Genomic DNA, 56,995 nt, shown 5'->3' with positions numbered 1-56,995 from the left:
ACAGCTGCTCGACGCCCAACTGTGAAATGCGAACAGAAAGCACCCTCGCCACGAATCCAGATGGAAGCCGCGACCGTACCTTCCAGTGCGCACAACCCATGGTTTCGACCCCAGACGTCAGGGTTAACGTTCGGGCTGGCGGTTGACCGTCCTGAGGGGAGACGTTCAAAAGGGTTTATGATGATCAGTGTTTGGCCGGCAGACTTCGGTGCCGGCGTGGGCTGTGCAGGTCTCACGGCCGATGATGGTCGCCCTGCTAGCCAGAGCGCGAAGAGTCCTGCGCCCGTATCGCTTTGAAGCCTGCAAAGTGGCCCGTTCGCCCACCACGCTGGGCATCACGGTCGTTCCTTAGTAACCGAGCCTAACGGTGAGCCTCGACTGTTCTGATGACCAATCTCAAAACGGACAACCTGCGCGCATCCCACCGCCAGTCGCTCATTACCTCCGAACTGGATTTTCGACCGAGTCGTCCCGCCGACTACGAAGCAGAGGCGAAAGTTCTGAGGGACTTGGCTCATGCGTTGGCCGCCTCGGACGCAGCAATGCTTGATATGCTGGCGACAGAAGCTTTGCGCCTTTGCCGAGCGGATAGCGCAGGCATCAGCGTGCTCGAGTCATCGCAAGGCCAGCCGGCGAGCTTTCGATGGGTGGCCTTGGCAGGGCACTGCACACCGTTTCTAAATACGCATCGCCCGTTTGATGACAGCCTGTGCGGAGTCACGCTCGCGATGGGCAAGCCGGAACTGTTCCAGACGCCGCAGCGTTTCTTTTCATCGATGGAGATGGTTTCGCCGCCCGTGGTGGAGGCGCTACTGGTCCCGATTCCCATCAACGATGGCGCCTGGGGCGCTATCTGGGTAATGTCGCAGACCCCTGGCTGCCGGTTCGACGCAGAAGATTTGCGACTACTTTCCAGTCTCGCGGATTTTACCGGCGCCGCAATGCAGATTGCGAACATGAAGGTTTTGGCCGAAAGTCGTGCCGTCGAGGCCGAGCGTGCTCAAGCTGCCGTTCGTGAGGCAGAGGCACGCAAGGACGAATTCATCGCGACGCTTAGTCACGAATTACGGAGCCCAATCGCTCCGATTGAGAACTCCATCCAGTTGCTCAAGCGGCTCGTACCGTTGTGCGGACAGGTCGGACAGGCAATAGAAATTTCCGAACGCCAGCTCCATCGACTCAGCCGTCTGGTTGAAGACCTCTTCGACGCATCAAGAATGCGAGAGGGCAAGGTCTCCGTCAAACCGGAACACAGCCTGCTTGCCAACATTCTGCACGATGCCATTGACGCCGTTCAGCCACAGATTTCAGCGCGGGGGCAGTCGTTACACGTCACTGCCCCATCGGAGGAAGTCCCACTTTATGTCGACGCTGGCCGCATCACACAGGTACTGGTCAACGTCCTGAGCAACTCGTCAAAGTACTCGCCGGATGCAAGTCATATCCGTTTGACTGCAGCAGTCGACTTACCTGCCACGACTTCCGTTGGCCCCGACACGTTGTCGTTAACTGTGGACGACGAGGGATACGGCATCTCGGCAGCTGAACTACCGCATGTGTTCGACATATTCAACCAGCGAGGCAGTCGCTCCCCATCAAGTGAAGCGGGACTGGGCATCGGGCTTGCCCTTGTTAAATATCTCGTGGAGGCACATGGGGGAAGCGTGTCCATCGATAGCGGCGAAGCGCGTGAAGGAACTACACTAACCATTCGCTTGCCCGTTATAGGGCAGCCGGCGTCAGCAGCGACTCAATCTGACGGGACATGTCTTCACGCTCCGCCTCGCCGCATATTGCTGGTGGATGACGACAAGGATACCGTCGACTCGCTTGGCCTTCTTCTGAGGCTGGACGGTCATCTCATCTGTACCGCGTCCGGCGCGACGGAGGCGCTCGCGGCTCTGCAAAAATTCAGGCCGGACGTCGCGCTCATCGATTTGCACATGCCAAAAATCGACGGCTATGCATTGGCAGCCGAACTACGCTCGCGGCCACTTCTGGAACAACTCAAGCTCGTCGCACTGACCGGAGATGTGTCACCAGGCGACCGCGAAAGCGCGCTTCCGAAGGGCTTCGACTATCTTCTGGCGAAGCCGGTTGACATGCAGAAACTCGCTTCGATTCTTGCCTTGGATTAAAGCATCCGAACCGACAAGGCTGTAGCAGCGGCGTCGCGCTTAGGGCGCAAACTTATTCCCGTGCATAGCTGAAAAAAGCGGGGCAGATTCCGGTCCCCGGGTACAAAGCTTGCGAACTCCCGATGATGCTTTCGGGCGCGCCGTATCATGGCTACTGTACTCGTTGTCGACGATGACCTTGAGAATCGCTGGGCGCTGCAACTGGCATTGGAAAATCGCGGGTATCACGTCGTCCTTGCCGAAAACGGACGGGATGCGTTGCGGAGGACGTCCCTAAATTTTCCGGCGCTCGTCATTACCGACTGGCAGATGCCTGAAATGGATGGCGCAGAATTTTGCCGCCGCCTCAAGTGCCAACCGGCGTTCGCCGCGACACCCGTAATCCTGTTGTCAGCCATGCCAGAGCGGGCGTGTGGACCGCGTTGTTGGGTCGCATTCCTTCGCAAGCCGGCCGCGATAGAAAAGCTGCTGCATATCGTCGACGGGTTCATCGCGGAGCGCCTGCCAAACGCGCGAGCGACTTCCACTTCCGAGCACTTTGCTCCGTCGCGCTGGCGCGCCATCGATTCCAAATGTTGGCCGTGACGGGCCGAACGACGGAATGAGTGAGCAGAATCTCCGGCTGCAGGACCGCAACGCCCGTCACAGTTACCCTAGCATTGGAACGCCCGACAACGCTCGGTGCGATTGCTCTGCGCTAGCGTCGCGTTCGGGATCCCGACTGTTCGTGACCTCTCGTTGATTGGTAGCTCATTAAACAGACGGCAGCCCGGACAGGCACTTGCAGTAAGGGTACGTTGGAACCGAACTTCCAAACTTCAAACTGACTGGAAGACTGCCATGACCAAAATTGAGCGCCTGCGTCTACCTGAAGATGACGCGACCCTTGGAAGCAATCGCATTTTCGACCTGTTCCAGTATTCGCCAGCGGTCACTGCTAACGGCCTGGTCTTTATCGCGGGCCAAACAGGCATGCGTCCCGACGGGTCCATTCCGGAGGACCCGATGGAGCAAATTGATTGAGCGTTCCAGCGCATCGAAGCAGTGCTCAAGCATCTGGACCTCGACTTCACGGACGTCGTCGAACCCGTCACCAACGGATAGAAAATGCCCAAAGCATTGTTGCCAATTGATTAGCGAGCCGATTTTCAGTGGACACCGTACACACCCATTCGCCGCTCCGGGAATATCACGAATCGATGGAACGACTCTGGCTAACTCAGTCAGCACAGTGGCATCACACGACGAGGTAGTCGTAGCGGAACTCGTTTCCGACTTGATTGACGATGTGCAGCGACGTAGTACGGAAAATTGTTCGTCGATAGATTCGCGTTCTCGTCGCGCATCGATTGGAGGTCTAGGTTCAGTATCGGCGACACGCCAATGACTTCCCATAGTCGATTTTTGAACCTACGCCCGAGCTCCTCGGCGGAGAGGTCGAGAAGTGCGTTCCAGCCTATTGGGTCAACCAAGATAGCGGCGACAACTGCATGATGAATCGCACGGTCTATCTGCGCAAGCCGAGCTTCTTCGAGTGAAGGACTGTCTCGTTTTTTGCGAGACGGCCGTGTCGTTGACACTCCTTTGGTCGTGATTGGATCCATGGCTCAAGATGACGTGGGAAAGCCGCGCAACCAACCCAAAGACAGACAGATCAAGCTGGGATTTTAGGCGCCGTGACGATTCCGAGCATACGGGGTCTTCGTCTGTCCGCTTTGATAAGGCGCGTTGAGCGATGCGAGTGCACCGGACGGACACCAGAAGCAGTTCAATAACCGCTCCTGGCCGACACTTGCCCGCCGTCCCGCACGCGTGCGCTATAGGGCCGAGTGTCGCGCGTCAGACAGTGGCCGACATGCCCCTGAGGAAGACCGCAAGATGATCGCTTCATCTTTCACGCGGCACAAAGGTCAATCCGTCGGCGTAATGGTTCGAACGTGTAGACAACCCTAGCCTCGCGCGGACCGTCAGGCCAAGTCATTTTTCTCGAACATCGATTGCTGCGTGCGGGTAAATAGCGGGTAAAAATCTACTATCTCACTCTGCAATTAGCCATCAATCCCCGGCCCGCGTAGCTTTCCACGATCCTGAGTTGTTCTGAACAATGGCTATCACGTCACGCAGCAGAAATCAGAGACCATTGTGCCATCCAGGCACGATGGAAATGGCCATCTGCCCTACGATCTATCTCCGATCCGCTAGTGCCCCTCAGGCTCGTCCCGTGGCGTCATTTCAGCGCGCACAGCGCGTTTGCGAATGCCTTAACACATCGTAAAAATACATCATCAGCCAGAATTACTTTCCTAACTCACTGGCGATCACAGAACATCTCGAGTGTCGCGAAAAGAAAGCAATCTCCAACGTTATTCCCTCCCTGTTTCTGTCGCGCGAGCGGCAACAGTTCGGTGCTTCTTAGCGCCCGAGTTCTCCGGCGGAAGGAGCTTCGAGACCGGGCGTGTAGCAGCCCAATTCTGAACTTCGTGTGCAAGCCATGTGACCCGTCGTCCAGATAGCAATCGCGGCTCGGGGAACGTTTTCTCGCGCACAAGGTGCTGTACGGTCGACGGTGACAGAGAAAGTGCCTGCGCAACTTCCTTCAAAGAGAGACAGATCTTCATCGCGACATTGCCTTCGTCTTTTCCCGTCGGGTCCTGAGTGCCTCCGCGTACCGTCGACATGACCGAAAGGAGGATTGACGTGCAACACTTCTTGTTAGCCGTTGAACTACATTGGAATTTAATTGGAAATTGCCAAGCATGGCAAATGCCCGCCGAGGAATAAAAATCCCATTCCCCGTTGCTCTCCCCAAACGACGAAATTCCCGATAATGCCGAGGCAGTCGGCATGCCAAGCGGCGCTGAGCAAAAATCCCAAAGAAGCCTGTCCGCTTGCGTTACTCTTTCCCTTTTTCAAGCTCGATCGGAATCGCATGTGGCCAGGCCATGCATATCGAAAAAAAGAGGCTTGCGCCGGTCGTCGCGCACTCTGAGCCCTCGCCTGCCATACGCGTTGTTAGCTGGGTCGAGGGCTCACATCAGAGTAAACAGAACAACGGTGATACGGCGATGGGAGCGTGGCTCCATTCAAACCCGAAATCACGCGGCATCAAGATGCGGTGTCGCATTGCTGAGACATCGTCCATGTGCCCATGCCCAAATTTGTCGCACGCTGAAGACCGCCATACCGATCACATCGACCGCTACTTCCTCGGAGGATATTTTGCAGCAATCTCTTCAAGGCGATGAGACAGTGTTGTTAGCCACTCGCGCCGTTCTCTGTCGTAGGTATGCCGATTATATACGCCGATGATACCCGGCTGGACATGGCCCAGCACCGCTTCGGCAACTTCATTCGGACAACCAAGCGTTGCTAGCAACGTGCGCGCTGTGCGTCGAAGATCATGAGCCGACCAGTGTGTAACCGGCACACGCGGACGGTCATGGTTCGGCGCTATTTTACAGTACGGCTGATGATAGTAGACTCCGTGCTGGACCACGGTCTGGTCCATCGCCCCCCCGCGCGACGTTGGAAACAGGACAGTCCCTTTGACCTGGTCGAGGCGTCGCCGCACAATGGCCTCGGCGCGGCCTACAAGCGGCACCCGCAGATCCGTTGCTTTCTCGTTATGAAGCCCCTTGGTTTTGTGCTTGAATCGTCCACCAGAAACCATCGCTCTCCTCCGCGATCTCGGTGCTCTCCATTGCGACGATCCCGCCGCCCCTCGTACCCGTCCAGAGATAGAGCGTCAATGCATCAGCAACAGTCAAACTAAAATTCGGCAACCACCGGATCAATATGCCGAGTTCCTCGACGGACAACACCCTTTCTTGTGTCCCGGTATATTGGCCTTCGACCTTGCGCCCCTTGCTCTTCAGTCGTCCTCTCAGGACTTCCCTCCACCAGTTCGGAGTGTTTTCGGGAACGCGACCGGCATCCAGCACGTAATGCCAGGCGCCGCCGAGCTCCATGCGAAGGCGAGCCGCGAGCATCGGCGTCGATCTGTATGATTCGAGCAAGTCGAAAGCTTGGGCGCGCGTGATGGCAGCCGCACGCAGATCAGCGATAGGCGCTAGCATCGCCTTGAACATGCGTGCTACCTCAACTGCACCCTTCGTCTTCCGGCTGAGTTCGACATACCCCTGCAGATAGTCACGGCACAGCTGTCTGACGGTGTAATCGTCCGGTGATGGCCGATTAGCCTTTTTCTCCGGCTTTCGACGCACCGCCGAGAGCTCGACTCCCGCGTCTCGCTCGACACGGCTCTTCTGCCATGCAGCGATGGCACCGGCGAACGACATTGCCGGCCATTCACCGAGCTTCACCTGCCGCATGCGGCTGTCGACCGGCGACTTGTAGCGATACGTCCACGATTTAAGGTTCGTCGAAGCTTGCAGGCGCAGCCCCGGAAACCCCTCGAAAGTCATGTGACCGCCGCTCGGCAGCTTGGCTGCGGTGCGTGCATCGAAGCGCATTCTTTCCCTCGGCGTAGGTTTTCTCTATGGGAAGAATATCCGGCGTAGGTTTCGTTGGCAACGCTGGAAAACCTACGCCGCACCGGCAGGTTTTGATGCACAGAGATAAGCGTTGATGTGCAGCCTGTGGCCGCGCTCATCTCGATTATTCTCTTTATTTTCAATACCTTGCAGATCGCTCTGGAGCACTGCGGCTCACCACGGACGGATACCGAATTCTACCTATTCGTTTTCGTCGAAGTAGTGCCCGAACTTGAGCTGCTTCGTACGGATATAACGCTCGTTTTCCTCGCGCATCGGGATCGCCAGCGCGACCCGTTCGCACACCGGAATGCTGTGCTTCGAGAGCGTGTCGAACTTCTCCGGATTGTTGCTCATCAAGCGTACCGACGTGACTTTCAACGTGCGCAGAATGCCCGCGGCTGAATCGTATTCTCGCGAATCATCCGGCAAGCCGAGGTCGAGATTGGCCTCGACGGTATCGCGCCCCTGCTCCTGCAGCGCATAGGCGCGAATCTTGTTCGACAGGCCGATACCGCGCCCTTCATGGCCGCGCAGGTACAGCAGCACGCCGCAGCCTTCTGCCGCGATGTAGCGCAGCGCGAGGTCGAGCTGCTCGCCGCAGTCACAACGATACGAGCCGAGCACGTCGCCCGTGAGGCACTCGGAATGCAGGCGCGTCAACACGGACGACTGATTGGCGACATCGCCCATCACGAGCGCGAGATGTTCGGCGCCGCTTTCGCATACGCGAAACACGTATGAGGTGAACGTGCCGTAGCGCGTGGGAAGCGTGGCAGTGGCGTCGAGAACGACGCATTCGCCGTTGATGGCGCCGTCTGCTGCGGGCGATGGATCGTGAGACGTGAGCATGGCGTTGGACAGTATTGCTGACATGAACCCGATCAAACCGGGGATAAGGGTTGGACTCGGAGTTTACCGCTAATCCGCACGGCACACCCGGATGTCCCCGCGCGGTGCAAGGCGCGCGGCCAAACATGGGCGGCGGCGCCGCTACCTGAATTGGACGCGCGACGCGCCCCAGGTATTCCCGGAGTACCGCGCCACCGCGTCGCGCCTATACTGGAATGGCCTGTCCCTCACGACAGCACGCCGCACCGGCGTGCTGCACTGCGAAACGGAGCCGCTCCATGACAAGCGTTGCCCAGCTTCTTAAAACGAAACCGAACAACACCGGTGTCATCACGATCGGCGTCGACGATTCCGTCTACGAGGCGATCCGGTTGATGGCCGAAAAAGGCATCGGCGCACTGGTCGTGACGGACGGCGACAGCATCGCCGGGATCATCACGGAGCGTGACTACGCGCGCAAGGTGGTGCTGATGGATCGCTCGTCGAAGGCCACGCCGGTGCGCGACATCATGAGCAAGGCGGTGCGTTTCGTGCGCCCCGACCAGACCACGGAAGACTGCATGGCCCTGATGACCGAGCGCCGCATGCGCCACCTGCCGGTGATCGAGAATGACCGGCTGGTGGGTATGGTGTCGATCGGCGACCTGGTGAAGAACATCATCGCCGAGCAGCAGTTCACCATTCAGCAACTCGAGTTCTATATTCACGGCGAACGGCCCTGATGCGCGCGGCGTGCTCAATGCCGCGCGACTGGCCACACGACGCCGGCTGCCCGTTGCGTAAAACGACGCAAAAAAAGCCCAATCGTTGAAACGGTTGGGCGAAGCTACCTTGCGGCAGCGGAGGTTCTTGGAACTGGATAGCGTGCCACGCGCGCTTCGATACCAATGGGTGCGCGCGGCACTGCAAGCGTGGATCGCGAGGCAACCGGATCACTTCGCGACGGCGCGCTGAATGTGAATCTCAACCGCAACGCGCCGCTGGGGCGTCGAACGACTTGGCCGTGCGTGACAGCGAGGCGGCTCGGATTGCGCCCGCCCCGCCTCACTCGGCTCCCGGCCGGACCTGCCGGCGGGCTTTTCAACGCGGTTGCTTATTGCTGGTTGCCGAATCTTAGTTGCCGAAATACACCGACTTCGGACCGGTTGTCGGCTGCAGCATGCCACCCGCTTGGGAGGAGCCGCTCATCGGCGCACCGTAACCACTCGTGTCGGCGACCGGCTGGGTCTGCGCGACGGCCGGGTTCTCAGCCTGAACACGGCGTTCAGCAGCCTGGATGTTGGCCGGATAATTCGTGTCGTTAGTCGTGGCGGGGTTGTAGCCTGCGCGCTCCAACTGGATCAATTCGTTGCGAACATCGGCGCGGGTGACCGGTTGCTGGCTCGACTGAGCGAACGAAACGACCGGGGCGGCAAGAACAGCTGCAATGGCGACTGCCTTAATGAGCGATTTCATGATTAATACCTCCAGACTTGTTTTATTTGCATCGCTTGCCACACCATGTGAGAAGCGAATGATTTCAGTTTAGTCACCAGATCCCCGAGGGAAAACCCTTAATTTAGAGATACATAATTGCTGGATTCGCAAAAAAGCGCCGAAAATGACTGGACGATGCGATTCACATTCGAGCATCCCGGTAATAATTGTCGGGGTCGTAACCGATGCGTCTGATGTTTCAAAATAGCGTGTGGTCTGAGCGGTTTTTGCCACAACGCGTCGCGTCATCAGTCGAATTGACGCGCGTCTTTCATGCACCGCCATGTGGCATCGGAAGCAGCCTTCGCGGACCACTGACGAACGTACTGCCAGGTTCGAAAAATCGCAGTCGCCTATGCATCTCGCGTGACAAGCCAATGCGCGTCGTCACGCCGATAGGCGCCTCGCGTGTCTCGATCACGCCGATCCACAGGCCGCTTCCGGTACACAGATCGCGGCCATTGAACGACTGGCCGACGCCGAGCGCCATCGTGAGCCGGCCGGGACCACGCGCGAGATCGCGCAGCGGTACGCCGGGACGCCGCGCTTCCATCAGTGGCAGACCTTCAAGCGGCTCGATCGCGCGAAACAGGATGCCGGCGCCGACCTCGGCCTCTTCCGCGGACATGTTGAGCATGTACGACAGACCGTAGGTCAGCCGCACGTAGGCGTGGCCGCGGGAGAGAAACATCGCGCCGTTATGCGGACGCCGACCGACAAACGCATGACTGGTCGAATCGCCGACCGGATAGGCCTCCGTTTCGACGATCCGCCCGGTGAGACGCCCTTGCGGCAGATCATGGACAAGGTATTTGCCGATCATGAAGCGCGCCAGTTCGATCGTATCGACCGGAAGATCGTCCCGCCGTAATGGCCGGACAGGCAGCAGTTCATTTCCCATGCATGCAATTCCTGATTTTGAAGCAGGCGGCATAAGAGCAATCAAAAATTCACAAGCTACGATGCCTTCATTGTTCCCAATGGTTGGGATAAAACGACTTCGAATAAAAAAGAATAACGAAATCACCAGCAAAACAGCCTGTTAATCGGCGATACGACGCCATCGAACTGTTTCCATCAGCCGATTCGTTGTAGTAAAGCCTCAATTTCGGGATAGCCCGCGTTCAACATGGCACTAATTGCTGTATCGTTCTCTCCGGCCCGTTGCACAGCCTTTTGCTGGCGTGGACGCCCTTGTCTGGGGCCCGCACACAATCAGCATACAGATTGCAAGCTTCCGCAAGATCTGCAGTTCGGTTCCATTCAGATTTGATTCCGGTTCACTCGTTGGTGTAGCAAATGGTCCCCGTCCGGGGACTGCGTACTTATGACAATAGGAGAAAGTTGAATGAAAGCATTTCCGGCAATCAAGGTGATCGGCGGTGCGCTGATCGTTCTGGCGTCCATCAATGCCTACGCGCAAACCGCCGATGCCGCGTCGCCCGCGTCTGCAGCGCCGACCGCCAAGCAGACGAAACAGGCTAATCGCGCGCTGCAACGCAAGGTCCGCGGCACGCTGGCCAAGACGAAAGGCCTGAGCGTCTCGAACATCACCGTGCGCGCGCGCGGCGGCGACGTGACGCTGGCCGGTTCGGTGCCGGAAGCAGCGCAACTCGACATCGCCACGAACGCTGCGAAGTCGGTGGCGGGCGTGACGTCGGTGAAGAACGCGCTGACGATCCGTGCTGAAGGACAATAAGCGGATCGATCTGCTGTAAAGCAACAAGCGGGCGCCAGTGTCACTTCGCATGATATTGGCCCCGCGCCTGGCTCGAACCTCTGGTCGTCAGTGCCACCGCAGGGGCGATTCGCCCGGCGCCCCATGTCTTCCTGCGCACCCGCTGCGCATGCGACATCCCCATCACGCAGTCCTGCGCAACGAAATCCTGCTACAAGAGAGAAGTCGCCGCGTGCGCGCCGACAGCCTGGCCCCTTGGGCAACGCGGCGAGCATCTCTCATGAGTTGACGCTGTTTGACACAGCATTAGCCGATCGAATCGTATTATCCTTTATAATTTAACGTGTTAGCGCGCATTGTTGATCCATTGGTTTAGCCTTGACGCGGCTTTTGCCAGCTTCGATTTCGGGCGACGTAAATCGCCCAGCCATGAACACGCATGACAGGACGCCGAATGACCAAGCCCTCGACCGTTTTGCCTCGCTGGACCATTGCCGCGCCGTTCGCCGCGTGGATCGTGCTCGGCGCCGCGTATGCGATGCCGGGCAACGGCCTGCTGCTCGCGCTCGTCGGCGTGGCGCTGTGCGCGGCGGTTTTCACCGCGGTCCACCATGCGGAAGTGGTCGCGCATCGCGTCGGCGAGCCGTTCGGCACGCTGGTGCTGGCGGTGGCCGTGACTGTCATCGAAGTGGCGCTGATCGTTTCGGTGATGCTGACCTCCGGCCCCGAGAAAGCCGGTCTCGCGCGCGACACGGTGTTCGCCGCAGTGATGATCGTGTGTAACGGCATCGTCGGCCTCTGTCTGCTGGTGGGCGGCATTCGCCATCTGGAGCAGGATTTCCAGAGCCGTGGCGCGGCCGCCGCGCTGGCGGTGCTTGCGTCGCTCTCCGTGCTGACGCTGGTCATGCCGAACTTCACGACGACCAGTGTCGGCCCGATCCTGTCGTCGTCGCAACTGGCGTTCGCCGGGATGTCGTCGCTGGTGCTGTATTGCGTATTCGTATTCGTGCAAACCGTGCGTCACCGCGATTACTTCCTTGCCGGCGTGCCCGACGAAGACGTCCATGCCGCGCCGCCAGGCGTCGGCCTCGCGCTGGTAAGCGGCGGACTGCTGCTGGTGTGCCTCGTCGCCGTGGTGCTGCTGGCGAAGGTGCTGTCCCCGGTCGTCGAGACGGCGGTGCAGAACGCGGGGGCGCCGCCGGCCGTGGTGGGCATCATCATCGCCGCGCTGGTGCTGCTGCCTGAAGGACTCGCCGCCGTGCGCGCAGCGCGCGCCGACCGCTTGCAGAACAGCCTGAATCTCGCGCTCGGCTCGGCGCTGGCGAGTATCGGGCTGACCATTCCGACTGTGGCCGGCGTGTTTCTCTACACCGGTCAACCGCTCGTGCTCGGCATCAACGGCAAGGAAACCGTGCTGCTCGCGCTGACCCTGGTGGTCTGCACCCTCACACTGAGCACCGGCCGCACGACGATTTTGCAAGGCGCCGTGCACCTGTCGCTGTTCGCGGCGTATCTGTTCCTGTCGTTCGCACCCTGAGGCGGCGACAGGCAGGCGGCGGCCGCTGTGCCGCCGTCCTACTCTTCCCAATGCGCGGCGATCCAGTCGCGGAACAGATTCAGCTTCTGCTGATGTGCCACTGAATCCGGATAAACGAAGTAATAACGCCAGCCGGTCTTGAGCACCATCTCGAACGGACGCACGAGGCGCCGCGCGGCGACATCCTCGTCGATCAGCGCCAGATCGCTGATCGCCACCCCGAAGCCCTGCAAGGCGGCGTTGGTCGCCATGTCGAGCGTATCGAAACTCGGGCCGTGTTCGGCGTCGACCACTTGGGCATTCGCGTCATCCGCTTCGGCTATCTTCGCGAGCCACATCTTCCAGTCGCGATGATCGCGGGTCGGATGCAGCAGCGTGTGCCGCGCAAGGTCGGCCACCTGCGCGAGCGGCTTGTCCTTGAGCAGCTCGGGCGCGCAGACCGGCGTCAGACGCTCCTCGAACAACGGCACCGCCTGCACATCCGCACCGGGCGACGACGCGTAGATGATCGCAGCGTCGAACGGCTCGCTCTGGAAGTCGACCGCGTGCTGCCAGGTCGTCGTGATCTGCACGTGCAGATCGGGGTACTCGGCCTGGAAGCGCATGATTTTCGGCAGCATCCAGCGCATCACGCACGTCGGCACTTTCAGCGCAAGATCGGTGCGCTGCCGCGTGAGGCGCAGCGAAATCTCCTCGATGCGGGCAAAGCTCTCCTTCACGGCCGGCAGCAGCATTTCGCCTTCGGCGGTCAGCGTCAGGCCCTTCGCGTGGCGTTTGAAGAGCGGAAACTTATAGTAGTCCTCGAGCGCGATGATCTGCCGGCTGACCGCGCCTTGCGTGAGGCACAGGTGGTCGGCGGCGCGGGTGAAACTGCGATGGCGCGCGACGGTTTCGAAAATCTGCAGCGCGTTGAGCGGCGGAAGACGTCGCATCGTGGTATCCGGAATCAGAAAAAGTCATTGCACGGGCGTCGCGTCGCGGCGCGTCGGTATGCCCGTCCAGCCCACAGCATACGCGATCGGCATTTGCCGCACGAGAGGCCGGCGGGCAAACCGGCATGCGTTCCATGCATGGCGTCGCGCGCCTGCGCGAGATGCTCAAGGCTTTCTGCACCGCGACGGGGCAATGCGCGGGATCACCCGCACCAGAACCGAGCTTTCCTCATACCTCGGCGCGAACGAGGCCACGCGCAAAACGTGGACGTTAACCCGGATGCGCCGCTGTCGCGGCACCGCCAGCGGTCGAGCCGCTAGGCGCAGCGCGATCATCCAGGCGCCGCGATGCATGAGCTTACGTCATACCGCCCATGCGCATATTTCGTTTGGCGCAAGATTTTGGCAAACCTAGAGTGCATCCACACGCGACACACCGCACATCAGGCAGGCAGCGTGTGCCGCGGGGTGCGCAAACCGGCACGACGAGTAGCGGCGTTCCAAAACGGCAGCGGTCACAGCGACTATCACCAGCAACAGGCGTTCATCACAGGGAGACCGCCATGCAAGAGATCAAACGGGGCAGAAGACAGGTCATCAAAACGATCGGCGCGGCGCTGGCTGCGTCCGCATTGCCGACGCCGTTCGTCAACCTGCGCGCCCAGGAGCAGAACTTCAGCGGCAAGACGCTGCGTCTGCTGACCTGGTCGGACGACACCGGCGCGGCCGCGCTGCGCAATATCGCCGCCAGCTTCACGGCCAGGACCGGCGCCAAAGTGATCGCCGATCGCGCCGACGGCACCTCCGGCATGGTCGCCAAAGTCAAGGCCGCAGGCGATCGCCCCACTTACGACGTCATCACGCTGGCGGGCGTCGGCGCGGCCGGTCTCGGCGATGCCGGCCTGCTGATGAAGCCCGATCTCGACAAGCTGCCGAACCTCAAGGAAGTCGCACCGCAATATCGCACCGGCGCGAACGGCTTCGGCGTCGGCTATCTGCTGTGGTCCGACGGGCTGATCTACAACACGGCGACGCTCAAGACCGCGCCAACCTCGTATGAAGCGCTGTGGGACCCGAAGTACGCCGGCCGCATTTTCCTGCCGCCGCCCGAATGGGCGGAAGCGGTGGACCTCGCGATCATCGCGGCGAAGATGAACGGCGGCTCGCAGCAGAACATCGAGCCGGGCTTCAAAAAGCTGATGGAGTTGAAAGACCGCGTGATGACGCTCGGCGAGAACCCGAACCAGGTGGCCGACCTGTTCCGCACCGGCTCGCTCGACATCGGTGGCATCTATTCGCCGGCCTTTTTCCCCGACCAGATCCGCAAGCCCGAGTACAAGATGGGCGTGACCTACGGGATGAAGGAAGGCTTCGCCACGCAGCTGATGTTCACGGTGATCCCGAAATCGCATCCGGGCGACAGCGACCTGATCCACGCGTTCATCAATCATTCGCTCGACGCGGGCGTGCAAGGCCGCATGGCCGCCGACGTGCTGAACGGCCCGGTCAATTCGAAGGCGGTGATTCCCGCCGCGAGCCGCGCGTTCGTGCCGAGCCCGCAGCAGATCGCCGAGAAAGCCGTGCTGCACGACGACAAGGCGCTCGCCGTGGTGCAGCCCGCGTGGATCAAGCGCTACACCGAAATCTTTTCGGCATGATAGCGATGCTCGCGCGCTTTTCGCGGCGTGCTTCGGCGGCATCGGGGCCGGCTTTGGAGCCGACGCCCGGCGCCGGCTTCAGCGGCCTCGAGCAACCCGCCGTCAGCACCATGGCGAAGGCGCGACCGTGGCTGCTGCTCACGCCGATCCTGCTGTTTCTCGCGCTGCTCGGCGCGGCCGCGCTGGTCGTGCTGCGCATGAGCTTCGGCACGCCGGGCCACGAATGGCGCGGTTTCACGCTGCAAAACTACGCGGACCTGCTCGACGGCTATTTCTTGAAGTCGCTCTGGCTCACCTTGCGGCTCGCGTTCCAAAGCATGCTCTGTGCGCTCGCGCTGGCGATTCCCGTCGCGCTGGCCATGGCGCGCACGCAGTCGCGGCTCGCGCGCCGGTTGCTGCTCGCTGGCGTGCTGCTGCCGCTGCTCGTCAATCTGCTGCTGCAAGGCTATGGCTGGTTGATCATTCTCGGGCCGGCGGGTCTGCTCAATCACGCGCTGCTCGCGAGCGGCCTCGTCGAGCGTCCGGTGATGTGGCTGTATCGCGAGCATGGCGTGTTGCTCGGCCTGATCCAGACCGCGTTTCCGCTTGCCGTGCTGCCGCTCTCCAGCGCGATGCGCGCGGTCTCGATCTCCTATGAGGAAGCCGCCGCGACGCTCGGCGCGACCCGCTGGCAAACGCTGCGTCATGTGCTCTTGCCGCTCGCGATGCCCGGCCTCGTGTCGGGCGCGCTGCTGGTGTTCGCCTACAACGCGAGCGCGTTCGCAGTGCCGCTGCTGCTCGGCGGACGGCGCGTGCCGATGCTCGCCGTGCTGGTCCACGACCAGGTCGCGCCGTTGCTCAACTGGCCAGCGGCGTCCGCCTCGGGTGTCGTACTGATGATCGCCACGCTCGCGGTCATGGCGCTATCGCAGCGCCTCGTGCGGCGCACCCAGCGTCTCTCAGGGGAGTCCCACGCATGAGCACGCCGCTGCCCACCCCGCGTTTTCCATTCCTGCCGCGTCTGCCGCAGACGATGCCCGGCCAGCTCGGCCGCGCCACCGCCCTGCTCGCCGCGCTCGTGCTGTTCCTCGCCGCGCTGCCGATCCTCACGATGATCACGATGTCGTTCAGCGCGGCCGACACGCTCGAATTTCCGCCGCACGCGTTCAGCCTGCACTGGTATCGCGCCGCATGGCACAGCTTCGTGTCGCCGGATGCGAGCGACTCGCTGTCGATGGGCGCGGCGCTGACCACAAGTCTCGTCGTCGCGCTCTCGACGATGCTGATCGCCACCCTCGTCTCGGTGCCGGCCGCCTACGCGCTGAGTCGCTACCGCTTTCGCGGCAAGCCCGCAGTCGAACAGCTGGTCGCGCTGCCGCTCGTCTATCCGCTCGTGATGCTCGGGCTGTCGCTGCTGCTGGTGTTCAACGTGCTGCCAGTCGAACTCGGGGTGTTCCGGCTGATCATCGCGCATGTGATTCTGGCGCTGCCGTTCACGGTAAAGAATTGCGCGGCGTCGGTCGCGTCGATCGGCCCGGAGTTCGAAGAGGCCGCCTGCGTGATGGGCGCAAGCCCCGGCCGCGCGCTCGTCGACGTGATCCTGCCGCTGATGCGCCCCGGCATTCTCGCCGGCATGCTGTTCGCGTTCATCGTCTCGTTCAACGAGTTCACGGTGACCTTCTTCCTGTACGGCATCGATACGATGACGCTGCCGGTGTGGCTCTACAGCCGCACGGTGTCGTCGCTCGATCCGACCGTGTTCTGTTTTGCCGTCGTCATCGTCGCGATCGACTTCGGGCTGATCTGGCTGCTCGAAAAGCTGATCGGCGACGAAGGGGTCGCACTGTGAACGCGCGCCCGACGTCATTTTGCTGGAGCCTCCGATGACCCATCTGACCATGCACGCCGTGACCCGCCGCTTCGGCGCGGCGCACGCCGTCGACAACGTCGATCTGAGCGTGCCCGACGGCAAGCTGGTGTGCTTTCTCGGCCCGTCCGGCTGCGGCAAGACCACGCTGCTGCGGATGATCGCCGGCCTCGAAACGCCGAGTTCGGGCAGCATCCAGTTCGCCGGCCGCGACATCACGCGAGTGCCGGCCAACCAGCGCGGCTTCGGCATGGTGTTCCAGTCGCTCGCGCTGTTTCCGCACATGACGGTCGCGCAGAACGTCGCGTATCCACTGAAGTTGCGTAAGACGGCGAAGGATCAGCAGACGCGCCGCGTCGCCGAACTGCTGGAGCTGATCCAGTTGCCGCATATGGCGGACCGGCCGGTCACGCAACTCTCGGGCGGCCAGCGCCAGCGCGTGGCGATTGCGCGCGCGATCGCCTCGCAGCCGAAACTGCTGCTGCTCGACGAGCCGCTCTCCGCGCTCGACGCCAAACTGCGCGAGGCGATGCAGGTGGAAATCCGCCTGCTGCAACAGCGCCTCGGCATCACGACGATCATGGTCACGCACGACCAGCGCGAAGCGATGACGATGGCCGATGAAATCGTCGTGATGGAAAAAGGCCGCATCGCGCAGGTCGGCAAGCCGCTCGACATCTATCGCGAGCCGGTCAGCGAGTTCGTGGCCGACTTCATCGGGCTCGGCAATATCCTGCCGGTCACGTACGATGGCGCCGGCGGCGTGAGTCTGCCGGGCGGCCTGCGCATCGCGCTCGCACCGGGCGCGCGCGTGCCGAAGTCCGGCGCTGGCTTGCGTTTGCTGATCCGGCCGGAGGATATCTGCGTGAAGACCACGCCGGCAGCCGACGACGCGGCCCCGAACCGGCTCGCCGGCACCGTCACGTTCATTCGCGACGTAGGCGCGTCGCTCGAAGCGACCATCGACTGCGCGGGCTTCACGCTGACCGCCGCGACCACGCCGCGCGAAACGCCGGGGCTCGCGCCCGGCTTGCCGGTGTACGCGGAATTGCCACCGCACGCGTGCAAGCTGATCGCCGCGCACTGAGCACACGCGCGCCGGGCCGCTTGCCGCCACCCATTCCAACTCCAACGCTTCACACGCTTTCGACAGAGGACACATCATGAACCAGCGCCCCGTTGCCCACTCGACCACCCGCCGCGTGTTCGCCACGCTCGCCGCGACGCTCGCCTTCACCGCCGCCGGCGCGCTGTGCGCGTTGCCGTCGGCCGCGCATGCCGACGCCCTCGACAACATCGCAAAGTCTGGCACGGTGCGCATCGGCGTGTTCATGGACTATCCGCCGTTCGGCTCGATCGGTCCGGACATGAAGCCGATGGGCTACGACATTGACGTCGCGAACCTGATCGGCAAGGCGCTCAACGCCAAGGTCGACCTGGTGCAGGTGACCGGCGACAACCGCATGGCCTACCTCGCCGACCACAAGGCCGACATGCTGCTATCGGTCGGACAGACGCCGGAGCGCGAAAAGGTGATTGACTTCTCGCAACCGTACGCGCCGTACTACCTCGCGGTGTTCGGCCCGAAGGCGCTGCCCGTGAAGAGCGCCGCGGACCTGGCGGGCAAATCGATCTCGGTCGCGCGCGGCACGCTGGAAGACCTGAGCGTGACGAAGATCGCGCCGCCCAGCGCCAACATCAAACGTTTCGACGATCCGAACGGCGCAATTTCGGCGTTTCTTTCTGGTCAGGTACAGTTGATGGTGGTCGGCAACGACGTCGGCGCGACGATTCTCGCGCGTCACCCGGCGAACGATCCAGAGCAGAAGTTCTCGCTGTTCAGCTCGCCGGATCACGTCGGCTTGAACAGGAACGAGCCGCGTCTGAAAGCGAAAGTCGACGAAACGATTGCCAAGGCGCGCAAGGACGGCACGATGAACGCGATTTCGCAGAAATGGCTGCGCGCGCCGCTGCCCGCCGACCTCTAAACCATTTGCGCGGGAGTTTCGACCTCACGATGAGCGCCACCTCATGACCTATGCGTTCGATTTCAGCGGCTTCGACCTCTATGCGGGGATGCTCGTGCGCGGCGCCGCCGTCACCCTGGGGCTCACCGCCGTCTCCACCGTGCTCGGCGGCCTCGTCGGGATCGGCGGAGCGAGCATCGCGGTGGCCGGGCCGAAGTGGGCGCGCTGGCTGGTGGCGAGCTATGTCGAACTGATCCGCAATACGCCGTTCATCGTGCAGTTGTTCTTCGTGTTCTTCGGCTTGCCGAGTCTCGGCATTCACATCGACGAAATCCAGGCCGCGATTCTGGCGATGACCGTCAACCTTGGCGCGTACGCCATCGAGATCGTGCGCGCCGGCATCGATTCGATTGCGCGCGGCCAGGTGCAGGCGGCCCAGGCGCTCGGCCTGCACGGACGGCAGGTGTTCCGCTATGTCGTGCTGCCGCAGGCGATCGCCAACGTGTTCCCCGCGCTGCTAAGCCAGGTGCTGATCGTGATGCTCGGCTCGGCAGTGGTGTCGCAGATCTCGGTGCCCGATCTGACCTACGCGGCCAACTTCATCCAGTCGCGCAACTTCCGCTCGTTCGAGAGCTACGTGATCATCACCGCGGTCTATCTGCTGATGTCGATCGTGCTGCGACAACTCATCAACCGCTTTGGGCGCGGCCTGTTCGCGGGCCGCAGTGCGCGCGGCAACGACGCTGCGCCGCGTAGCTGGCGCAGCCGCCTGATGTGGCGCGGCGCCCGCACGCTGCCGACGGAGCGCTGATCATGATCGAATTCACGCTGTGGGACATTGCCCGCAATCTGTTGCTCGCCGCCCGCTGGACGGTGCTGCTGTCGTTGATCGCGTTCGTCGGTGGCGGCGTGGTCGGACTGCTGTTGCTCGCAATGCGCGTGTCGCCGATCGCGTGGCTGCGCCGCGTCGTCGTGCTGTACGTGGAGGTGTTTCAGGGCACGCCACTGCTGATGCAGTTGTTTCTCGCGTTCTTCGGCTTGCCTTTGCTCGGCGTCGATGTATCGCCCTGGGTCGCGGCGACCGTCACGTTGACGCTTTACACGAGCGCGTATCTGGTCGACATCTGGCGCGGCTGCGTCGAAGCGGTGCCGCGCGGCCAGTGGGCTGCGGGCGCGAGTCTCGGCATGACGTTCAGCCAGCAGTTGCGCTATATCGTGTGGCCGCAGGCGCGCAAGATTGCCGTCGCGCCCACGGTCGGTTTTCTCGTGCAGGTGGTGAAGAGCACCGCGCTCGCGTCGATCATCGGCTTCACCGAACTGACCAAGACCGGCACCATGATCACCAACGCCGCATTCCGTCCGTTCCCGATCTACGGCATGGTCGCGATGATTTACTTCGCGATGTGTTTCCCGTTGACGTGGTACGCACGCGTGCTCGAAAAGCGGCAGAAGATCGGGCAGCATCGCTGACACTGGCGGTGCGCCTCGCGCCGCGCCAAGAGAAAAGCGGCAACCGTGCAGACCACGGNGTTATCGCTCGCGCCGCACCAAGGCTTAACGCGCCGCCTGGGTCGACTTGCGCAGCTTCGCCACTTCGGTCGCACTCACCGCCGGTGCGTCGTTGTTCCAGCCGGCCCGCACGAATGTCAGCACGTCGGCGATCTGCTGGTCGTTGAGCACCGGTGCGAACTTCGGCATCGGGAACGCCGCGGGCACGCCGCCGATCACGAGATCGCCGGTGCCGTTCAACGTGACGTTGATCAACGACGACGCGTCCTTCTCCAGCACGTTCGGATTGCCGGCCAACGGCGCCATCATCGGCGCGAAGCCGCGCCCGTCGGCGCCGTGGCAGTGCATGCAATACGCCGTATAGACACGCGCGCCGGCATCGTTCGCGGGACGGCTCAACGACACCTTCGTTTTCTGCGGGTCATACGCATACGGCACGGCGCCGCTGCCGCCCGCCGGCGGTAGCGACTTCAGGTAGGTCGTCATCGCGGCGATGTCGGCGTCGCTCATATGCTGCGTGCTGTTGTTGATCACGCTGGTCATCGAACCAAACGCCGACGCGTGGCGATTCGCGCCGGTCTTCAGGAACGCGTGCACGTCCTCATCGTTCCAGCGGCCGAGCCCGACATTGTGCTCGCCGGTCAGGTTCGACGCGAACCAGCCGTCGAGCAGGCCGCCGGTCAGGAACGCGCTGCCGCTTTCATCGAGCGCCTTCTCCTGGAACGCGATGCCGCGCGGCGTATGGCACGAGCCGCAGTGCCCGAGGCCCTGGATCAGATACGCACCGCGGTTCCATGCGGCGTCCTTGCCCGGCTTGTCCTGATAGGCGCCCTTCTCGAGGAACGCCATGTTCCAGAACTTCAGCGGCCAGCGCATGTTCAGCGGCCATTTGATGTCGGGCTCCCGGTTCGCCTGCTGCACCGGCGTCACGCCGCTCATGAAGAACGTGTAGAGCGCCTTCATGTCCTCGTCATTGATCTTCGCGTAGGACGGATACGGCATTGCCGGGTACAGGTTGTGACCGTCTTTCGCGACGCCTTCGCGCATCGCTCGCGTAAAGTCCTCCAGCGTGTAGCCGCCGATACCGGTCTGCGGATCGGGCGTGATGTTGGTGGTGTAGACCTGCCCCATCGGCGTCGTCATCGGCAAGCCGCCCGCGAACGGCTTGCCCTTCGGGGCCGTGTGACAGGCCACACAATCGCCGATCTTCGCCAGATAGGCGCCGCGTTGCAGCAGCGCCGGGTCCGCCGCATGCGCGGGCGTGGGCGCGGCCGCATGAGCCGGCGTTTGCGCGATGAACGGCAGCGCCACGCACAGCGCCGCGCTGAAACCCTTCAATGTGTTTTTCATGGTCGGGCTCCGGTCAGGCGGTTTGCAGTTGACTGCCGACCGGCAATTGCCGCAGCCGCTTGCCGGTGGCCGCGAAAATCGCATTGGTCAACGCGGGCGCGAGCGCCGCCGTACCGGGCTCGCCAATGCCGCCGGGCGCCTCGCTGCTCTTGACGATATGCACGTCGATCGGCGGCGTCTGGTCGATACGCAGCATCCGGTAGTCCGTGAAGTTGTTCTGCTCGACGCGGCCGTCCTTGATCGTGATCTCGCTATAGAGCGCCGCCGTGATGCCGAAAATGATGCCGCCCTGCACCTGCGCTTCGATCGTGTTCGGATTGACCATCATCCCGCAGTCGACCGCGCACACGACGCGCTTGACCGCGACTTCGCCCTGATCGACCGCGACATCGACGACAATCGCAAAGAAGCTGCCGAACGCGTGCATCACCGACACGCCGCGTCCTTGCCCCTTCGGCAGCGCGCTGCCCCAACCCGCCGCCTGGGTGGCGACGTTGAGCACGTTCAACGCGCGCGGTGTTTTGCCCAGCAGATCCTGACGGTACTTGACCGGATCGATCTTCGCCTGCGCGGCGAGTTCGTCGATGAAGCTCTCCACCACGAACGTGCCGCGCGTCGGCCCCACGCCGCGCCAGAACGCGGTAGGCACCGCGTGCGGCTCCTGGCGCACATAGTCGACCAGCTGGTTCGGCAAATCGTACGGCAGGTCCGACGCCACTTCGACCGCGTCCGGGTCGAGCCCGTTCTTGAACGCGGGCGGCGCGAACCGCGCCATGATCGACGAACCGACGATGCGGTGCTGCCACGCGAGCGGCTTGCCGTTCGCGTCGAGCCCGGCCGAGATCTTGTCGTAGTAGTACGGCCGGTACATGTCGTGCTGGATGTCTTCTTCGCGCGTCCACAGCACCTTCACCGGCGTCGACACCTGTTTGCCGACCTTGACCGCCTGCGTGACCATGTCGAATTCGAGCCGCCGCCCGAAGCCGCCGCCAATCAGATGGTTGTGCACGACGATCTTGTCGGCGGGCAGGCCGGTGACCGCCACCGCCGCATCCACCACGCGCGTCGGCACCTGCGAGCCGAGCCAGACATCGCAGCCGTCGGCGCGCACGTGCACGGTGCAGTTGATCGGCTCCATCGTCGCGTGCGCGAGGAACGGTTGTTGATACACGGCATCGACGCGGGACTTCGCGTTGGAGAACGCCTGCCCGACGTCGCCCTCTTTACGCGCGACCGCGCCATTGCGCTGCGATGCGTCGGCGAGATCGCCGACGATCTGCTTCATCGAAATGTTCGCGCCCGCGCCTTCGTTCCACTTGATGTCGAGCGCCTGCAGTCCGCGCCGCGCCGCCCACGTGTGATCGCCGATCACCGCCACCGCGTTGTCGATCTTGACGACCTGCCGCACGCCGGGGATTTTCTTTGCGTGAGTGTCGTCTACGCTCGCCAGCGTGCCGCCGAATACCGGACAGTTCGCGATCGCCGCGTAGACCATGTCGGGCACGCGCACGTCCAGCCCGAACAGCGCGGTGCCGTCCACCTTCTCCGGCGAATCGAGGCGCTTCACCGGCGTGCCGATCAGCTTGAAATCCTTAGGCTCTTTCAGCGGTACGTTCTGCGGCGCGGGCAGTTTAGCCGCGGCCTCCACGAGCTGGCCATAGCCGATGCTGCGATTGCTGGCCGCATGGATCACCTGGCCGCCCTGCGCGTGGCAGCTCGCCGGATCGACCTGCCACTGCTGCGCGGCCGCGTCGATCAGCATGATGCGCGCGGTCGCGCCGGCGCGACGCATCGGCTCCCAGGCAAAGCGGATCGACGTCGAACCGCCGGTGAGCTGGCCGCCGAGCAGCGGGTCCATGAAGAGCTTTTCGTTGGGCGGCGCGTGATCGAGCGTGACCGCATCGAGCGGCACTTCGAGTTCTTCGGCGATCAGCATCGGGATCGACGTATAAACGCCCTGGCCCATCTCGACCTTCGGAATCACGAGCGTGACCTTGCCCGCTGTATCGATCTGGATGAATGCGTTCGGCGCGAACACGCCGCTTTGCGGGGTTTCGACCGCATCGCCGCCCACCACCGATTTACCGGCCTTCTGATCCTGGCTCGCGGCCGGCATGCTGAAGCCGAGCAGCAGGCCGCCGCCGGCCGCCGCGCCGACCGTCACGCTGAATTTCAGAAACGTGCGGCGCGAAATGCCACCCGCGCCACTTTGCGAGGCCCCCGCGCCATTCTGTGCATCGAGCAATCCCTGGGACATGTCACACTCCCTTCGCGGCTTGCTTGATCGCCGCGCGGATGCGGTTGTACGTCCCACAGCGGCAGATGTTGCCAGCCATCGCGGCGTCGATATCCGCATCGGAGGGATTGGGGTTGCTCGAGAGCAGCGAAGCCGCCGACATCACCTGCCCCGACTGACAGTAGCCGCATTGCACGACGTCCAGTTGCCGCCATGCCTGCTGCACCTTCTGCCCCGCGGGTGTGCTGCCGACCGCTTCGATCGTGACCACTTTGCGCTCGCCGACCGCCGCCGCCGGGAACACGCATGAGCGCACCGCAACGCCGTCGAGATGCACGGTGCATGCGCCGCACTGGGCGATGCCGCAGCCGAACTTGGTGCCGGTCAGGCCGACGAGATCGCGCAGGACCCACAGCAAGGGCATGTCGGGTGGCGCGTCGACGGTATGGGTTTGACCGTTGATGTTGAACGTTGTCATGTGCGGCTCCGGGGTGGGGGTTTATTGTTTGTGAGGCTATTTAGACAGAGACGGCGAACCAAAACGTAAAGCATTGTCGTGGTTGTTCGACGAACCAAACTAATACGCGATGCGACTCGCCTTGCAATCGGCCCGCGGATGCAAGCGGCAGATGATGCGGCGCGCATGCGCCGGAACGGACCGATAAATTGTAGCCGTGTAAAAAGAAGTTCGCCGTGTACCCGGGCAGGCTGCGCGGCGCCAAGCGGCCTTTGCCCGCGCGGAATGCGAGCTTGAAACGGGCGCCGGATCGATGCGTTAGTATCGGCGCATTCACGCGAGCGGACGCGTCTTGCACGAACATGCGATGCGCCGCTCATTCAACGGCGGGCGATTTTGTTAGCATGAGCCGATTGCCGGCTCGACCCGGCCAGACCCTCCGAAGGAGCAGCACAATGAACGACCAGCAATGCACTCAATTCCTCTCGGACATTCGCCGACCCCTCCTCTCGCTGCACAAGGCCATTCTCGACCACGAACGCGCGGCGTATGAAAAGGAATTCGGCCCGGTGACACCCGCGGCCTTCCTGCAGGTGCTCATCAACGGCTCGGGGTTTCGCTGGCTCACGCCGCTGTCGACGGTCATTGCGAGCGTCGACGAAATTCTCGACGACAAGGAAGCCGACACGACCGACCGGCTCGCCGCCGCGCAAGCGGTGACCGGCCTGTTTTCGCCCGATCAGCCGAACAACCAGTTCCTGCCGCGCTACCTGCCGCTGTTGCAGGTCGATCCGGCGATCCTGCATCACCATGGCCAGGTGTCGCAGCTGTTGCGCGGCGTTCAGGGGAAGTAAGAGACGCAAGGCGGCCGCACGGCAGCGCATCATCTCGACTCCGACTCGATTGGCGTGATGGCGCTGCCGCCTCCCGGATTTCCTCACCGTTGAAAAACGGCCTTTGGAACAGCGCACGCTGTCCACTCGAATGCCGCGTGCGCTCGCAGCCGATCGATTACCTCGCGCGCTGATCGCAGACCTCAAAAATACCCGTTGTTTCAAGCCAATTTCTGCCCGGATCGCAAGAGTTCGGGTGGCGAAAGACGCTGGCTCATCATTCCAACACTGCAGCAAGCACACCGTCTGCGAATTTGCCTGGTTTTGCTGAACAAAACAAAGGTGAGCTTCTGCGGGACCCATCCCTGCCGCCTACGAAAAGGCGCGCTGCACGTTCAACGTTCCCCTGCTAAGGTAAGCAGACCTTCTTTGCGACGCTCATCGCCATGCAAACCTGGCCGCTCCCTGACAGCTATACGTTCCGCGATCAAACCGTGCGCTACGGCGTCACCGGCAACGGGCCGCCGCTGGTGCTGGTTCACGGCACGCCGTTCTCTTCGTATGTGTGGCATCGCATTGCCGCGCATCTCGCGCCGACGCGCACGGTCCATTACTACGACCTGCTCGGCTATGGACAATCGGAGCAGCGCGACGGACAGGACGTGTCGCTCGGCATCCAGAACGTGTTGCTCGCGGAACTGCTCGCGCATTGGAAGCTGGAGATGCCGGACGTCGTCGCGCATGATTTCGGTGGCGCGACTTCGCTACGTGCGCATCTGCTGAACGGCTGCGAGTACCGCAGTCTCACGCTGATCGATCCGGTCGCGGTTGCGCCGTGGGGTTCGCCGTTCGTGCGGCACGTACGCGAACACGGCGACGCGTTCGCCGGACTGCCGCCTTACATTCACGAAGCAGTGGTGAAAACGTATATGCGCGGTGCGCTCGCCCGCGAGATCCCGGACGACGAACTCGCGCCTTATGTGACGCCGTGGCTCGGCGCCACGGGACAAGCGGCCTTTTACAGGCAGATCGCGCAGATGGATCAGCGCTATACCGACGAAGTCGAAGCGCGTTACGCGCAGCTGCGTTGTCCGGTGCAGATTCTGTGGGGTGAGAAAGACCAGTGGATACCGCTCGAACGCGGCCGCCAACTGGCCGCCGCGATTCCGTCCGCGCGCTTTCAGGCGGTGCCGGACGCCGGCCATCTGATGCAGGAGGACGCGCCGGAGGCGATCGTCGCCGCGGCGCTGCGCTGGTTCGTCTGACGGCGCGCGAGCGGTCCGCGCCCGTTAGCCGCGCCCTTGTGGAAGATACGGAAGCGGATCGATCGGCTTGCCGTCGTGGCGCAACTCGAAACCGACGGACACGCGCGAATTGTTTTCGTCGCCCATCTCCGCGATCTGCTGTCCTTGCCGAACGATGTCGCCGATCTTGACCAGCAGCTTGCGGTTATGCGAGTACGCGGTCAGAAAGTCCTTGTTGTGCTGGACGATGATCAGGCTGCCGTAGCTGTTCAACCCGGTGCCGGCGTACATCACGCGGCCGTCGGCGGCGGCGCGCACCGGATCGCCCGGCTTGCCGCCGATCTCGATCCCGCGCGTTTCGCCCGGCTGGAATGCTTCGACCACGCGGCCGCCCGCAGGCCACGCCAGCGCGACGCCGTTCGCGTGCCGCGCGGTTTGCTGCAGGACTTCGCGCGCCTGCCCGGGGGTGGGCGAACCTGCGGCGGGCGAGTTCGCAGTGGACTGCGCGGAGCCCGACGCCGCTGCTTGCTGCGCCGCCGACGCCGACGCCGACGCCGAAGCCGCCGGTGCGGAGCCCGCCGCAGCGTTGGCAGCCAACGCCGCCTTCGCATTCGCGGCATTCACCGCCCGCACCGTTTCCGGCGACGCGACATGCAGCACCTGCCCCGGCTTCGGCCGCGACGATGCCTTCAATCCGTTCCACGTTTGCAACTGTTTGACGCTGCAGTGATGATGCTGCGCAATGCGCGACAGCGTATCGCCACGCTTGACCCGATAGACGAGCGGCGGCGATTTCCTGAGCGACGCGCCCTCATCGGCGCCCGTCGCGACAGGCGTGCCCGCCGACACGGCAATGGAGGGCGACGCGGTTGCCCCAGCCGGCACGCCGGACGCAGCCAGCGGGCTCACCGCCCCGCCGTTCTGCGCATCCTGCTGCCCCACATTCGCACAACCACTCACTGCCAGCGCGACCCATACACCGGCGAGGCTGGCCATCATCGTTCTGTCGAAACGTCTCGTCATCTTTGTTCGACTCCTGCCTTATTCATGAGCGGGCCGGATGCCCCCTGTCGCCTGCAATGCGCGCGGTCTTACGCCGCGCAGACCGCTTCGCGACACGGCGAGGTCGCTCGTGCGACGCTCATCCCGTGCCCTGCCGGCCAATCCACCTTGACGCTGACCGGAAACGGTCTGTGCCCGGTGTCTCACGGAACACCGGTGCCCCGCGCGAAGGCCCCGATTGCTGATCAAAATTCCAGCGGAATTGTAAAGGGCGCTTTAACGAAAACGCCTCGTCGCGAACACTCTGATACAAACATTACTCACGTATTTCCGGGACGCGTTTGCACCCGCAATGGCGTGCACAACGGCGTGCTCTTTCGAGTACGCGGCGGCGTCGCGTCCACGGTCGTCGGCGACTGATTGCTCGAGGGTATGCGCGTGTCGAACACGCACGATTGGCGCCCGTCGCAGGAAATGTCCGCCCGGGGTAAGCATCGCAATACGAGGCTATCGCGCCATCGCACCATCGCGCGTCGTGTCCCGTGATCGGACGATCACCTTTTCTTTAACGGCAGCTCACCGCCGGAACTTGAATCGCCATGTGTCGCAATGGCGCGCGCGGCGCGCGAAACGCGTCCGCGAGGCAAAGGCGGTCGTCAACCTCGACGAACTCGCCTGACTTCGATGACCAAACGTGGGCGCTAGCTGTAGTACTGCCCCGCGTACTTCACATAGCCCACCGGATGATGCGTGAAGTGCAGCACCGGCAGCACGGGATTCGAATTGTCGGCGGTCGGATAAGCGCTGGCTTCGGAGATATATTCGCCTTGCGCCTCGATCGGCTGCCCCGCCTGGAGGCCGGGGATTTCCTGCGCCAGTCCCTCGTTGTCGCCGAAACGCACGGCGACGAAGACCTCCGTCCCCACCAGGTTCTGCGTCCCGCCCTCGAACTTCAGCACCTTGTCGATCCTGATGACGAAGTGCTGGTGATTGGCGCCGTGGTGATTGTCCGGGCTGTCGAACACCTTGGCGATCGTGCCTTGCACGCACGCGAGGGGCGCGCCCAGCGAATGCACATAACGATGATGCGGAAGTATCTGTGTCGCGCGATTGCTCATGAAGTCTCCGTGCAAAAAAGCGGGCTTGTCTACGGCAAACGAAAGACGCGGCTGTCGGGCAGCGACAGCGCGATACCGTTTGAGCGAGCCATGCCGTGCGAGTTCATTGCGCGGGACCATTGGCGAAACCGGCAGCGCACTCGCCGGTTGAACGCGAGCAAACAAACCGCGCGCCTTTGAGCAGTCGGGCAGGCGATTTCAGGAAAGCATCCGTCGAGGCGCGAGCGCGTCGCGCAATGAAACACCGCGATGAATCACCGCAGCGGCCTGCCTAGAATTTATGCCGGATCGCCGCGCGCACCACGACCTGCTTCGACGTCGACGAAGGCGACTGGGTGCCGGGGATGAAGGCGTAGTCGAGAATCGAAAAGGTCTGGTCGCCCGTGACCTGCTGATACTCGCCCTGAAGATAGACGTCGGTGCGTTTGGACAGGTTGTAATCGGCCATCAGGCCGAACGAGTGAATGCGCGGCTTCACGCCGCCGTTCGACGCGTCGTAGGTCTCCATCGTGTACACGTACTGCGCGCCAACGAACAGCATCGGCGAAATCTGATACTTGCCGTTCACCTCGAAGTTCTGATACTTCAACGAGTTCAGCAGCACGCCGGGCGGCACGAGCGGCGTGGTGCCGAGATAGCCGTTGCCGGTTGGATTCAGATAGTTCGAGTTGGTGTAGACGAAGCCCGCCGTCGCCGAACCGAAGGTATAGGTAATGCCGCCGCCGAACACGCGCATGCGGGCTGCGATGAAACCGGCGTCGTCCGCGGTGATCGCACCGTTCGCGTTATTGCCGGGGCTGTCGGCCTGCAGATACGCTGCGGCCACCAGCAAGCCGGCGTACGCATATTGCCCGCCGATGCTGTACGCCCGATTGTTCGCGAAGCGGGTGTCGTTGCTGAAGCTGTAGGTGCCGCCGAACTGGAAGCCGGAGATCGACGGACTGGCGTACTTGACCGTGTTGTCGAGACGGAAAGTGTTGTCGGTGTTGTCGTTGTCGAGCGGGTGCGAGAACAGCGTGCCGGCCCAGTTGCCGTTGGCGGTGGTTTGAGCCAGATAGTCGACCACTGAATCGTACTGGCGGCCGAAGGTCAGTGTGCCGTACGGCGCCGAACTCAAGCCGACGTACGCCTGCCGCCCGAACATCCGGCCGCCCTGCGCGAGCCGCCCGGTATTCAGGTCGAAGCCGTTCTCGATCTGGAACACTGCTTTGAGGCCGCCGCCGAGTTCCTCGGCGCCTTTCAGGCCCCAGCGGCTGCCTTGTGCGAAACCGCTCGACAGTTCGTAGACGTGGCCGCGGCCGACATTGTTGGTGTAATTGACGCCCTCGTCGATCACGCCATACAGCGTGACGCTGGTCTGTGCGTCGGCGGACGCGGCAAAAGTGGCGGACACAGCGGTGGAGACAGCCAGCGCGAACACTCGCTTGTTCATGATGATCTCCCTGCACTCGAGTAATCGGACAACTCGATCCGGCCGCTTCTTCTGCTGGCGCTTCCGGGCACTTCGACAGTGCTGCTCAGGACCCCGCCGCGCGTTTAGGAAATCCTCACACGCCGATTGCTGGCCGTCCATTGGGGGTCGCTTCGATCTCTTAAATTGTTGCGAAATCTCCACTGTGTGCGGCTGCCACTTTTTTCCCGGCTCCTGTTCAGGTAGGCGACGGCGCGGTCCGCGCGAATTCGACGATGCTTCGCCGCACTCGCGCCTGCGCCCTGCGCTGAGGCTTTGTCACGGAAAGAAATATAATGGTCGGTTTTTGCCGCGGCGCAGCGGAACTCCGCGCCGTCCTCCGGGGTCTTTTTAGTGGCCCCTGACACCGCGCCTCGCGAGGCGGGTCGAACGCGGCGACGTGAGCACGACATGGGTCACCACATGGGTCGATACCCGCCGCAGCACTGAGTCCAATCCAATTCCAAAGCCTTGTGAGACGCCTGCCGCGCTGCATCAGCGCGCCGTCGCACGGGGCTGCCTTTGGCGCAACCCATGCAACCTTCATCTTCACGCCTGATCGAGCTGGACTTTTTCCGCGGCCTGGTCCTGCTGATCATCGTCGTCGACCACATCGGCGGCAGCATCCTGTCGCGCTTTACGCTGCACGCGTACGCGTTGTGCGATGCGGCCGAAGTCTTCGTGTTCCTTGGCGGCTTCGCTACCGCAACGGCCTACGTGGCGCTCGCCGAACGGCGCAACGAGACGATCGCGCGCAGCCGCTTCCTGCGGCGCTCGCTGGAAATCTATCGCGCGTTCCTCGTCACCGCGGGGTTGATGCTGCTGGTCAGCGCGGTGTTGAGCGCGTTCAGCATCGACGGACCGAATCTCGCCACCACCGATCTCGACGATCTGATCGCCACGCCCGTCGGCGCGCTGCGCGACATCCTGCTGTTGCGCCGCCAGCCCTATCTGGCTTCGGTGCTGCCGATGTACGCGTTCTTCGCGCTGCTGGTGCCGATGATCCTGCCGCTCGCCCGCAGCAAACCGTGGCTGCTGCTGGCCGGCAGTGTCGCATTGTGGGCCGGCGCGCCGGCGATCGACGCCTACCTGCCCGCGGCGCCGGACATGCACTGGGACTTCAACCCGTTCGCGTGGCAGTTGCTGTTCGTGCTCGGCGTGCTCGCGCGATGCCAGCCGGTTTATCAACGTGTCAGTGCGCACCGGCTCGGCTGGATCGTCAGCCTGAGCGCGTTCGCGGTCGTGGCCGGCGCGGCCTATGTCAAGCTCTTCATCCATCACGGGCCGTTCGACGCGAGCCTCAAGCAGAATCTGTCCTGGCTGCGGGCGGGCAACTTCCTCGCCATCGCCTGGCTCGTCGCCAATCTGATCGAGCTCGGCTGGGCGAAGAAGCTCGCGCAGTGGCTGCCGTGGGTCGGTGTGATCGGGCGCAAAGGCCTGCTGTGCTTCATCGCCGGTGCGGTGATCTCGCTGGTGGTCGACTCGGTGCTGTATGCGGCGACCGACGGCTATCTGAACTACCCCCTCGGCCTGCTCGCCGATGTGATCGCGGTCGGCGCCCTCTTCGCCGTCGCGTTGGGCGTGGCGCCGCTCAAGCGCTTCGTCGGACGCTTTGTCGGCGCGCTCGGGACGTCGTCCTGAGCCGATGCCTGCGGGGCAAGCGGGTGGCGCGCCTCTGTCCGCGTCGTGCCTGTATCGCCTACCCTTAAATCGGCCTCAAACCTGTCTCAATTCCGCCGCCGATGCTGATAGCATGACGGCCGCGCGCAAGCTGCGCGCCGGCTTCCTACCTCACATGCGTCCACTCCTACACCTCGCACTCGCCCTGCTATCGATCGCCGCCAGCATGCCGGCATGTGCCGGCACCGTCGTCAGCCGCAGCTTTTATGCCGAAGCGCTCGGCCGCGACTGGGGCTACACGGTCTATCTGCCGAGCGGCTATCGTCAGGACGCCGCGCGCATGCCTGTGCTCTATCTTCTGCACGGCAACAACGGCGACGCCAACGACTGGCTCACCCAAGGCCACCTGCAAAGCGCCGCCGATACCCTGATCGCCCGCAAGGAGATCCCGCCGGTCGTCATCGTGATGCCGCAAGGCGGCACCGACTGGTACGTCGATCGCAAGGAAAAGATGGAGAGCGCGTTTTTTGGCGATCTGCTGCCCGAGATAGAAACGCATTACGCGGTGTCGACCCAGCGTGGCGGGCGGGCGATCGGCGGCGTGTCGATGGGCGGCTTCGGCGCGCTGCGCTACGCGCTGACACAGCCGGAACTATTCTGCGGCGCGCTGCTGCTGAGCCCCGCGATCTACGCGAACGAGCCGCCGCGCGCGTCGGCCGCGCGCCGGGTCGGCGTGTTTGGCGACCGGCAGTTCGATCCTGAAATCTGGCACGAACTCAACTATCCGGCGCAGTGGGAGCGCTACATGAGCCGGCCGTATCGCCTGCCGATGTTCATCGCCGCCGGCGACGACGACCTCGCGATCCAGGCCGACGCGTCCTCGCTATACACGCGTCTGCGGCTGGCGGGCAATCCGGCGGCGCTGCGCATCATCGACGGCGGTCACACGTGGGAAGTCTGGAGCGCGCTGCTGCCGGCCGCGTTGAAATACACGCTCGGCTGCATGAAGCCGCCGGCGCTCGAGCATCCATCTAACCAGCGGCCGTGAGCGGGGCCGGGGCGCGCGAAAACCCCGCCCTACCGTACCAGATCGGTCCACAACACCATCAGCACCGTCATCAGCGCGGGCCCGATGAAGATGCCGAGCAGCCCGAACGTCTCCGCCCCGCCGAGAATGCCGAACAGCACGAGCAGGAACGGCAGGCGCGTCGAATTGCCGATCAGCACGGGCCGCACGAAGTGCTCGGCCACGAACACCACGATCGACCCGAACACGACCAGCCCCATGGCCGCAGCCACCGAGCCCTGCGCGAGCAGCCAGAGCGCCGCGAGGCCGAACGTGATCGGCGCGCAGAACGGCAGCATCGCGGCGATCGCGGTAATGAAGCCGAGCAGCGCGGCATGCGGCAAGCCGGTCACGAAATAGGCAACCCCCAGCAACACGCCCTCCCCGAGTCCGACCACGACGAGCCCCGACACCGTGCCGCGCACCGCGGCGGCCATCCGTTGCAGAAGCTCTGCGCCGTCGTCGCCGAAACCGCGCCGCACGCCCCGGATCAGCGAGCCGGACAGGCGCGGCCCCGCCTGGAAAATCACGAACAACGTCACCAGCATGAAACCGAACACCACCACCGCATGGAGCGCACGCACGCCGAAGCGGCGGCCGAGCATCATCACCGTGGGGTTGTGCAAGCCCTTCATCGCCGCCGAATCACGCAGCGGCTGCGCGAGGTTGGCCTGCCACCATGCGGAAATCTGCTGCGCGCCGAACGGCAAACGCGCGACGAAGTCCGGCAGCGCGATGCCGTTTTCCCGCGCGCTCCTGAACCATTCGTTCAGGTCGTGCGCCTCACGCAGCGCCTGAGCGATGCCGATGCCGACCGGCAGCACCACCAGCAGCGCAATCGCCAGCGTGAGCGCTGCGGCGATCAGCGTGGTGCGGCCCGTGAACCAGCGGTTGCCCTCGACCTTGCGCAATAGCGGCCACAGCGCGATCGCGACCACCCCGGCCCACGCGACCACCACGATGAAATCGCGCACGACCCACATGGCCAGCAGCACCAGTCCGATGTACAGGGCGAGCGAGGCCGCCTTCTGTTTTTTCAGGCGATCCGGCGGGACGGGGTGATCGGACGAGGTGTCGGGCGGGCGTGAAATCATCGGGGTTCTTCTCTTTTGAGATGTGCGCGCGAGCCGACCGGAAAAAACCAAACCCGCTACACTGCCAGCATACGGTCGGCGGGTCGGCGGGTCGGCGGGTCGGCGGCTCTTCGAGAGGCCTATCTTAAAGGAGCGGCGGCGCCTTCTGCAGGCAGCACTTCCGTCGCGCTCCAGTCAACACTCCGTTGCAAAAACTCGCACTATTAAAAATTCACATAATAACGGCGCGTAACGTCCGTCATTTCGGGCGATCGTAAATGTCAAGCGGCATTGTTGCTATTTGGAGAACAGTGTTTCAACCGCGGCACAATGGCTATCCGGCGCGCGCGGGACTACATTCGGCACACCACACTACGGAGCCGATGATGATGACCTTAGAGTCCATCCCCCTTGACGGTACCAATGGCGTACGCATCGAAATTCTGGAGCGCTCCGACACTACGCTGGTGATCCGCTGGGTAGAACCGGGGCGATGTCATTACGGCGAGCAACGCTGGCGGCGCAGGTCGGCGCATACCTCCGGCACCTGCGCGGTATCGCGCCGCAAGATCCGCCGCGGCGACGCGGTGTTCAAGCCCGCCGAACGGCCGGCGCCGTCGAATGCTTCCGCGATGATCTGTGCCGAAATCCTCTGCGCGCTGGCGGAAGCCTGACGCTTCGAGCCGCCGCTGCTGCGCTGTCACCCTGCCGTCACTCTTCCTGCCTGGTTCTTTGCCGGCCGCGCGCGCATCGCGCCGATACGCCGGGCAAGCCGTCGCTCGCGCGCCATGATGCACGGGCGCCCTTCCCTCACGCCGCGCGCCGAACACCTCCGATTGCGGCCCTTCGCCACGTGCGCTAAGGTGGACCTCATTGCGACAAGTCAGCCGCCGGCTTTCTCCGCGACGGTAAAGTGACCCGCATATCCACCCACCGCGCCGCGCCTGCTGCGGCGCCGTTTGAGGGCCTACCATGGCAGAAGACACGCCGGACACCCGCGCGGCACTCGCGCTCCCCGCTCCCCCCGTTCCCCTCGTCGCTCCGCAACAATTTTCCGTCGACGTTCTGCTCGAAAAATACGCGAAAGGCGATGAACAATCGGCCGACGACGTGTTCAAACGCGTCGCCCACGGCGTCGCCGAGGCCGAGCCGCCGGCGCTGCGCGAATCGGTCGAGGCGCTGTTCGTCGACAATCTGCGGCACGGCGCGCTCGGCGCCGGCCGCATCATGAGCGCGGCGGGCACCGGCATCGCCGCCACGCTGATCAACTGCTTCGTGCAGCCGGTTGGCGACGCGATCCAGGGCGTCGACGAGCAGGGCCTGCCCGGCATCTACGTCGCACTGCTGCAAGCAGCCGAAACCATGCGCCGCGGCGGCGGCGTCGGCTACAACTTCTCCGCGATCCGGCCCAAGGGCGCGCGCGTTCACACCACGAGTTCATCGGCGTCGGGACCGTGCAGTTATATGGACGTGTTCGACGCGTCGTGCCGCACGGTCGAAAGCGCCGGCTCGCGGCGCGGCGCGCAAATGGCCGTGCTCGATTGCAGCCACCCCGATCTGCTTGAATTCATCGAGGCCAAGCATTCGAAGGGCCGTTGGAACAACTTCAACGTGTCGGTCGGCGTCACCGATGAATTCATGCGCGCCGTCGAAGAAGATCAGCCCTGGCAACTTGTGCATCGGGCCGAACCGTCGCCGGCGCTGCGCTCGGCCGGCGACGTTCGGCAACGCGAAGACGGCCAGTGGGTCTACAGCGAACGCCCCGCCCGCGAGATCTGGGATCGCATCATGCGCTCCACGTACGACGTCGCGGAGCCCGGCATCGTGTTCATCTCGCGGATGAACGAGGACAACAATCTGCGCGCCGTCGAAACCATCCGCGCGACCAACCCGTGCGGCGAACAACCGTTGCCGGCGTACGGCTGCTGCAATCTCGGGCCGTTGAACCTGACGCGCTTCGTGATCGACCCGTTCGCGCAGATGAAAGGCAGCAAGCCTTCGTTCGACTGGGACGGCCTCGCGCGGCGCACTCGCACGCAGGTGCGTTTTCTCGACAACGTGCTCGACGTCACGCTGTGGCCGCTGCCGCAGCAATATGACGAGTCGCGCGCGAAGCGGCGCATCGGCGTGGGCTTCACCGGTCTCGGCGACACGCTCGTGATGCTCGGCTTGCGCTACGACTCGCAGGAAGGCCGCTTCTTCGCGGTGCGCATCGCGCAGCTGATGCGCGACGAGGCGTATCGCGCGTCGGTGGAGCTGGCGAAGGAGCGCGGCGCGTTTCCACTATTCGACGCCGGGCGCTACCTGGAAGCTGGCACCTTTGCGTCGCGCCTGCCCGACGATATCAAGCAGGCGATCCGCCGCGACGGCATCCGCAACAGCCATCTGCTGTCGATCGCGCCGACCGGCACCGTGAGCCTCGCGTTCGCGGACAACGCGTCGAATGGCATCGAGCCTGCCTTCTCATGGACCTACACGCGCATGAAGGTGATGGCCGATGGCGGGCGCGAATCGTTCGACGTCGAGGACTACGCGTACCGGCTCTATCGCGAACTCGGCGGCGACGTGAAGAACCTGCCGGAGTATTTCGTCAGCGCGCTGCAGATGTCGGCGCGCGACCACCTCGACATGATGGCGGCCGTGCAGCCTTACGTGGACACGTCGATCTCGAAGACGGTCAACGTGCCCGCCGACTATCCGTTCGAAGCGTTCGAAAGCCTCTACTTCGACGCGTGGAAAAACGGCCTCAAGGGCCTCGCCACCTATCGCCCGAACGAGACGCTCGGCGCGGTGCTGAGCGTGAGCCCGCCGCAAGCGGACGACACGCTCGCCGAGAACGATCTCGATCCGTTGCGAATCGCGATCGATCATCGGCCCAAAGGCGAGTTGCCGGCGATCATCGAGAAGGTCGAGTATCTGACCCAGGCCGGCAAGAAGTCGCTCTACGTGGCGGCGTCGTTCATCGAGGTGACCGGGCGTCTGGGCGGTGAGGACGTGACGATCGAGCGGCCGATCGAATTCTTCATTCCCACCGGCCAGCGCGACGAATCGCAGCAATGGATCACGGCGACGATGCGCTCGCTGTCGCTCGCCGCGCGCGGCGGGTTCGTCGCGCGCAACCTCCAGGATATGCGCAAGGTCTCGTGGGATCGCGGACAGGTCCGGCTCGGCGACGTGCAACGGCTCGACGGGCATCGCGCGCCGCGCTGGCACGATTCGGAGGTGGCGGCACTCGCGTTTGCGATCCAGCAGATTCTGCATCGGCGCGGCTTTCTCGATGCCGAGGGCAATCAGGTGCCGTCGCGCATGCTGGCGCGTCTGCCACGCGGGCAGATGAAAGCGGAGACGGCGTTGTCGGCGGACTTCGGGCTGCGCCCGCCGCCCGCTGACGCCAGTGCCGATGCCGACGTGTTGGCGCAGCCCGGCGGCGCGCAGGGACTGCACACGATGCTCGGGCGCAAGTGCGGGTCGTGCGGTGCGAACGCGGTGATTCGCAAGGACGGCTGTGATTTCTGTACGGCGTGTGGTGAAGTTGGCGCATGCGGGTAAAGCGGTGGACGTTGATTGAGCGCGCCGGCCGGCGCGCTCAACCGTCCATCCACTCGGCACGCAATAGAGCACCCTGCTCGACCCGCCCGCTTCGCAACCGCGCGATACTGCGACGCGCCTGTCAGCCGACTCTCGCGTAGTAGAGATTTTGCGGATGCTTCGCTTCGGCGAAGAAAAACCAGCGTTCCGCGACGAGGCCCGCGTACTGCACGAGACAGGCCGCGGCCAGCAACCCGAGCGACACGCCGATCGAATCCAGCCGCGCGCCGAGCGCCATCAACACGACCGGCACGAGGAACGCCGTGACGAGAAAGCCCCACTTGATGCCGCGCAGCGTCCCCGCCGACTTGCCGTGAAAGAACTCGCGCAGATTGAAGGCGCCGGCCGTGAAGCCGCGCGACACCTGCACGAGCTTCGGACTGCGGATACCGGTCGCGCTCTGCACCGTCGATTTCGGCCGCAAACGCGCATTGCGCACCAGCGACGCCGAGCGGCTCGCGCAGCCCGCGAGCGTCAGCACGCACGCGCAGACGGCGAGCCCCGCTGTCAACGCGGGCGCGCACCACGCGCTCAGCGCCGTCGCCAGCGTGAAGCCCGACGCGCAGCCGAGCAGCACAAAGTTGACCAGCGTGAGCGGCGTCGCCCATTCCTGCAGGAAGCGCAGGCACGCGTAGATCATCGCGGTGCAGACGAACAGGGTCGCGCTCGCCAGCACGCCGAGCCAGCCCAGCACGAGCGACCACGGCGAGGCGAACCAGTGCGCGACGCCGTAGAAAAACGCGCAGGCGAGAAACGCGGGCAGGCACAGACATTCACGCGAGAGCCACGAAGTTCGCCACATCGCGATCGCCCGCCATGCGCGCTCGGGATGACCGAGATGGAAGAACGACGCGATCAGCCCGAGCCCGCCCAACATCACCGACACCGCCGCGCCGACGAGATAGAACGCAGCCGTGGGAGGCGCGACGAAACCCAGTTGCGCCGCGCTCTCCACGCCGACGAGCGCGATCAGCAAGCCTTGGGCCGCGCCGCTTAGAGTAGTGAGGAAAACTACGGAGAATGCAGGATTCATCGTGAGGTCCTGTGTGGGTTCCGTTAGATGCGCGTTTAGATGCGCGTCGCCATCGACGCGAGATGCACTTCGCCGCGCGCCAGTTGCGTGTCGAGCGAAGCGGGCGCGAGCGCCGTGTCGGTGGCGGACGAGCCGGCCGCTTTGCACGAGCACGCGTCGCTGCCGCAGCCCGACGCCGCGGTGGGCGCGCGCGGCAGATAATGATTCGCGGGCCGGGTGTTCCACTCGGGCATCAGCTGATAGCCGCCACGCTCCTCGATCGCTTTCGACACCACCGACTGCGGATCGTGAATGTCGCCAAAGAGCCGCGCCGACGTCGGGCACGCGAGCACACACGCCGGCTGCCGGTCCCGTTCGGACAGATGTTCATCGTGAATGCGATCCACGCACAACGTGCACTTGGTCATCTCCTTGCGCGCTTCGTCGAGTTCGCGCGCGCCGTAAGGGCACGCCCACGCGCAATACTTACAACCGATGCAGCGGTCGAAATCGACCAGCACCAGACCGTCCTCCTTGCGCTTGTAGCTCGCCCCGGTCGGACAGACCGGCACGCACGGCGGGTCCTCGCAGTGCAGACACGATTTCGGAAAATGGATCGTCTCCGCATCCGGGAAACTGCCGGCTTCGAAACTATGCACGCGGTTGAAGAAGGTGCCGGACGGGTCCGCGTCGTACGGCTTAAGATCGGCGAGACTGCCCGATTCGCCCGACGTGTTCCACTCCTTGCAGCTCGTCACGCAGGCCTGGCATCCCACGCACACGTTCAGATCGATCACCAACGCCATCTGGGTCATCTAAAGCTCCTTGCCGCTGCCAGCGAGACGATGCTGGCGCCCACGTTGTTTCTGTCGCTGACGGTGGTGCAGCGTTACCTGGGCCGCTACTTCCGCCGGATCGCACCGCGCAGCCGCGCCGCGAACTCGCCTCGTCCCGCGAAGTAGGTTTGCACGACCCGCGAGACTACGCCGTTCGAACCCGGCAGCGCGGGCATCGCGTCGAATTGCGGCAACGTGTGCCGCGCATCGGCTTCAGCCGGATAAATCCGCACGCGCACGTCGTACCACGCGGCCTGGCCGGTCACCGGATCGGAGTTCGATAGCCGTGAGGCCGCTGCGTCGCGACCGGGCAGTTCGTCGGTAATCAGGTGATTGAGCAGGAAGCCGCGCCGCGCTTCGTTCGCGCCCGGGCCGAGATTCCATGCGCCCGCCGCTTTGCCGATCGCGTTCCACGTCCACACGGTGCCGGGCTCGACGGTCTCGCTGAAGCGCGCCATGCAGCGCACGCGGCCCCATTGCGATTCCGCGTAAATCCAGCCACCGTCCTCGATGCCGTTTTCGGCGGCCATCAGCGGATTCATGTACAGATAGTTCTCCCCATGAATCTGCCGCAGCCATGCGTTCTGCGAGTCCCACGAGTGGTACATCGCCATCGGCCGCTGCGTCACGGCAGCGAGCGGGAAGCGCGTGAGATCGGTGGCCGCGCTTTCGAGCGGCGCGTACCAGAACGGCAGCGGATCGAAATACTTTTCGACTCGCGCGCGCAAATGATCCGGCGGCTGCCTGCCGCGCGTACGACCTTGCGCGGCGAGCCTGAACTTCTGCATCACATCCGAGTAAAGCTGGATCAGGATCGGCTCGTTGAATTTGCGGAAACCGTTCCTGACCGCCCAGTCCAGATACGGGCCGTTGCAGTTGCGCATGTACTGCAGCGTCTCGGGCAGCCGGTAATGGAATACGCAATTGTTCTGCGCATACTGTTCCCATTGCGTTGGATTCGGCTCGCCCACCAGCGCCTTGTCGCCATCCTTGCCGCGCCAGCCGATCAGAAAGCCGACGCCGGAGTCCGGCGCGGTCGTGTGATTGACGATGAAGTCGGGATAGTCGCGAAAGCGCCGCGCGCCGTCGGCGGCGGTGAACGCGGGAAACTTCAGCCGCGACGCGAGTTCGATCAGCACTTCCTGGAACGGCTTGCACTCGCCCGTGGGCGGCACGACCGGCACACGCACCGAATCCACCGGGCCGTCGAATTCGGAGATGGGCCTGTCGAGCATCGACATCGCGTCGTGCCGTTCGAGGTAGGTCGTGTCCGGCAGGATCAGATCGGCGAACGCCGTCATCTCCGACTGGAACGCGTCGCACACCACGAGAAACGGAATCTTGTACTCGCCGTTCGCGTGCCTGTCGGCGAGCATCTCGCGGACTTTCATCGTGTTCATCGAAGAATTCCATGCCATGTTGGCCATGAAAATCATCAGTGTGTCGATCGGATACGGATCGCCGCGCCACGCATTGGTGATCACGCTGTGCATCACGCCATGCACGGCGAGCGGATATTCCCACGAGAACGCCTTGTCGATGCGCACCGGGCCGCCGTGTTCGTCGATGAACAGGTCCTCGGGCGCGGCGGGCCAGCCGAGCGGGCCGCTCGCAAGCGGCGTGTTGGGCTTGACGGCATCGGGACTGTTCGGCGGTTTGGCCGAGGGCGGCACCGCACGCGGAAACGGCGACTTGTGGCGAAAGCCGCCGGGACTGTCGATCGTGCCGAGCAGCGACATCAGCACCGCGAGCGCGCGGATCGACTGGAAGCCGTTGGAGTGCGCGGCGAGCCCGCGCATCGCGTGAAAGGCCACCGGATTGCCTGTGACCGTTTCGTGCGTTTCGCCCCATGCATCGGTCCAGCGGATCGGCAATGTGATGCGATGCTCGCGGCTCGTCTGGATCATTTCGCCGGCGAGCCGGCGAATCGTGTCCGCCGCGATGCCGGTGATGCCGGCGGCCCACTCGGGCGTGCAGCCGGCCACACGCTCGCGCAGCAACGCGAACGACGGCGTGACGGGCGTGCCGTCGTCAAGCTTATAGCGGCCGTCGAGCGCGGGCGTCACACCGGGAGCGTGATGCGGCACCGCGCGCCCGGCTTGCGCATCCCACCACAAATGATTCTGCGGAAACAGCGGATTGCCGGCCGGTCGTTGCGGATCACGCACGAACAGGCCGAAGTTTTCGCTGGCCTCGTCGAGATCGACGAGTTCCGCCGCGTTCGTATACCGGCGCACGAACTCGTGATCCCACGCGTTAGCAGCGATCAGTTCGTGCAGGAACGCCATGAAGAGCGCGCCATCGGTGCCGGGTTTGATGGGCACCCACTCGTCGGCGATCGCCGCATAGCCCGTGCGGATCGGATTGATCGCGACGAAGCGGCCGCCCGCGCGCTTGAACTTCGAGATCGCGATCTTCAGCGGATTCGAGTGATGGTCTTCCGCCGTGCCGATCATGAAGAACAGTTTCGCGCTGTCCAGATCCGGCCCGCCGAATTCCCAGAACGAGCCGCCTATCGTGTAGATCATGCCCGCGGCCATGTTGGCCGAGCAGAAGCCGCCATGCGCGGCGTAGTTGGGCGTGCCGAACTGCTTCGCGAAGAGGCCCGTCAGCGCCTGCATCTGGTCACGGCCAGTGAAAAGCGCGAACTTCTTCGGATCACTCGAGCGGATCGCGGCGAGGCGCTTTTCGAGCACGTCGAAGGCGACCTCCCAGGACACCGGCTCGAACTGTGCGCTGCCCCGCTCCGCCCCGGCCTTGCGCATCAACGGTTGGGTCAGTCGCGCGGGCGAATACTGCTTCATGATGCCCGAGGCGCCCTTCGCGCAGATCACCCCCTGATTCAGCGGATGCTCCGGATTGCCGTCGATGTAACGCACCTCGCCGTCACGCAGATGCACGCGAATGCCGCAGCGGCACGCGCACATGTAGCAGGTGGTGGTTTTGATGTCGAGCCGTTCGTTCTGCGTGCGGGCGTGGTGTTCCATGCGGAATCTCCGTCGCTGCGGGGGTATCGAAGCGGGATGGTGCTGTACCGACCATCCTATTCGCCCTGGCGTCAGAAGGGAAATCGCGATTCGCGACGCAAACTATCCGCGCTGCCGATAGTTTCCGTCGCGCTTTCAGTGGGATGCTGTTTCAAGCACGGGCCGACTGGCCGTGCACGCTCAATCGCGTCCCTGCAATTGCGCGATCAACGCGTCCGGAATCTCGACGCCCTCCTGCTGCGCCGTCCGCGCGAGGCTTTCGCGCCGGGCACCCGGCAAGCGCACGCCGTCGTCCTCGAGCATCATCCCGATCAACGCTTCCACGCGCGACAGATAAGCGTCGTCGCCAGCGAGCGCGCCTGGATCGATCGCCCAGAACAGATGGCCGATGCGCGAGCGCTCGCCTTCCCCAGTCAGGAACGAACCCGCTTCGTACCCGAAGTTCGCGCCGGTAAGCGCCGCCGCCAGCAACTCGACGATCAGCGCGAGCATCGCGCCTTTCGTGCCACCGAACGGCAACATCATGCCGTCGAGCGCAGCGCGCGCGTCGGTGGTCGGCAAGCCGTCGCGCGTGGTCGCCCAGTCTTCGGGAATCGGCTTGCCGTCGCGCGCGGCGATCGCGATCTTGCCGCGCGCGACCTGCGACAGCGCGAGGTCGATCACAAGCGGCTCGCCGTTGCGACGCGGGAACACCGCCGCGATCGGATTGGTGCCGAACAGCGCGCGCCGGCCGCCCCACGCCGGCATCGCCCCCGGCGAATTGCTGAACGCGAGCGCGACCATGCCTGCTTCGCCGAGCGCGGCGAGATGGGCCGCACCCACGCCGAAGTGATGGCTGCGCTTCACGCCCGCCACCGCGCTGCCGAATTGGCGTGCGCGTTCGATCAACGTCGACACCGCGAGATCGCAGGCCGGATAGGCGAGACCATCTGCGGCGTCGATCAGCACGGTTGCGCCGCGATCCGCGACGATGGCCGCTTGCGCGGCGGGATCGACGCGGCCGTTGCGCAACTGCGCGCAATACATCGGCAGGCGCGACACGCCGTGGGACGACAAGCCGCGCAGGTCGGCATAGACCAGCGCGCGCGCGGTCGAGTCAGCGGTTGCCGGCAATGCGCCGGCGTGGCGCAGTGAGCCCACGGCAAGCTCGGTGAGCGCGTCGGGAAGCAGTCGGGCCATCGATCATTCCTCTGGTTCGGTGGGTTCAGGGGGCGTCAGTTTGACATGGCTCCTGGCATCGCGTCCGGGTTGGCGTCGGGTTGGCGTCGGAAAATGGGTCCGTCAACACGGCGGCCAGCCGTTCGGTGGCGAGCTGCTCGGGCTCGCCAGATAGCGTGGGATCGACGCGCACGTCGAAGCATTGCCGCAGCGTGTCGATTGCCGCTTCGTCCATGAACTCGTTGATGACGATCTTCTTCGCGACGGTCGTCATTTAGCCGCCCTTCCCCGCCGCAAGGCGGCTGGTTTCGTCGAGACCCGGGTGCGCCGGTTGCGGCGTCGCCTGCGGTTGCCGCGGCGACTGAACCTGCGCCTGCACTTCACGCGGCGCGGCCAGGAATGCGCGTGCCGCCCGCGCATCGAATGCGCCTTCCCAGCGCGCGACCACCAGCGTCGCCACCACGTTGCCGATCATGTTGGTCAGCGCGCGGACCTCGTTGAGCACGCGGTCGACGCCGAGAATCAGCGTGATGCCCGCCACCGGAATGATGTTGTGGGTCGACAGCGTGGCAGTCAGCGCGACCAGCGCCGCGCCCGCCACGCCCGCGCCGCCTTTGGACGTCAGCATCAGGATCGCCAGCAACCCGATCTGCTGCATCAGCGTCAGGTGCGTGTTGGTGGCCTGCGCGATGAAGAGCGAGGTCATCGTCAGATAGATCGCCGCGCCGTCGAGATTGAACGAATAGCCGGTGGGCAGCACAAGGCCGACGATCGCGCGCGGGCAGCCCATGCGTTCGAGCTTCTCCATCAGACGCGGCAGCACGGATTCCGTGGTGGACGTGCCGAGGACGATCAGCAGTTCCTCGCGGAAGTAGCGCAGAAGCGGCCACAACCCCACGCCGGCCCAGCGCGCGGCCGAGCCGAGCACGATGCCGATGAACAGGATGCTGGTGATGTAGAAGCACAGGATCAGCAAGCCGAGTTGCTGCAACGTGCCGATGCCGTACTTGCCGACCGTGAATGCAATCGCGCCGAACGCACCGAGCGGCGCGAGCCGCATGATCATCTCGACGATGCGCATGAGCGTGTCGCCGAACTGCTCGATGCCGCGCATCAGCAAGCGGCTGCGTTGCGACATGATCGACAGCGCAATGCCGAACAGCACCGAGAACAGCAGCACCTGCAGCAGATCGCCACGAGCGAACGCGCCCACCACCGAGTTCGGCACGATCATGTCGATGAAGCCCGACGAGCTCACGTGCGCGTCCGCCACGTAATGCGACATCGTGTGGGTATCGAGCGAAGCGGGATCGATGTTGAGTCCTTGGCCCGGCCGCAGCACGTTCGCGACGACGAGGCCGAGCACGAGCGCGACGGTGGTGACGACCTCGAAGTACAGCAGCGTCTTGAAGCCGACGCGGCCGACCTGCTTGAGGCTTTCCATGCGCGCGATGCCCACCGACACGGTGCAGAAGATCACGAGCGTGATCAGCATCTTGATGAGGCGAATGAACGTATCGCCAAGCGGTTTCATTTCCACGCCGAACCTGGGCCAGAAATAACCGACGAGAATACCGGCGGCAAGTCCGATCAGGACCTGCACGTAGAGATGTTTGAGCACGCGCAAGATGGTGTCTCCTCCACTCGCTGCTGCCAGATGTCGAGCCGGCGCCGCTGCCGCCTGAAATACCGGCACGGGCGGCTTCGCGGCCAGTCTCCGTGCCGGCGTGCGCCGGGAATGGGACCGCTGCGTTCGTGGCTGGCGGGCTTGCCTGCTGATCCTGCCCAAGCGAGACTCCCAGATGAACGCAGCGGCCAGACCGCCGCAATCAGGCGCTTTCGAACAGACGCGTCAGCACGAACTCGCGGTGACCGAGCGCTTCCGCCGCGGTAAAGCGGCCATTGATCGTGGCCATCATGCATTTGAGCAGCTTGTCGCCGCTCTGGTCGAGATTCTGCTCGCGCTGCAGAATGCCGGTCACGTCCACGTCGATGTGCTCGCCCATGGTGCGGACCGTGCGCGGATTCGCACAGATCTTGATCACCGGCACGATCGGATTGCCGATCACGTTGCCCTGCCCAGTCGGGAAGAAATGCACCGCGAAGCCCGATGCAGCGCACAGCGTGACCATTTCGGCGGCCGCCGACGACGAGTCCATGAACCACAGACCCGCATGCGTCGGCACTTCGGCTTTGTCCAGCACGCCGTCCACCATGCACTTCTTGCCGATCTTCTGGATATTGCCGAGCGCCTTCTCTTCGATCGTGGTCAGGCCGCCCGCGATGTTGCCCTTGGTCGGCTGCGACTCGGAGAGGTCGTCGGTTTTCCAGCGGTTGATCATCTCCTGATAGCGGTCGAACATGAACTGGAAGCGCTCGCGCACGCCGTCGTTCGCGCAGCGCGCGGCGACGATCTGCTCGCCGCCGGTCAGCTCCGACGTCTCGCCGAACACGAGCGTGGTGCCGAGGCCATATAACTTGTCGAACGCATTGCCGACGGTCGGATTCGCGCCGCAGCCCGACGTGGTGTCCGACTCGCCGCATTTGGTCGACACCCAGAGATCCGCGATCGAACATTCCTCGCGATCGAGCGAGGTCGCGTACTGCACCATTTCCTTCGCCGCCTTCGACGCCCGCATGATCGTGTCGTGATCGCCGTGCAGTTCGATGCCGAAGCCCATCACCGGCTTGCCCGTTTTCGCGATGCCGTCGACCACGCGCTTGGTCCAGCCTTCCTCGATGCCGATCACGATGACCGCCGCGACGTTCGGATTGCTGCCCGCGCCGATCAGCGTGCGGAAGTGCAGATCCAGATCGGCGCCGAACTGCAGTCGCCCATACGGATGCGGCAGCGCCATGGTGCCCCTGATGTTGTGTTCGACCGCTTGCGCCGCGGCGTTCGACAGATCGTCGACCGGCAGGATGATCACGTGGTTGCGTACGCCCACGCGGCCATTGTCGCGACGATAGCCGCGGAAAGTCGTATCCAGGTCAATCACGCTCATGGTGTCTCTCCCGTTCGGGTTGGTGCGGCTCGATTCCGCGAAATGATGGTGCTCGCAGCGTGGTGCGGCAGCGCCGCTTACCAGCGCTTCGTCTTGATGTTGTGCACGTGCGCGTGCTCGCCGGCCTTGATCGGCGCCACCACCTTGCCGATGTCCACGCCGTACTTGAACACCGTGTCGCCCACGGCCATGTCCCTGAGCGCCACCTTGTGACCGATCGGAATGTCCTGCTTCGCCGGGAAGCTGACGATCTCGTCGTCGTCCATGATCCATGCGTTGAGTTGCGTGCCCGCCTTGATGCCCTCGACGACCGCCACGCCGACTGTGTCCTTCGCTTCGTGCAGAACGATGTGGATCGTCTTGCGCGCGGGCGACGCACCCGCTGCCGGGGTGCTGTTGATGTCTGCCGTGGGATTGCTCATTAGCGTCTCCGTTCGTGTAATGAATGCGGTGGGATGCCGCCTGGGCAACGCGCTCGAAACGCGCTGCGGTGAAATCGATAGTAGGCGGCGACTCGTCGAATGTCAACTAACTCATCTATATGTGTTAGAGGACTGTTTTTCACGATTGCCGCGCCGCCCGAGGCCTTTGAGGCACGGCTCCGTGCCAGAGGCACGCTCAGCCTATCGCTGACGGATGCCTGCATGGGGCGATGGCCCGATAGTTCTATCGTTCTCCAGGTAACGACTGCTGGCCATCGGTCAGGCCGACGTGCGCGTGCGTGAAAAGCCAGTCATTTCTGGCGTAAGGACAAGGGATTTTTGCGCCAGCGCAAGTGGACGAAGCCATGTCGCGACGAACCGACAGAATCCATCTCATTTAGATGTGTTAGATGACTTTGTCGTTTAAAATCGGGGCGGGTCCAACTTTGGCGAGCGGCGTGGCGCGACTCGCGCATTGCAGAGGTTTTCATGAGCACGCTCGCGATCAATCCGCCCGCGCTGGGCGGCACGCGGTACAAGGAAGTCAAGAGCGCGATCCTCGCCGCGCTCTCGGCCGGCGAATGGAAAGGCGGCGAATGCATTCCTTCGGAAAAGCGCCTCGCCGAACGCTTCGGCGTGTCCATCGGCACGCTGCGCAAGGCAATCGATGAACTCTGCGCGGAAAACATCCTGATTCGCCACCAGGGGCTCGGCACCTTCGTGTCGATGCACCAGCGCGACCGGCATTTTTTCCGCTTCTTCCGGATCGTGCGGCGCGACGGCGACAAGGCCTATCCGGTCGTCACGCTGATCGACTTCAGGAAGGCGCGGGCGTCGCGCGAAGTGGCGGCCGCGCTCGGCATCGAGACCGGCGCGCGCGTGTTCCAGTTCGTCAACGGCCTCGCGCTGCATGGCAAGACGGTGCTGATCGAACACATCACCGTGCCGGAAGCGCGCTTTCCGGGCCTGACCGAAACGAAGCTGCGCAACCGGCCGAACACGCTATACAACTTCTATCAGGACGTGTTCGGCATCAACGTGGTCGAGACCGATGAACGCGTGAGCGTCGCGCTCGCGAACGGGATCGAAAGCGAGCAACTCGGCGTCGAGGTCAGTGCGCCTTTGCTGGAAATCCGCCGGGTCGCCTATTCGTATCACCGCAACGCGGTCGAGTTGCGAGTGTCGCGGCTCAACACGGCGGAGTACGAGTACATCGGCGCGCGGCCTGGGCGGGATGAAGAGAAGTAGGCGACGGGTAGACGGCAACGCGCTCGCACCGTGCCCCCTTCCCCGTACATCACGCGTCGGTCAGATCGGCGTCAACACCGGCTCGCCGGCGAAATGGCGCCTCGCATTGATGAGGAAGTTGTCGACCGAGGCGGTAATCGCCTCCGGCGAACGGCCACCCACATGCGGCGTGAGCACCACGTTGCGCAATGCCAGCAATGCCTCGGGCGGCTGCGGCTCGCCTTCGTAGACGTCGAGCCCCGCGCCGGCAATCGTTCCCGAGGTCAGCGCGCGCGCTAACGCGGCCGTATCCACCACACTGCCGCGCGACACATTGACGACGAAGCCCTGCGGACCGAGCGCGTCCAGCACGCTTGCATCGATCAGGTGCCGCGTGCCCGCTCCACCGGGCGTCGCCACCACCAGCAAATCGCACCATTGCGCGAGTGCCTGCACGCTGTCGAAGTAACGCAGCGGCGAGCCTTCACGCGGCTGACGATTGTGGTAGCCAATCTCCATGTCGAATCCCGCGCCTCGGCGCGCGATCTTCTCGCCGATATGGCCGAGGCCGACGATGCCCAAACGCTTATGCGACACGTTTGGTTGCAGAGGCAGCGCATCGCGCCAGACACCCTTGCGCGTAGCCTGATCGAGTTGCGGCACATCGCGCACGACCGCGAGCAGCAATGCGAACGCATGATCGGCCACGCAATGATCGTTGGTGCCCGCGCCATTGACGAGCACGATACCGCGCGCACGGGCGTGGTCGACGGCGAGGTTTTCGTAGCCGGCGCCCAACGCGCTGACCAGTTCGAGCTGCGGCATCCGGTCGATCGCCGCCGCGCTCAGGCCGATCGTGCCGTTGGTCAGCACGGCGCGGATCGTCTCGCCGTGCATGGCGATCGCGGCGTCGTGCTGCCCGGTATCGGGCACATAGACGACGTCGAACACCGCTTCGATATTGGCGCGGCTTGCATCGTTCAAGTGGATCAGGATCAGCAGGGATGGCTTCATGACGGCGTGATGGTTGACGACGTGGGTGAACGAAATCCGTGGCCGTCGAGTGTAGCAAGGCTCGGAAATGCGTGCTGCGGACATGCGCCTGTTTGCGCCTGGCTCTTACCGTCCGTTCCTTAGCGCCCCTCGCACCCCCCACGCAACGCCTCAAGTCCCTTGCCCGCGCGGCCGTTATCCCGTTGGACAGCGTTGCGCAAAACGATGCGCCGCTTGCCTTTCTTTTCAGCCGATGCCGAACCCGTCTTAAAATAGCCGCAACTTCGATCCCGAGACCCTCATGCTCGATATTGTCCCGCGCGGCTCCGCGCCTGCAAAAAGCGCCCCGAAGGAAGCGTCCTTGGAGAACAACCCGACGGCGGCCTCTTTGGGCGACGATTCCGAAATGTTCGAGCTTGCGCCCGTCTCGCTCTGGCTCGAAGACTTCAGCGGCGTGCGCACGCTGTTCGATGGCTGGCGGGCCGCCGGTGTGACCGATCTGCGCGCGCATTTCGCCGACGATCCACGGCGGGTTGCCGAATGCGCGCATAGCATCCGCGTGATCAAGGTCAACCAGAAGACGCTCGAACAGTTCGAAGCCGCCGATGTCGACGCGCTAACGAGCAATCTCGCGTCAGTGTTCCGCGACGACATGCTCAAGACCCACCTCGAAGAACTCTGCCAGTTGTGGGACGGCCACGCGCAGTTCACGAGCCAGACCGTCAACTACACGCTCGGCGGGCGCCGGCTCGACGTGCTGCTCAAGGGCGCCGTGCTGCCCGGTCACGAGAAGCGCTGGGACCGCGTGCTGGTGTCGGTCGAGGACATCACCGAGCTCGAAGGCGCGCGCCGGCGCGTGACGCTTGCCGAGCAGTACGTTCGCGGCCTCTTCGAGCATTCGCCGGTGTCGTTGTGGGTGGAGGATTTCAGCGCGGTCAAGCGTCTGCTCGACGGTGCGCGGGCTGCCGGCATCGCCGATTTTCGCGTGTTCACCGACGTGCATCCCGAGTTTGTCGAACGCTGCATGCAGGAGATTCACGTGCTCGACGTGAACCAGCACACGCTCGACATGTTCGCCGCGAAGGACAAGAAGACCCTGCTCGCGCATCTGCCGGACGTGTTCCGCGACGACATGCGCCCGCATTTCCGCGAGCAATTGATCGATCTGTGGGACGACAAACTGTTCCAGCAACGCGAGGTGCTCAACTATTCGCTCGACGGCAGCGAGGTGCACGTGCACCTGCAATTCTCGGTGCTGCCGGGCCACGAGCAGAACTGGGACCTCGTGCTGGTCGCGCTCACGGACATCACGGCGCGCAAGAAGGCCGAAGCCTATCTGGAGTTTCTCGGCAAGCACGACGTGCTGACCAAGCTGCGCAACCGCTCCTTCTACGTGGACGAACTGAACCGGCTCGAACGCAAGGGCCCGTGGCCGGTGACGATCATCATGGCCGATCTGAACGGCCTCAAACGCGTGAACGACCAGCTCGGCCACGCCGCCGGCGACGCGCTGCTAAGGCGCGCAGGCGAAGTGCTCGCGAAGGCCATGGAGTCGCCGTTTCACGCGGCGCGCATCGGCGGCGACGAATTCGCGGTCCTGATGCCGGATACCGACGAGCGCGGCGGCGCGGCCATGATCGATGCGATCCGCCAGCTCATGGAGATGAACAACCAGTTCTATCCGGGCTCGCCGCTGAGCTTCTCGATGGGCGCCGCGACCTGCCAGCGTGGCGACCGGCTCGAATCGGGCGTGCGGCGCGCCGACCTGCTGATGTACGAGGAAAAGCGCGCGCACTATGCAAACCAGCCGGCTGCGGATGCGGCCAGTGGTGGTTAAGGGCGGCGGTTAAGGCCGGTGGTTAAGGCCGGTGGTTAAGGCCGGTGGTTAAGGCCGGCGGTTAAGGCCGGTGGTTAAGGCCGGCGGTTAAGGCCGGCGGTTAAGGCCGGTGGTTAAGAGCCGGCGTTCGAACCCTTGACACCGTTGGGACGCGGCGTGGCGACATGACGGCATGATGGCCCAGCGGCCGTGTCGGCGATCGGGTCCGCGGCTTTCTCTGCACATGGGAAGTTCGGCACACCAACCGATCACCCCGGCAACTTCGCCGCCAGCACGTCCACTTTGTTGATGCTCGGCGGCGACGCGAGCAACTCGCCCGCCTGGGCCATCAGCGCGGCCGCCACCTTGCCGTTCAGATGCGCGTCACGGCCGGCTTCGTCAGGAAAGGCGTCGAAAATGCCGAAGCTGGACGGTCCCAGCTTCAGCGCAAACCACGCGGTGGTGGCCGGCTCCTGTTCGACGAGCGGCAGGCCGCCGAGCAGAAACGCCTCGACTTCCTTTTCCTTGCCGGGCTTGGCTTCGAGATGAACGTACAGAGCGAGTTTGACCATGACACGACTCCTGAGGTGAGACGCAGGCAATGAAATCGCTTTGCGAAGCTGCGCAAAGCGCGCGGAAGCAGGGTCGAATGTTTCGCCATCGATGAATGAGTATAGGCGCAGCCGCGCGAGCCTTGGGGCCAACGCGAACGACGCTGGAAAGGGCATCCATGGGAGAGCATGCGCAGCGCGCACGCCGGCCATCAGATGAAGTGCAGGACGAACGCGAGCAAGCCGCACGAACGTGTCCGAGCCGCGTCAACGAGGAGCGACGCCCATGCTGTCCCACGTATTCGTCGGCATTACCGATTTCGAGCGCGCTTTCGATTTTTATCAGGTGCTGATGGACACGCTAGGCCTGCCATTGAAGTTCCGCGAGACAGACCGGGGCTGGGCCGGCTGGATGCCGCCCGAGGCGGCGCGTCCGTTGTTCCTGATCGGCACACCCTACGACGGCCGCCCTGCCGTAGCCGGCAATGGCCAGATGATCGCCCTGCTCGCCTGCGACCGCCCGACGGTCGATCGCGCGCATGCCGCCGCACTCGCGAATGGCGGCGTCTGCGAAGGGCCGCCGGGTTTGCGGCCGCACTATCACGCGAACTACTACGGTGCCTACTTCCGCGATCCCGACGGCAACAAGCTATGCGTCTGCTGCCATGACCAGCAAGCGCCGGGCGCGTCAGCGGTTGCGCAAGCTGGCAACTAGACGGCAGGAAAGCGCAACTCGAAGCGCACCACGCCCGGCGCTGGACACTCCGCGCGCGCAGTACCACCATGCAGATGCATGATCGCCTTGACGATCGCGAGCCCCAATCCGTTCGATTCGGTGAACGCGCTGCGCGCCGCGTCCGCGCGATAAAAGCGATCGAACAGACGGTCCAGTTGCGCCTCGGGAATCGGTTCGCCCTCGTTGTCGACCACCACGGTGGCGCCCGCTTCGTCCTGCGTGCCGCGCAAGCGCACGACCGTGTCGCTTGCGCCGTAGCGCACCGCATTGACGACCAGATTGTGGATCGCGCGGCGCCACAACAGCGGATTGACCGAGGCCACGCCTTGCGCGTCGACTTCGAAGCGCATGCCGCGTTCGTCGGCGGGACCTTCGAAATAGTCTGCGATCCTGACGAGTTCCGCGCGCAGATCGACCGGCTCGCGTTCGACCGACAGCGCCGCATGATCCGCATGCGCGAGAAAGAGGATGTTCTCCGCGATATGGCTCAAACGGTTCAACTCTTCGAGATTCGATTCGAGCAACTGCTGATATTCGTCGGGCTCGCGCGGCTTGGCGAGCGTCACCTGCGTCTGGCCGATCAGCGCGCCAATGGGCGTGCGAATCTCGTGCGCCAGGTCGGCGGAAAACTGTGACAAGCGTTGATAGCCATCGGCGAGACGATCGAGCATCGCATTGAATGCGTGCGTGAGCTGCCGCAATTCGACCGGCGCGGCGTCGCTGTCGAGCCGCACGGACAGACTCGCCGGACTGATCTGCGCAGCCCGCGCGGCAATCGCGCGAACCGGGCGCAGCGCGCGGCGCAGCACGCACCAGGCGAGCAGCGTGGCGGCCAGCATGCCGGTCAGCGTCGCGAGCAGGATGCGATTGCGGTACGCGGCGAGCATCTGTACTTCCTGCGTCATCGGGTGCCCGGCGATCACTTCGACTTCGGCGCCGTCCTCGCGCGCTCTCGCGGTGGCGATCGCCCAGTGCACCGGCACGCCGTTCGGCAAGCGCGTCTGATGGATGTCGGCGAAACCCGGCAGGCGGTCCACGGCGCCGGCCGGCAGCGCTGGCACCGCGACCTTCGCGGGGTTCACGTCGACGAACGGCGCTTCGCCGGGACGGCGAAACAGCAGCACGTCCTGCTCCGCACCGAGCATGGTCTCGAACAGCAGCGGCCGGGTCTTCAGTTCGCTGACTGAATACAGGTCGTGCACGATCCGGCTGAAATGCTCGACGCGGCCGTTGAGCACGACGTCGGCGCGGCGTTGCAGCGACACTTGCGCGGAGTGATAGAAATACGCGCCGAGCGTCCCGATCACGAGGCACGCGATCAACGCGAACAGCACCGTGGTGCGTGCCGTCAACGAGCGCTCGGTCCAGAGTTTCATGCGCCGTCGCCAAAGGTGTAGCCGATGCTGCGCACCGTGTGGATCAACTTCTTCTCGAATGGATGATCGACCTTGGCGCGCAGCCGTTTGATCGCGACATCGACGACGTTGGTGTCGCTGTCGAAGTTCATGTCCCACACTTCCGAGGCGATCTGCGAGCGCGACAAGGCTTCGCCCTGGCGGCGCACCAGCAGATGCAGCAGCATGAATTCCTTGTTGGTGAGCGGAATGTCGATGCCTTCGCGCGTCACTTTGCGGCGCAGCACGTCGAGCTTGAGATCGGCGACTTCGAACACGTCGCTCTCGCGAATCACGCCACGGCGTAACAGCGTGCGAATGCGCAGCACCAGCTCGGTGAAGGAAAACGGCTTGACGAGATAATCGTCCGCGCCCAGTTCGAGACCGCGAATGCGGTCGCTGACGTGATCGCGCGCAGTCAGAAAGATCACCGGCAGATCGCGCCGCGCGCGTAGCGCACGCATGATTTCCCAGCCGTCGATGCCGGGTAGCATCACGTCGAGCACCACGAGATCGTACGCGTGTTCGAGCGCCATATGCAGGCCGTCCGTGCCGGTGCGCGCGAGATCGACCGCATAGCCGCTCTCACGCAAGCCCTTCTTCAGATAGTCGCCGGTTTTCGGATCGTCTTCGATGACGAGAATGCTCATGGTGCTCCGTGCTCCAACTCGGGCTATGGCTCGCGGCCGGCTCAGGCCTTGACCTGAATCGTGATTCAGGCCGCGATTCCAGCGGTAACTCGACAGCGGTAACTCAACAGCGCTCTCCCGCATGCGCAAACAACCCACACGCCGGACATACCTTACGCGGCCATTCTACGTGGCGGCGGCGCGTCGTTCATGACGTTTTTGTCATCTGTGCGTCACGCTCGCGAGCCGATTCACGGCCTAATCTGGCGGGACCCTTCACCACCCTGGAGCAGATTCATGAAGATCGTTTCGGCGCATGCATTGCGCGCATTCGTCGCCCCCGCCCTCGTCGCCGCCGCGTTCCTTGCGACCGCGAGCGCGGCTCACGCCCAAAACGCGGCCCCCACCGGCGTGCGCGGCACGGTGACGTCGCTCTCAGGCGATCTGCTCAAGGTCCATACGCGCGACGGCAAGGACGTCGACGTTAAACTCGCGGCGGATACGCCGATTCGCGGCGTCACGCTCGCCAACGTCAACGACATCAAGCCGGACAGCTATGTCGGCACTGCCGCGATTCCGCAAGCCGACGGCACGCTCAAAGCGCTCGAAGTCCACGTGTTTCCGGCCAGCATGCGCGGTTCGGGCGAAGGCCATCGTCCGTGGGATCTCGGTTCGAACAGCACGATGACCAACGGCACGGTCGGCTCGCTCGTGGTGAGCAATGGCCGCACGATCACCGTGAAGTACAAGGACGGCGAAAAGAAAATCGTGATTCCGCAAGACGTGCCTATCGTCAGCCTGCAACCGGGCGACCGCTCGCTGCTCGTGCCTGGCGCCAAAGTCGTGCTGTTCGCGCACAAGGAAGCGGACGGCTCGATGGCGGCGAACTTCATCTCGGCTGGCGAGCACGGCGTAACGCCGCCGATGTAAGGGTGCGGCGCAGGCTTTCATCGATCACCCAGGCAGCCGCGTTTTTCGACGACGCGGCTTTCCACTTCCCGTTCGCGTTGTCCTCTTCGCTCATGTCCGAATCGCAAGCGCGCCTGATCGTTCACCCGCTCGTCGTCCGCGTGACGCACTGGATCAATGCGTTCGCGATGGTCTGCATGGTGATGAGCGGCTGGGCGATTTACAACGCGTCGCCGTTCTTTCCGTTCACATTTCCGGCGTGGGCGACCGTCGGCGGATGGCTGGGCGGCTCAATCGCCTGGCACTTCGCGGCGATGTGGCTGCTGTGCGCGAACGGGCTGCTGTATCTCGCGTACGGCATTGGCCGCGGGCATTTTCGCCGCAAGCTGCTGCCGGTTTATCCGCGCGAGGTCGTGCATGACGCGGCGTTGGCGCTGCGCTTCAAACTGCCGCACGATACCGGCAAGTACAACGCAGTGCAGCGCGCGCTCTATCTGTTCGTGCTGTGCCTTGGCGTGCTGCTGGTGGCGTCGGGACTGTCGATCTGGAAGCCGGTGCAATTCTCGTGGCTGACCGCGCTCTTCGGCGGCTTCGATTTCGCGCGACGCGTGCATTTCATCGCGATGGCGGGCGTGGTCGGCTTCGTCGTCGTGCATCTGACGCTGGTGCTGCTGGTGCCGCGCACGTTGCCGCCGATGCTGACCGGCCGCGCGCGCCGCGCCCACGGTACTGCGCATGAAAGGACTCAGGCATGAGCGCATCCAAACCTGCCCGCGCCACGGACGCCACCGACACCAGGCCCGCGCGGATCGTTCTCGCCGATCATCAGCCGCAAATCGAGCGGCTGCAACGGCGGCTGTTTCTGCGCTCGTCGCTGTCGATCGGCGCGCTCGCGATGCTCTCGGGCTGCAACATGCAGGACAACGATTCCGTCGACAAGGTGCTGTGGGCGATGTCGCGCTGGAACGATCGCGTCCAGGCGTGGCTGTTCGACCGTAACAAGCTCGCGCCGACGTATTCGGCCCGCGAGATCACCGATCCGTTTCCCTTCAACGCGTTCTACCCGGAGTTCGACGCGCCGGATATCGACGGGTCGACGTATCGGCTGGAAGTGTCCGGACTCGTCGCGGACAAGCGCACCTGGAATCTCGATCAGTTGCGCGCGTTGCCGCAAGCTTCGCAGATCACGCGCCACATCTGCATCGAAGGATGGAGCGCGATCGGGCAATGGCGCGGCGTGCCGTTTCGCACGTTCCTCGAACGTATCGGCGCCGATCTGAATGCGCGCTACATCGGCTTCAAATGCGCCGACCGCTATTACTCGAGCCTCGACATGGCGACGGCGCTGCATCCGCAAACGCAATTGACGCTCGATTTCGGCAACACGCCGCTGCCGGCCAAATATGGCTACCCGCTGAAGCTGCGCGTGCCGACCAAGCTCGGCTTCAAGAACCCCAAGCATATCGCGGCGATCTTCGTGACCAACACGAATCCCGGCGGCTATTGGGAGGACCAGGGGTACAACTGGTTCAGCGGCTTATAAGCGAGCGAGCCGGCACCACTGCGCCGATGCGGCTAAACAGCGGTGACGTAGCGCGCGACCGGCTTCAGCACGCGCGGCGGCGGCGCATCGTAGACAGTGCGCATGCGTTTGACTTCGTCGACCGGACTCAGGCCGAACAGGCGCTTGAACTCGCGGCTGAATTGCGACGCGCTCTCGTAACCCACGCGCGCTGCCGCCGCGCCCGCATTCAATCCATCCTGCACCATCAGCAGACGCGCGTGATGCAAACGCGTGGTCTTCACGTATTGCATCGGCGAGGTCGCCGTGACGGCTTTGAACTGCGCATGAAACACTGCGAGACTCATGCCCGCTTCGGAGGCGAGCATATCGACGTCGAGTTGTCCGTGGTAGTCCGCATGAATGCGGCGCAGCGCCTTCGCAATGCGACCGAAATGATTCTGATGCGTGAGCGCCGCGCGAATCGCGTCGCCCTGCTCGCCGGTCAACACGCGATAACAGATTTCTCGCACCACGCCGGGCGCGAGAATGCGCGCGTCGAGCGGCGAGGCCAGGGCATCCATCAGACGCTGCACCGCATTGCAAAGCGCCGGGTCGAGCGGCGTCGAATAGATGCCGACCGGTTCGTTCTGCGCGGAGCCCTGCGTTTCGTTCAGCGCCATCAACAACTCGGCG

Annotated in this window: 50 protein-coding genes and 1 pseudogene; 25 read left to right on the top strand and 26 right to left on the bottom strand. The window is 63.8% G+C overall.

The window, feature by feature from the left end; genetic code table 11:
• Positions 1 to 386 precede the first annotated feature (386 nt).
• The 3 genes from CIC12_RS19935 to CIC12_RS19925 all read left to right on the top strand — a co-directional run bounded on the left by CIC12_RS19935 (position 387) and on the right by CIC12_RS19925 (position 3,161).
• Entirely contained in the window at positions 387 to 2,138 is a 1,752-nt protein-coding gene (locus tag CIC12_RS19935) for a hybrid sensor histidine kinase/response regulator (RefSeq protein ID WP_168666215.1), read from the top strand.
• A gap of 147 nt (positions 2,139 to 2,285) precedes the next feature.
• On the top strand, positions 2,286 to 2,723 hold the full coding sequence (locus CIC12_RS19930; protein ID WP_168666213.1) for a response regulator: 438 nt from the start codon (positions 2,286 to 2,288) through the stop codon (positions 2,721 to 2,723).
• A 255-nt stretch (positions 2,724 to 2,978) separates the two neighbouring features.
• Positions 2,979 to 3,161, top strand: coding sequence for a hypothetical protein (locus CIC12_RS19925; protein WP_168666211.1), 183 nt, complete (start codon positions 2,979 to 2,981; stop codon positions 3,159 to 3,161).
• Positions 3,162 to 4,501: 1,340 nt separating this feature from the next.
• Here the strand turns inward: CIC12_RS19925 and CIC12_RS19920 are convergent.
• The 3 genes and pseudogenes from CIC12_RS19920 to ribA form a co-directional block, all read right to left on the bottom strand.
• Positions 4,502 to 4,756 (bottom strand): helix-turn-helix transcriptional regulator, encoded by a 255-nt coding sequence (locus tag CIC12_RS19920; protein WP_168666353.1) that lies wholly within the window; start codon positions 4,754 to 4,756, stop codon positions 4,502 to 4,504.
• Positions 4,757 to 5,337: 581 nt separating this feature from the next.
• Positions 5,338 to 6,610, bottom strand: a pseudogene (locus CIC12_RS19915) (tyrosine-type recombinase/integrase).
• Positions 6,611 to 6,832: 222 nt separating this feature from the next.
• Entirely contained in the window at positions 6,833 to 7,483 is a 651-nt protein-coding gene (ribA, locus tag CIC12_RS19910) for a GTP cyclohydrolase II (RefSeq protein ID WP_168666351.1), read from the bottom strand.
• A gap of 278 nt (positions 7,484 to 7,761) precedes the next feature.
• Here ribA and CIC12_RS19905 point away from each other — a divergent pair, with 278 nt between their 5' ends.
• Positions 7,762 to 8,205, top strand: a complete 444-nt coding sequence (locus tag CIC12_RS19905; protein ID WP_168666210.1) for a CBS domain-containing protein — start codon at positions 7,762 to 7,764, stop codon at positions 8,203 to 8,205.
• Positions 8,206 to 8,596: 391 nt separating this feature from the next.
• On the opposite strand, the gene CIC12_RS19900 is transcribed toward CIC12_RS19905, so the two are convergent.
• Both CIC12_RS19900 and CIC12_RS19895 read right to left on the bottom strand, forming a co-directional pair.
• Positions 8,597 to 8,938, bottom strand: a complete 342-nt coding sequence (locus tag CIC12_RS19900; protein WP_168666208.1) for a DUF4148 domain-containing protein — start codon at positions 8,936 to 8,938, stop codon at positions 8,597 to 8,599.
• Between the two features lie 292 nt (positions 8,939 to 9,230).
• Positions 9,231 to 9,860, bottom strand: a complete 630-nt coding sequence (locus CIC12_RS19895; RefSeq protein ID WP_168666349.1) for a DNA-3-methyladenine glycosylase — start codon at positions 9,858 to 9,860, stop codon at positions 9,231 to 9,233.
• Between the two features lie 447 nt (positions 9,861 to 10,307).
• On the opposite strand from CIC12_RS19895, the gene CIC12_RS19890 reads away from it, so the two are divergent.
• Both CIC12_RS19890 and CIC12_RS19885 read left to right on the top strand, forming a co-directional pair.
• Positions 10,308 to 10,658 carry a BON domain-containing protein gene (locus CIC12_RS19890; protein ID WP_168666206.1) on the top strand — a complete coding sequence of 117 codons (351 nt, stop codon included), beginning with the start codon at positions 10,308 to 10,310 and terminating at the stop codon, positions 10,656 to 10,658.
• 433 nt (positions 10,659 to 11,091) lie between these two features.
• On the top strand, positions 11,092 to 12,174 hold the full coding sequence (locus tag CIC12_RS19885; RefSeq protein WP_168666204.1) for a calcium:proton antiporter: 1,083 nt from the start codon (positions 11,092 to 11,094) through the stop codon (positions 12,172 to 12,174).
• A 38-nt stretch (positions 12,175 to 12,212) separates the two neighbouring features.
• On the opposite strand, the gene CIC12_RS19880 is transcribed toward CIC12_RS19885, so the two are convergent.
• Positions 12,213 to 13,106, bottom strand: a complete 894-nt coding sequence (locus CIC12_RS19880) for a LysR substrate-binding domain-containing protein (RefSeq protein ID WP_168666202.1) — start codon at positions 13,104 to 13,106, stop codon at positions 12,213 to 12,215.
• 563 nt (positions 13,107 to 13,669) lie between these two features.
• Between CIC12_RS19880 and CIC12_RS19875 the strand changes: the two genes are divergently transcribed.
• The 7 genes from CIC12_RS19875 to CIC12_RS19845 all read left to right on the top strand — a co-directional run bounded on the left by CIC12_RS19875 (position 13,670) and on the right by CIC12_RS19845 (position 20,047).
• A complete protein-coding gene (locus tag CIC12_RS19875; protein ID WP_168666200.1) occupies positions 13,670 to 14,764 on the top strand; it encodes an ABC transporter substrate-binding protein in 1,095 nt (364 codons plus the stop codon).
• Between the two features lie 5 nt (positions 14,765 to 14,769).
• Complete coding sequence (locus CIC12_RS19870) at positions 14,770 to 15,723, top strand: ABC transporter permease (RefSeq protein WP_446728023.1); 954 nt, start codon at positions 14,770 to 14,772, stop codon at positions 15,721 to 15,723.
• Entirely contained in the window at positions 15,720 to 16,592 is an 873-nt protein-coding gene (locus tag CIC12_RS19865) for an ABC transporter permease (RefSeq protein ID WP_168666196.1), read from the top strand. The genes CIC12_RS19870 and CIC12_RS19865 overlap by 4 nt, the downstream gene beginning before the upstream one ends.
• A 34-nt stretch (positions 16,593 to 16,626) precedes the next feature.
• A complete protein-coding gene (locus CIC12_RS19860) occupies positions 16,627 to 17,697 on the top strand; it encodes an ABC transporter ATP-binding protein (RefSeq protein WP_168666194.1) in 1,071 nt (356 codons plus the stop codon).
• Between the two features lie 76 nt (positions 17,698 to 17,773).
• Positions 17,774 to 18,598 carry a transporter substrate-binding domain-containing protein gene (locus tag CIC12_RS19855; RefSeq protein WP_168666192.1) on the top strand — a complete coding sequence of 275 codons (825 nt, stop codon included), beginning with the start codon at positions 17,774 to 17,776 and terminating at the stop codon, positions 18,596 to 18,598.
• A 43-nt stretch (positions 18,599 to 18,641) separates the two neighbouring features.
• A complete protein-coding gene (locus CIC12_RS19850; RefSeq protein ID WP_168666189.1) occupies positions 18,642 to 19,388 on the top strand; it encodes an amino acid ABC transporter permease in 747 nt (248 codons plus the stop codon).
• A gap of 2 nt (positions 19,389 to 19,390) precedes the next feature.
• A complete protein-coding gene (locus CIC12_RS19845; RefSeq protein WP_168666187.1) occupies positions 19,391 to 20,047 on the top strand; it encodes an amino acid ABC transporter permease in 657 nt (218 codons plus the stop codon).
• A gap of 84 nt (positions 20,048 to 20,131) precedes the next feature.
• Here the strand turns inward: CIC12_RS19845 and CIC12_RS19840 are convergent, their stop codons facing one another.
• Genes CIC12_RS19840 through CIC12_RS19830 form a run of 3 tightly spaced genes read right to left on the bottom strand, consistent with a single transcriptional unit; the run spans position 20,132 to position 24,150 of the window.
• Positions 20,132 to 21,436: a c-type cytochrome gene (locus tag CIC12_RS19840; protein ID WP_168666185.1), complete on the bottom strand. Its 1,305-nt coding sequence runs from the start codon at positions 21,434 to 21,436 to the stop codon at positions 20,132 to 20,134.
• A 13-nt stretch (positions 21,437 to 21,449) separates the two neighbouring features.
• Entirely contained in the window at positions 21,450 to 23,693 is a 2,244-nt protein-coding gene (locus CIC12_RS19835) for a xanthine dehydrogenase family protein molybdopterin-binding subunit (RefSeq protein ID WP_168666183.1), read from the bottom strand.
• A gap of 1 nt (position 23,694) precedes the next feature.
• Positions 23,695 to 24,150: a (2Fe-2S)-binding protein gene (locus CIC12_RS19830; RefSeq protein ID WP_168666181.1), complete on the bottom strand. Its 456-nt coding sequence runs from the start codon at positions 24,148 to 24,150 to the stop codon at positions 23,695 to 23,697.
• 434 nt (positions 24,151 to 24,584) lie between these two features.
• On the opposite strand from CIC12_RS19830, the gene CIC12_RS19825 reads away from it, so the two are divergent.
• A complete protein-coding gene (locus CIC12_RS19825; RefSeq protein ID WP_168666179.1) occupies positions 24,585 to 24,983 on the top strand; it encodes a hypothetical protein in 399 nt (132 codons plus the stop codon).
• Between the two features lie 425 nt (positions 24,984 to 25,408).
• The gene (locus tag CIC12_RS19820) at positions 25,409 to 26,227 is read left to right on the top strand and encodes an alpha/beta fold hydrolase (RefSeq protein ID WP_168666177.1); all 819 of its coding nucleotides are present in this window, start codon (positions 25,409 to 25,411) and stop codon (positions 26,225 to 26,227) included.
• 24 nt (positions 26,228 to 26,251) lie between these two features.
• On the opposite strand, the gene CIC12_RS19815 is transcribed toward CIC12_RS19820, so the two are convergent.
• The 3 genes from CIC12_RS19815 to CIC12_RS19805 form a co-directional block, all read right to left on the bottom strand.
• Positions 26,252 to 27,229, bottom strand: coding sequence for a peptidoglycan DD-metalloendopeptidase family protein (locus CIC12_RS19815; RefSeq protein ID WP_168666175.1), 978 nt, complete (start codon positions 27,227 to 27,229; stop codon positions 26,252 to 26,254).
• Between the two features lie 680 nt (positions 27,230 to 27,909).
• Entirely contained in the window at positions 27,910 to 28,326 is a 417-nt protein-coding gene (locus tag CIC12_RS19810; protein WP_168666173.1) for a hypothetical protein, read from the bottom strand.
• A 271-nt stretch (positions 28,327 to 28,597) separates the two neighbouring features.
• Entirely contained in the window at positions 28,598 to 29,758 is a 1,161-nt protein-coding gene (locus tag CIC12_RS19805) for a porin (RefSeq protein ID WP_168666171.1), read from the bottom strand.
• Positions 29,759 to 30,310: 552 nt separating this feature from the next.
• Between CIC12_RS19805 and CIC12_RS19800 the strand changes: the two genes are divergently transcribed.
• Together CIC12_RS19800 and CIC12_RS19795 are read left to right on the top strand one after the other, a co-directional pair.
• A complete protein-coding gene (locus tag CIC12_RS19800; protein WP_168666169.1) occupies positions 30,311 to 31,417 on the top strand; it encodes an OpgC domain-containing protein in 1,107 nt (368 codons plus the stop codon).
• A 154-nt stretch (positions 31,418 to 31,571) separates the two neighbouring features.
• Complete coding sequence (locus tag CIC12_RS19795; RefSeq protein WP_168666167.1) at positions 31,572 to 32,444, top strand: alpha/beta hydrolase; 873 nt, start codon at positions 31,572 to 31,574, stop codon at positions 32,442 to 32,444.
• 29 nt (positions 32,445 to 32,473) lie between these two features.
• Here CIC12_RS19795 and CIC12_RS19790 read toward each other — a convergent pair whose 3' ends face one another.
• Positions 32,474 to 33,556, bottom strand: coding sequence for an AI-2E family transporter (locus CIC12_RS19790; RefSeq protein ID WP_168666165.1), 1,083 nt, complete (start codon positions 33,554 to 33,556; stop codon positions 32,474 to 32,476).
• Between the two features lie 368 nt (positions 33,557 to 33,924).
• Here CIC12_RS19790 and CIC12_RS19785 point away from each other — a divergent pair, with 368 nt between their 5' ends.
• A complete protein-coding gene (locus CIC12_RS19785) occupies positions 33,925 to 34,209 on the top strand; it encodes a DUF3331 domain-containing protein (RefSeq protein WP_121323857.1) in 285 nt (94 codons plus the stop codon).
• 298 nt (positions 34,210 to 34,507) lie between these two features.
• Complete coding sequence (locus CIC12_RS19780; protein ID WP_168666163.1) at positions 34,508 to 37,084, top strand: adenosylcobalamin-dependent ribonucleoside-diphosphate reductase; 2,577 nt, start codon at positions 34,508 to 34,510, stop codon at positions 37,082 to 37,084.
• Positions 37,085 to 37,205: 121 nt separating this feature from the next.
• On the opposite strand, the gene CIC12_RS19775 is transcribed toward CIC12_RS19780, so the two are convergent.
• The 8 genes from CIC12_RS19775 to CIC12_RS19740 all read right to left on the bottom strand — a co-directional run bounded on the left by CIC12_RS19775 (position 37,206) and on the right by CIC12_RS19740 (position 46,543).
• A complete protein-coding gene (locus CIC12_RS19775) occupies positions 37,206 to 38,156 on the bottom strand; it encodes a dimethyl sulfoxide reductase anchor subunit family protein (RefSeq protein ID WP_168666161.1) in 951 nt (316 codons plus the stop codon).
• A gap of 35 nt (positions 38,157 to 38,191) precedes the next feature.
• Positions 38,192 to 38,950, bottom strand: coding sequence for a 4Fe-4S dicluster domain-containing protein (locus CIC12_RS19770; RefSeq protein ID WP_168666159.1), 759 nt, complete (start codon positions 38,948 to 38,950; stop codon positions 38,192 to 38,194).
• Between the two features lie 86 nt (positions 38,951 to 39,036).
• Complete coding sequence (locus CIC12_RS19765) at positions 39,037 to 41,958, bottom strand: molybdopterin-dependent oxidoreductase (protein WP_168666157.1); 2,922 nt, start codon at positions 41,956 to 41,958, stop codon at positions 39,037 to 39,039.
• 180 nt (positions 41,959 to 42,138) lie between these two features.
• On the bottom strand, positions 42,139 to 43,137 hold the full coding sequence (locus CIC12_RS19760) for an Ldh family oxidoreductase (RefSeq protein ID WP_168666155.1): 999 nt from the start codon (positions 43,135 to 43,137) through the stop codon (positions 42,139 to 42,141).
• Between the two features lie 25 nt (positions 43,138 to 43,162).
• Positions 43,163 to 43,390 carry a hypothetical protein gene (locus tag CIC12_RS19755; RefSeq protein ID WP_168666153.1) on the bottom strand — a complete coding sequence of 76 codons (228 nt, stop codon included), beginning with the start codon at positions 43,388 to 43,390 and terminating at the stop codon, positions 43,163 to 43,165.
• Complete coding sequence (gene dctA / locus CIC12_RS19750; RefSeq protein ID WP_168666151.1) at positions 43,391 to 44,743, bottom strand: C4-dicarboxylate transporter DctA; 1,353 nt, start codon at positions 44,741 to 44,743, stop codon at positions 43,391 to 43,393.
• Between the two features lie 202 nt (positions 44,744 to 44,945).
• Positions 44,946 to 46,121 (bottom strand): UxaA family hydrolase, encoded by a 1,176-nt coding sequence (locus tag CIC12_RS19745; protein ID WP_168666149.1) that lies wholly within the window; start codon positions 46,119 to 46,121, stop codon positions 44,946 to 44,948.
• Positions 46,122 to 46,198: 77 nt separating this feature from the next.
• Positions 46,199 to 46,543: a UxaA family hydrolase gene (locus CIC12_RS19740; protein WP_238812723.1), complete on the bottom strand. Its 345-nt coding sequence runs from the start codon at positions 46,541 to 46,543 to the stop codon at positions 46,199 to 46,201.
• 489 nt (positions 46,544 to 47,032) lie between these two features.
• On the opposite strand from CIC12_RS19740, the gene CIC12_RS19735 reads away from it, so the two are divergent.
• A complete protein-coding gene (locus CIC12_RS19735; RefSeq protein ID WP_168666147.1) occupies positions 47,033 to 47,791 on the top strand; it encodes a GntR family transcriptional regulator in 759 nt (252 codons plus the stop codon).
• Positions 47,792 to 47,851: 60 nt separating this feature from the next.
• Here the strand turns inward: CIC12_RS19735 and CIC12_RS19730 are convergent, their stop codons facing one another.
• On the bottom strand, positions 47,852 to 48,784 hold the full coding sequence (locus CIC12_RS19730; RefSeq protein WP_168666145.1) for a 2-hydroxyacid dehydrogenase: 933 nt from the start codon (positions 48,782 to 48,784) through the stop codon (positions 47,852 to 47,854).
• Positions 48,785 to 49,064: 280 nt separating this feature from the next.
• Between CIC12_RS19730 and CIC12_RS19725 the strand changes: the two genes are divergently transcribed.
• A complete protein-coding gene (locus tag CIC12_RS19725; RefSeq protein ID WP_168666142.1) occupies positions 49,065 to 50,600 on the top strand; it encodes a sensor domain-containing diguanylate cyclase in 1,536 nt (511 codons plus the stop codon).
• Positions 50,601 to 50,848: 248 nt separating this feature from the next.
• Here CIC12_RS19725 and CIC12_RS19720 read toward each other — a convergent pair whose 3' ends face one another.
• On the bottom strand, positions 50,849 to 51,151 hold the full coding sequence (locus CIC12_RS19720) for a putative quinol monooxygenase (protein WP_121321715.1): 303 nt from the start codon (positions 51,149 to 51,151) through the stop codon (positions 50,849 to 50,851).
• Positions 51,152 to 51,416: 265 nt separating this feature from the next.
• Here CIC12_RS19720 and CIC12_RS19715 point away from each other — a divergent pair, with 265 nt between their 5' ends.
• Positions 51,417 to 51,845 carry a VOC family protein gene (locus tag CIC12_RS19715; RefSeq protein WP_168666140.1) on the top strand — a complete coding sequence of 143 codons (429 nt, stop codon included), beginning with the start codon at positions 51,417 to 51,419 and terminating at the stop codon, positions 51,843 to 51,845.
• Here the strand turns inward: CIC12_RS19715 and CIC12_RS19710 are convergent.
• A complete protein-coding gene (locus CIC12_RS19710; protein WP_168666138.1) occupies positions 51,842 to 53,242 on the bottom strand; it encodes a heavy metal sensor histidine kinase in 1,401 nt (466 codons plus the stop codon). The two genes, CIC12_RS19715 and CIC12_RS19710, sit on opposite strands and share 4 nt — an antisense overlap.
• Positions 53,239 to 53,910 (bottom strand): heavy metal response regulator transcription factor, encoded by a 672-nt coding sequence (locus CIC12_RS19705; RefSeq protein WP_168666136.1) that lies wholly within the window; start codon positions 53,908 to 53,910, stop codon positions 53,239 to 53,241. Before CIC12_RS19705 ends, CIC12_RS19710 begins: the two co-directional genes overlap by 4 nt.
• A 276-nt stretch (positions 53,911 to 54,186) precedes the next feature.
• Here CIC12_RS19705 and CIC12_RS19700 point away from each other — a divergent pair, with 276 nt between their 5' ends.
• The 3 genes from CIC12_RS19700 (at position 54,187) to CIC12_RS19690 (ending at position 56,341) form a co-directional block, all read left to right on the top strand.
• A complete protein-coding gene (locus CIC12_RS19700; protein WP_168666134.1) occupies positions 54,187 to 54,819 on the top strand; it encodes a hypothetical protein in 633 nt (210 codons plus the stop codon).
• A gap of 92 nt (positions 54,820 to 54,911) precedes the next feature.
• Complete coding sequence (locus CIC12_RS19695; RefSeq protein WP_168666132.1) at positions 54,912 to 55,553, top strand: cytochrome b/b6 domain-containing protein; 642 nt, start codon at positions 54,912 to 54,914, stop codon at positions 55,551 to 55,553.
• On the top strand, positions 55,550 to 56,341 hold the full coding sequence (locus CIC12_RS19690; protein WP_168666130.1) for a molybdopterin-dependent oxidoreductase: 792 nt from the start codon (positions 55,550 to 55,552) through the stop codon (positions 56,339 to 56,341). Before CIC12_RS19695 ends, CIC12_RS19690 begins: the two co-directional genes overlap by 4 nt.
• Positions 56,342 to 56,373: 32 nt before the next feature.
• Here CIC12_RS19690 and CIC12_RS19685 read toward each other — a convergent pair.
• Positions 56,374 to 56,995, bottom strand: a 622-nt coding sequence (locus tag CIC12_RS19685) for an AraC family transcriptional regulator (protein WP_168666128.1), incomplete at its 5' end; no start/stop codon positions are given.

The organism is Paraburkholderia sp. SG-MS1, from assembly GCF_012275575.1.
Lineage (GTDB): Bacteria > Pseudomonadota > Gammaproteobacteria > Burkholderiales > Burkholderiaceae > Paraburkholderia.
This window is presented reverse-complemented; position numbering and strand designations above follow the sequence as displayed.

Coding starts and splice junctions, on each gene's coding strand:
- CIC12_RS19840 (WP_168666185.1), bottom strand. CDS start 21,436: ATGAAAAACACATTGAAGGGTTTCAGCGCGGCGCTGTGCGTGGCGCTG.
- CIC12_RS19795 (WP_168666167.1), top strand. CDS start 31,572: ATGCGTCCACTCCTACACCTCGCACTCGCCCTGCTATCGATCGCCGCC.
- CIC12_RS19735 (WP_168666147.1), top strand. CDS start 47,033: ATGAGCACGCTCGCGATCAATCCGCCCGCGCTGGGCGGCACGCGGTAC.
- CIC12_RS19805 (WP_168666171.1), bottom strand. CDS start 29,758: ATGAACAAGCGAGTGTTCGCGCTGGCTGTCTCCACCGCTGTGTCCGCC.
- CIC12_RS19730 (WP_168666145.1), bottom strand. CDS start 48,784: ATGAAGCCATCCCTGCTGATCCTGATCCACTTGAACGATGCAAGCCGC.
- CIC12_RS19760 (WP_168666155.1), bottom strand. CDS start 43,137: ATGGCCCGACTGCTTCCCGACGCGCTCACCGAGCTTGCCGTGGGCTCA.
- CIC12_RS19720 (WP_121321715.1), bottom strand. CDS start 51,151: ATGGTCAAACTCGCTCTGTACGTTCATCTCGAAGCCAAGCCCGGCAAG.
- CIC12_RS19900 (WP_168666208.1), bottom strand. CDS start 8,938: ATGAAATCGCTCATTAAGGCAGTCGCCATTGCAGCTGTTCTTGCCGCC.
- CIC12_RS19905 (WP_168666210.1), top strand. CDS start 7,762: ATGACAAGCGTTGCCCAGCTTCTTAAAACGAAACCGAACAACACCGGT.
- CIC12_RS19785 (WP_121323857.1), top strand. CDS start 33,925: ATGACCTTAGAGTCCATCCCCCTTGACGGTACCAATGGCGTACGCATC.
- CIC12_RS19855 (WP_168666192.1), top strand. CDS start 17,774: ATGAACCAGCGCCCCGTTGCCCACTCGACCACCCGCCGCGTGTTCGCC.
- CIC12_RS19700 (WP_168666134.1), top strand. CDS start 54,187: ATGAAGATCGTTTCGGCGCATGCATTGCGCGCATTCGTCGCCCCCGCC.
- CIC12_RS19780 (WP_168666163.1), top strand. CDS start 34,508: ATGGCAGAAGACACGCCGGACACCCGCGCGGCACTCGCGCTCCCCGCT.
- CIC12_RS19765 (WP_168666157.1), bottom strand. CDS start 41,958: ATGGAACACCACGCCCGCACGCAGAACGAACGGCTCGACATCAAAACC.
- CIC12_RS19715 (WP_168666140.1), top strand. CDS start 51,417: ATGCTGTCCCACGTATTCGTCGGCATTACCGATTTCGAGCGCGCTTTC.
- CIC12_RS19830 (WP_168666181.1), bottom strand. CDS start 24,150: ATGACAACGTTCAACATCAACGGTCAAACCCATACCGTCGACGCGCCA.
- CIC12_RS19690 (WP_168666130.1), top strand. CDS start 55,550: ATGAGCGCATCCAAACCTGCCCGCGCCACGGACGCCACCGACACCAGG.
- CIC12_RS19820 (WP_168666177.1), top strand. CDS start 25,409: ATGCAAACCTGGCCGCTCCCTGACAGCTATACGTTCCGCGATCAAACC.
- CIC12_RS19810 (WP_168666173.1), bottom strand. CDS start 28,326: ATGAGCAATCGCGCGACACAGATACTTCCGCATCATCGTTATGTGCAT.
- CIC12_RS19790 (WP_168666165.1), bottom strand. CDS start 33,556: ATGATTTCACGCCCGCCCGACACCTCGTCCGATCACCCCGTCCCGCCG.
- CIC12_RS19770 (WP_168666159.1), bottom strand. CDS start 38,950: ATGACCCAGATGGCGTTGGTGATCGATCTGAACGTGTGCGTGGGATGC.
- CIC12_RS19930 (WP_168666213.1), top strand. CDS start 2,286: ATGGCTACTGTACTCGTTGTCGACGATGACCTTGAGAATCGCTGGGCG.
- CIC12_RS19775 (WP_168666161.1), bottom strand. CDS start 38,156: ATGAATCCTGCATTCTCCGTAGTTTTCCTCACTACTCTAAGCGGCGCG.
- CIC12_RS19815 (WP_168666175.1), bottom strand. CDS start 27,229: ATGACGAGACGTTTCGACAGAACGATGATGGCCAGCCTCGCCGGTGTA.
- CIC12_RS19890 (WP_168666206.1), top strand. CDS start 10,308: ATGAAAGCATTTCCGGCAATCAAGGTGATCGGCGGTGCGCTGATCGTT.
- CIC12_RS19825 (WP_168666179.1), top strand. CDS start 24,585: ATGAACGACCAGCAATGCACTCAATTCCTCTCGGACATTCGCCGACCC.
- CIC12_RS19870 (WP_446728023.1), top strand. CDS start 14,770: ATGCTCGCGCGCTTTTCGCGGCGTGCTTCGGCGGCATCGGGGCCGGCT.
- CIC12_RS19845 (WP_168666187.1), top strand. CDS start 19,391: ATGATCGAATTCACGCTGTGGGACATTGCCCGCAATCTGTTGCTCGCC.
- CIC12_RS19755 (WP_168666153.1), bottom strand. CDS start 43,390: ATGACGACCGTCGCGAAGAAGATCGTCATCAACGAGTTCATGGACGAA.
- CIC12_RS19695 (WP_168666132.1), top strand. CDS start 54,912: ATGTCCGAATCGCAAGCGCGCCTGATCGTTCACCCGCTCGTCGTCCGC.
- CIC12_RS19885 (WP_168666204.1), top strand. CDS start 11,092: ATGACCAAGCCCTCGACCGTTTTGCCTCGCTGGACCATTGCCGCGCCG.
- CIC12_RS19800 (WP_168666169.1), top strand. CDS start 30,311: ATGCAACCTTCATCTTCACGCCTGATCGAGCTGGACTTTTTCCGCGGC.
- CIC12_RS19875 (WP_168666200.1), top strand. CDS start 13,670: ATGCAAGAGATCAAACGGGGCAGAAGACAGGTCATCAAAACGATCGGC.
- CIC12_RS19935 (WP_168666215.1), top strand. CDS start 387: ATGACCAATCTCAAAACGGACAACCTGCGCGCATCCCACCGCCAGTCG.
- CIC12_RS19850 (WP_168666189.1), top strand. CDS start 18,642: ATGACCTATGCGTTCGATTTCAGCGGCTTCGACCTCTATGCGGGGATG.
- CIC12_RS19835 (WP_168666183.1), bottom strand. CDS start 23,693: ATGTCCCAGGGATTGCTCGATGCACAGAATGGCGCGGGGGCCTCGCAA.
- CIC12_RS19895 (WP_168666349.1), bottom strand. CDS start 9,860: ATGGGAAATGAACTGCTGCCTGTCCGGCCATTACGGCGGGACGATCTT.
- CIC12_RS19925 (WP_168666211.1), top strand. CDS start 2,979: ATGACCAAAATTGAGCGCCTGCGTCTACCTGAAGATGACGCGACCCTT.
- CIC12_RS19705 (WP_168666136.1), bottom strand. CDS start 53,910: ATGAGCATTCTCGTCATCGAAGACGATCCGAAAACCGGCGACTATCTG.
- ribA (WP_168666351.1), bottom strand. CDS start 7,483: ATGCTCACGTCTCACGATCCATCGCCCGCAGCAGACGGCGCCATCAAC.
- CIC12_RS19920 (WP_168666353.1), bottom strand. CDS start 4,756: ATGAAGATCTGTCTCTCTTTGAAGGAAGTTGCGCAGGCACTTTCTCTG.
- CIC12_RS19725 (WP_168666142.1), top strand. CDS start 49,065: ATGCTCGATATTGTCCCGCGCGGCTCCGCGCCTGCAAAAAGCGCCCCG.
- CIC12_RS19880 (WP_168666202.1), bottom strand. CDS start 13,106: ATGCGACGTCTTCCGCCGCTCAACGCGCTGCAGATTTTCGAAACCGTC.
- CIC12_RS19710 (WP_168666138.1), bottom strand. CDS start 53,242: ATGAAACTCTGGACCGAGCGCTCGTTGACGGCACGCACCACGGTGCTG.
- CIC12_RS19745 (WP_168666149.1), bottom strand. CDS start 46,121: ATGAGCGTGATTGACCTGGATACGACTTTCCGCGGCTATCGTCGCGAC.
- CIC12_RS19860 (WP_168666194.1), top strand. CDS start 16,627: ATGACCCATCTGACCATGCACGCCGTGACCCGCCGCTTCGGCGCGGCG.
- CIC12_RS19865 (WP_168666196.1), top strand. CDS start 15,720: ATGAGCACGCCGCTGCCCACCCCGCGTTTTCCATTCCTGCCGCGTCTG.
- CIC12_RS19740 (WP_238812723.1), bottom strand. CDS start 46,543: ATGAGCAATCCCACGGCAGACATCAACAGCACCCCGGCAGCGGGTGCG.